49 protein-coding genes and 1 pseudogene (2 of these 50 running past the window's edge) are annotated in these 57,671 nt (G+C 40.3%); 43 read left to right on the plus strand and 7 right to left on the minus strand.

Annotated features, from left to right (window positions below):
* From SP4011_RS03815 to SP4011_RS03875, 13 genes are all read left to right on the plus strand, one after another.
* Window positions 1-6,157, plus strand: partial view of a Rib/alpha-like domain-containing protein gene (locus SP4011_RS03815; RefSeq protein ID WP_173249887.1) — the 3' portion only. It extends 1,559 nt beyond the left edge of the window; only the last 6,157 of its 7,716 coding nucleotides appear in the window; its start codon lies beyond the left edge, outside the window; it ends in the stop codon at window positions 6,155-6,157.
* Window positions 6,158-6,320: 163 nt separating this feature from the next.
* On the plus strand, window positions 6,321-6,611 hold the full coding sequence (rpsF, locus tag SP4011_RS03820) for a 30S ribosomal protein S6 (RefSeq protein ID WP_001151778.1): 291 nt from the start codon (window positions 6,321-6,323) through the stop codon (window positions 6,609-6,611).
* Between the two features lie 11 nt (window positions 6,612-6,622).
* Window positions 6,623-7,093, plus strand: a complete 471-nt coding sequence (ssbA, locus tag SP4011_RS03825; RefSeq protein ID WP_050253293.1) for a single-stranded DNA-binding protein SsbA — start codon at window positions 6,623-6,625, stop codon at window positions 7,091-7,093.
* A 31-nt stretch (window positions 7,094-7,124) separates the two neighbouring features.
* The gene (gene rpsR / locus SP4011_RS03830; protein ID WP_000068664.1) at window positions 7,125-7,364 is read left to right on the plus strand and encodes a 30S ribosomal protein S18; all 240 of its coding nucleotides are present in this window, start codon (window positions 7,125-7,127) and stop codon (window positions 7,362-7,364) included.
* A 223-nt stretch (window positions 7,365-7,587) separates the two neighbouring features.
* Window positions 7,588-8,091: a GNAT family N-acetyltransferase gene (locus SP4011_RS03835; RefSeq protein ID WP_338619953.1), complete on the plus strand. Its 504-nt coding sequence runs from the start codon at window positions 7,588-7,590 to the stop codon at window positions 8,089-8,091.
* Window positions 8,092-8,172: 81 nt separating this feature from the next.
* A complete protein-coding gene (locus tag SP4011_RS03840; RefSeq protein WP_338619955.1) occupies window positions 8,173-9,573 on the plus strand; it encodes a bifunctional Cof-type HAD-IIB family hydrolase/peptidylprolyl isomerase in 1,401 nt (466 codons plus the stop codon).
* 1 nt (window position 9,574) lies between these two features.
* The gene (locus SP4011_RS03845; RefSeq protein ID WP_338619956.1) at window positions 9,575-9,934 is read left to right on the plus strand and encodes a S1 RNA-binding domain-containing protein; all 360 of its coding nucleotides are present in this window, start codon (window positions 9,575-9,577) and stop codon (window positions 9,932-9,934) included.
* 53 nt (window positions 9,935-9,987) lie between these two features.
* Window positions 9,988-10,737 carry a tRNA1(Val) (adenine(37)-N6)-methyltransferase gene (locus SP4011_RS03850; RefSeq protein WP_023933164.1) on the plus strand — a complete coding sequence of 250 codons (750 nt, stop codon included), beginning with the start codon at window positions 9,988-9,990 and terminating at the stop codon, window positions 10,735-10,737.
* Entirely contained in the window at window positions 10,727-11,011 is a 285-nt protein-coding gene (locus tag SP4011_RS03855; protein ID WP_338619957.1) for a GIY-YIG nuclease family protein, read from the plus strand. Before SP4011_RS03850 ends, SP4011_RS03855 begins: the two co-directional genes overlap by 11 nt.
* An 85-nt stretch (window positions 11,012-11,096) precedes the next feature.
* The gene (locus SP4011_RS03860) at window positions 11,097-12,032 is read left to right on the plus strand and encodes a manganese-dependent inorganic pyrophosphatase (RefSeq protein WP_338619959.1); all 936 of its coding nucleotides are present in this window, start codon (window positions 11,097-11,099) and stop codon (window positions 12,030-12,032) included.
* A gap of 86 nt (window positions 12,033-12,118) precedes the next feature.
* Window positions 12,119-12,631 carry a YiiX/YebB-like N1pC/P60 family cysteine hydrolase gene (locus SP4011_RS03865; protein WP_338619961.1) on the plus strand — a complete coding sequence of 171 codons (513 nt, stop codon included), beginning with the start codon at window positions 12,119-12,121 and terminating at the stop codon, window positions 12,629-12,631.
* Window positions 12,615-13,265, plus strand: a complete 651-nt coding sequence (locus SP4011_RS03870) for a DUF1803 domain-containing protein (protein ID WP_338619963.1) — start codon at window positions 12,615-12,617, stop codon at window positions 13,263-13,265. The genes SP4011_RS03865 and SP4011_RS03870 overlap by 17 nt, the downstream gene beginning before the upstream one ends.
* A gap of 100 nt (window positions 13,266-13,365) precedes the next feature.
* Window positions 13,366-13,557 carry a CsbD family protein gene (locus SP4011_RS03875; protein WP_049521477.1) on the plus strand — a complete coding sequence of 64 codons (192 nt, stop codon included), beginning with the start codon at window positions 13,366-13,368 and terminating at the stop codon, window positions 13,555-13,557.
* Window positions 13,558-13,605: 48 nt separating this feature from the next.
* Here the strand turns inward: SP4011_RS03875 and SP4011_RS03880 are convergent, their stop codons facing one another.
* Window positions 13,606-15,051 (minus strand): UDP-N-acetylmuramoyl-L-alanyl-D-glutamate--L-lysine ligase, encoded by a 1,446-nt coding sequence (locus SP4011_RS03880; protein ID WP_338619964.1) that lies wholly within the window; start codon window positions 15,049-15,051, stop codon window positions 13,606-13,608.
* Between the two features lie 105 nt (window positions 15,052-15,156).
* Here SP4011_RS03880 and SP4011_RS03885 point away from each other — a divergent pair, with 105 nt between their 5' ends.
* From SP4011_RS03885 to SP4011_RS03995, 23 genes are all read left to right on the plus strand, one after another.
* Window positions 15,157-16,779: a polysaccharide biosynthesis protein gene (locus SP4011_RS03885; protein WP_338619965.1), complete on the plus strand. Its 1,623-nt coding sequence runs from the start codon at window positions 15,157-15,159 to the stop codon at window positions 16,777-16,779.
* A gap of 204 nt (window positions 16,780-16,983) precedes the next feature.
* Window positions 16,984-18,942 (plus strand): peptide ABC transporter substrate-binding protein, encoded by a 1,959-nt coding sequence (locus SP4011_RS03890; protein ID WP_338619967.1) that lies wholly within the window; start codon window positions 16,984-16,986, stop codon window positions 18,940-18,942.
* 315 nt (window positions 18,943-19,257) lie between these two features.
* Window positions 19,258-19,713 carry a hypothetical protein gene (locus SP4011_RS03895; RefSeq protein WP_338619969.1) on the plus strand — a complete coding sequence of 152 codons (456 nt, stop codon included), beginning with the start codon at window positions 19,258-19,260 and terminating at the stop codon, window positions 19,711-19,713.
* A gap of 362 nt (window positions 19,714-20,075) precedes the next feature.
* On the plus strand, window positions 20,076-21,170 hold the full coding sequence (locus SP4011_RS03900) for a cystathionine gamma-synthase (RefSeq protein WP_153224094.1): 1,095 nt from the start codon (window positions 20,076-20,078) through the stop codon (window positions 21,168-21,170).
* Window positions 21,171-21,177: 7 nt separating this feature from the next.
* Entirely contained in the window at window positions 21,178-22,344 is a 1,167-nt protein-coding gene (locus SP4011_RS03905) for a MalY/PatB family protein (protein WP_338619972.1), read from the plus strand.
* Between the two features lie 92 nt (window positions 22,345-22,436).
* Entirely contained in the window at window positions 22,437-25,535 is a 3,099-nt protein-coding gene (locus SP4011_RS03910) for a DEAD/DEAH box helicase (protein WP_338619973.1), read from the plus strand.
* 47 nt (window positions 25,536-25,582) lie between these two features.
* Window positions 25,583-26,200: a cystathionine gamma-synthase gene (locus tag SP4011_RS03915; RefSeq protein WP_338619975.1), complete on the plus strand. Its 618-nt coding sequence runs from the start codon at window positions 25,583-25,585 to the stop codon at window positions 26,198-26,200.
* A 10-nt stretch (window positions 26,201-26,210) separates the two neighbouring features.
* Window positions 26,211-27,545 carry a UDP-N-acetylmuramate--L-alanine ligase gene (murC, locus tag SP4011_RS03920; RefSeq protein ID WP_001127122.1) on the plus strand — a complete coding sequence of 445 codons (1,335 nt, stop codon included), beginning with the start codon at window positions 26,211-26,213 and terminating at the stop codon, window positions 27,543-27,545.
* A gap of 9 nt (window positions 27,546-27,554) precedes the next feature.
* On the plus strand, window positions 27,555-28,016 hold the full coding sequence (locus tag SP4011_RS03925; protein ID WP_338619976.1) for a GNAT family N-acetyltransferase: 462 nt from the start codon (window positions 27,555-27,557) through the stop codon (window positions 28,014-28,016).
* A complete protein-coding gene (locus tag SP4011_RS03930) occupies window positions 28,013-28,549 on the plus strand; it encodes a GNAT family N-acetyltransferase (protein ID WP_338619977.1) in 537 nt (178 codons plus the stop codon). The genes SP4011_RS03925 and SP4011_RS03930 overlap by 4 nt, the downstream gene beginning before the upstream one ends.
* A 192-nt stretch (window positions 28,550-28,741) precedes the next feature.
* Window positions 28,742-30,406: an endolytic transglycosylase MltG gene (gene mltG / locus SP4011_RS03935; protein WP_173282868.1), complete on the plus strand. Its 1,665-nt coding sequence runs from the start codon at window positions 28,742-28,744 to the stop codon at window positions 30,404-30,406.
* Window positions 30,407-30,467: 61 nt separating this feature from the next.
* The gene (greA, locus tag SP4011_RS03940) at window positions 30,468-30,950 is read left to right on the plus strand and encodes a transcription elongation factor GreA (protein ID WP_000818760.1); all 483 of its coding nucleotides are present in this window, start codon (window positions 30,468-30,470) and stop codon (window positions 30,948-30,950) included.
* Between the two features lie 75 nt (window positions 30,951-31,025).
* Window positions 31,026-32,390, plus strand: a complete 1,365-nt coding sequence (locus SP4011_RS03945; RefSeq protein ID WP_173282867.1) for an amino acid permease — start codon at window positions 31,026-31,028, stop codon at window positions 32,388-32,390.
* A 100-nt stretch (window positions 32,391-32,490) separates the two neighbouring features.
* Entirely contained in the window at window positions 32,491-32,901 is a 411-nt protein-coding gene (locus SP4011_RS03950) for a GNAT family N-acetyltransferase (RefSeq protein WP_173274610.1), read from the plus strand.
* Between the two features lie 44 nt (window positions 32,902-32,945).
* Window positions 32,946-33,104: a hypothetical protein gene (locus SP4011_RS03955; RefSeq protein WP_173274609.1), complete on the plus strand. Its 159-nt coding sequence runs from the start codon at window positions 32,946-32,948 to the stop codon at window positions 33,102-33,104.
* A gap of 255 nt (window positions 33,105-33,359) precedes the next feature.
* A complete protein-coding gene (locus SP4011_RS03960) occupies window positions 33,360-33,560 on the plus strand; it encodes a F0F1 ATP synthase subunit C (RefSeq protein ID WP_001054562.1) in 201 nt (66 codons plus the stop codon).
* A gap of 34 nt (window positions 33,561-33,594) precedes the next feature.
* Window positions 33,595-34,311 (plus strand): F0F1 ATP synthase subunit A, encoded by a 717-nt coding sequence (atpB, locus tag SP4011_RS03965; RefSeq protein WP_000392851.1) that lies wholly within the window; start codon window positions 33,595-33,597, stop codon window positions 34,309-34,311.
* Window positions 34,312-34,324: 13 nt separating this feature from the next.
* Entirely contained in the window at window positions 34,325-34,819 is a 495-nt protein-coding gene (atpF, locus tag SP4011_RS03970; RefSeq protein ID WP_338619991.1) for a F0F1 ATP synthase subunit B, read from the plus strand.
* Window positions 34,819-35,355 carry a F0F1 ATP synthase subunit delta gene (locus SP4011_RS03975; protein ID WP_173274608.1) on the plus strand — a complete coding sequence of 179 codons (537 nt, stop codon included), beginning with the start codon at window positions 34,819-34,821 and terminating at the stop codon, window positions 35,353-35,355. The genes atpF and SP4011_RS03975 overlap by 1 nt, the downstream gene beginning before the upstream one ends.
* A gap of 14 nt (window positions 35,356-35,369) precedes the next feature.
* Window positions 35,370-36,875, plus strand: coding sequence for a F0F1 ATP synthase subunit alpha (gene atpA / locus SP4011_RS03980; RefSeq protein ID WP_023942963.1), 1,506 nt, complete (start codon window positions 35,370-35,372; stop codon window positions 36,873-36,875).
* Between the two features lie 15 nt (window positions 36,876-36,890).
* Entirely contained in the window at window positions 36,891-37,769 is an 879-nt protein-coding gene (locus SP4011_RS03985; RefSeq protein WP_338619992.1) for a F0F1 ATP synthase subunit gamma, read from the plus strand.
* An 85-nt stretch (window positions 37,770-37,854) separates the two neighbouring features.
* A complete protein-coding gene (atpD, locus tag SP4011_RS03990) occupies window positions 37,855-39,261 on the plus strand; it encodes a F0F1 ATP synthase subunit beta (RefSeq protein WP_000094360.1) in 1,407 nt (468 codons plus the stop codon).
* 10 nt (window positions 39,262-39,271) lie between these two features.
* On the plus strand, window positions 39,272-39,691 hold the full coding sequence (locus tag SP4011_RS03995; RefSeq protein WP_119947746.1) for a F0F1 ATP synthase subunit epsilon: 420 nt from the start codon (window positions 39,272-39,274) through the stop codon (window positions 39,689-39,691).
* 47 nt (window positions 39,692-39,738) lie between these two features.
* Here SP4011_RS03995 and SP4011_RS04000 read toward each other — a convergent pair whose 3' ends face one another.
* Window positions 39,739-40,752: a lactonase family protein gene (locus tag SP4011_RS04000; RefSeq protein ID WP_338619996.1), complete on the minus strand. Its 1,014-nt coding sequence runs from the start codon at window positions 40,750-40,752 to the stop codon at window positions 39,739-39,741.
* 143 nt (window positions 40,753-40,895) lie between these two features.
* Between SP4011_RS04000 and SP4011_RS04005 the strand changes: the two genes are divergently transcribed.
* The 5 genes from SP4011_RS04005 (at window position 40,896) to SP4011_RS04025 (ending at window position 45,556) form a co-directional block, all read left to right on the plus strand.
* A complete protein-coding gene (locus tag SP4011_RS04005) occupies window positions 40,896-42,062 on the plus strand; it encodes an AI-2E family transporter (RefSeq protein WP_338619997.1) in 1,167 nt (388 codons plus the stop codon).
* Window positions 42,052-43,281 (plus strand): tetratricopeptide repeat protein, encoded by a 1,230-nt coding sequence (locus tag SP4011_RS04010; RefSeq protein WP_338619998.1) that lies wholly within the window; start codon window positions 42,052-42,054, stop codon window positions 43,279-43,281. Before SP4011_RS04005 ends, SP4011_RS04010 begins: the two co-directional genes overlap by 11 nt.
* A gap of 145 nt (window positions 43,282-43,426) precedes the next feature.
* Window positions 43,427-44,068, plus strand: a complete 642-nt coding sequence (locus tag SP4011_RS04015) for an amino acid ABC transporter permease (RefSeq protein WP_338619999.1) — start codon at window positions 43,427-43,429, stop codon at window positions 44,066-44,068.
* A 9-nt stretch (window positions 44,069-44,077) separates the two neighbouring features.
* Window positions 44,078-44,707, plus strand: coding sequence for an amino acid ABC transporter ATP-binding protein (locus tag SP4011_RS04020; RefSeq protein ID WP_061423887.1), 630 nt, complete (start codon window positions 44,078-44,080; stop codon window positions 44,705-44,707).
* A gap of 12 nt (window positions 44,708-44,719) precedes the next feature.
* A complete protein-coding gene (locus SP4011_RS04025) occupies window positions 44,720-45,556 on the plus strand; it encodes an amino acid ABC transporter substrate-binding protein (RefSeq protein ID WP_061438856.1) in 837 nt (278 codons plus the stop codon).
* A 267-nt stretch (window positions 45,557-45,823) separates the two neighbouring features.
* Here the strand turns inward: SP4011_RS04025 and SP4011_RS04030 are convergent, their stop codons facing one another.
* The 5 genes and pseudogenes from SP4011_RS04030 to SP4011_RS04050 form a co-directional block, all read right to left on the minus strand.
* Entirely contained in the window at window positions 45,824-46,171 is a 348-nt protein-coding gene (locus tag SP4011_RS04030) for a thioredoxin (protein ID WP_138702464.1), read from the minus strand.
* Window positions 46,172-46,282: 111 nt separating this feature from the next.
* Entirely contained in the window at window positions 46,283-48,001 is a 1,719-nt protein-coding gene (locus SP4011_RS04035) for a phospho-sugar mutase (RefSeq protein WP_338620001.1), read from the minus strand.
* A 266-nt stretch (window positions 48,002-48,267) separates the two neighbouring features.
* The gene (locus tag SP4011_RS04040) at window positions 48,268-49,206 is read right to left on the minus strand and encodes an Rpn family recombination-promoting nuclease/putative transposase (protein ID WP_338620002.1); all 939 of its coding nucleotides are present in this window, start codon (window positions 49,204-49,206) and stop codon (window positions 48,268-48,270) included.
* Window positions 49,207-49,416: 210 nt separating this feature from the next.
* A pseudogene (locus SP4011_RS04045) lies at window positions 49,417-49,836 on the minus strand (hypothetical protein); the annotation flags it as partial.
* Between the two features lie 5 nt (window positions 49,837-49,841).
* The gene (locus SP4011_RS04050; RefSeq protein WP_338620004.1) at window positions 49,842-50,804 is read right to left on the minus strand and encodes an Rpn family recombination-promoting nuclease/putative transposase; all 963 of its coding nucleotides are present in this window, start codon (window positions 50,802-50,804) and stop codon (window positions 49,842-49,844) included.
* A 443-nt stretch (window positions 50,805-51,247) separates the two neighbouring features.
* Here SP4011_RS04050 and SP4011_RS04055 point away from each other — a divergent pair, with 443 nt between their 5' ends.
* Together SP4011_RS04055 and SP4011_RS04060 are read left to right on the plus strand one after the other, a co-directional pair.
* Window positions 51,248-53,842, plus strand: coding sequence for a YSIRK-type signal peptide-containing protein (locus tag SP4011_RS04055; RefSeq protein ID WP_338620006.1), 2,595 nt, complete (start codon window positions 51,248-51,250; stop codon window positions 53,840-53,842).
* Window positions 53,843-54,058: 216 nt separating this feature from the next.
* Window positions 54,059-57,671: the 5' portion of a mucin-binding protein gene (locus SP4011_RS04060; protein WP_338620007.1), read on the plus strand. 92 nt of this gene lie beyond the right edge of the window; the window shows 3,613 of its 3,705 coding nt (coding positions 1-3,613); its start codon is at window positions 54,059-54,061; its stop codon lies off the right edge, out of view.

The raw sequence follows: 57,671 nt of genomic DNA on the forward strand, positions 1-57,671 counted from the left end.
ACCACTTGCTCTACCATCAGAAGGAGAAAATGTTAAATTAACAATAGTAGATGCTTATACTGGTCAAAAACTAACGGAATTGAAGCGTAAAAGTGGAAATTCACAAACGGAGTTTGAGCAAAATCCTGGCAGTGTCGGAAATGGTTGGCGAAATTTACTTCGTGCTGTCCATATCCCAGAGGGAACCACAAAAGTTCGTGTGATTGTTGAAGCAGGAAGTCCAGGACAAACCAACAAAACACTTGGCAATAACCCTATCGAAGATGGTTATATCATTGGAGGTATCGGGATTGCTACAGGTCCAGCCGTTAATATTTCAACTAATATCACTAGTGAAAAGAAATCTGGGAAATATGGGTTTACCGATGATGCTATATATGGTAAAAAACAAACAGGAACAATTGATTTAAACATACGAAACTTAGGTGGAGCATCTATCACTGAATTCCAAAGCACCTATCAAGTAACGATTAAAGTTCCAAAAGGTGTAGTATTGGGAACTTTAAATGCCAATGGGAAAACGTTAGATTTAAACCAAGCTAATGGACAGGCTGCTTATGAATTAAACAATACTTGGACAACTAATTTTAGATTTGATAAAAACAAGTCAGAACTAAGTTTTGGGATAAACTCTAAAAGAAGAGACATTTTAGCTGGAGATAGACGTTCAAAAGACTTTATTGTTAAAATTCCATTTGAAACAACAGCAGATTATGTGGGTAGTTCTACCTTTGAAGTTTCAGGTCAAAATGGATTTCCAGGAGATGATACTTTGGGAAATGTTCTCCATAAATACGGAAATAATGATTCCAATTTTTATGATGTTCCAGAAAATGTCAATGCTCCAAGTCTTAAATATTCAAATGAACCGAACTACAAATATAAAAAGACCTTGTATATCGATTCATTTACTGATGTTGATAAAATCACTGTTCCAGTCGGAACTAGTTTAGATAAGATCAAGGAGCTATCTAAATTAAAAGCGAAAGAAAAGATTGAATCAGAAGAATACAAGAGAAAACTGGATGAAACTAATGCTACGGCTACTCTAGATGATCAAGGAATGTCTACGGGAGTTGTTGCTACTGACGTAGCGAAAGAGAATGCCGGTGTTATAAAAGTGCCAGTAGTTCATAGTCGAGATGGAAAAAATTATAAAAATACTGTAGATATAGAAGTAAATGTAGTGAAATCAACTACCAATAAGTTAGTAGTATTCGAAGGAGACAAGATTACTGATGACCAAGTGAAATCTTCTGTTACATCAGCAACAATTAATACTAAAACTGGAGTGGTGAATAATCCTAATGAAGCAGATGTGATTAATACAACAGGAAAAGCTGGGGAAGCAGGACTTAAGATTCCTACAACTATCACACATGAAATAAATGGAACAAACATTAATGAAACTGTTGAAGTCCCAGTAACTGTCTTACCAAAAGCAACTGGTGAAGTAGAAGTACACAAAGGAGCCTCAGTAGATAAAGTAAAAGAAGTTGCTAAAACAAAAGCGACAGAAGTAGCAACATCAGCTGATTTCAAAGCTAAATTACCAGAAGGTTTTAAAGATGTAGTGGTTGGTGAGATTACAGAAAAAGTTTTAGCAACAATGACTGCAGAAAAAGGAACAAAAAGAGGGACAGTAAAAGTTCCAGTAACTTACACAGTAGATGGCGTTGAATATACAAAAGATGCTGAAATTACTGTAAACGTTAAAGGTTCTGAAACTAAATCTGTCTACGTTGTAGAAGGTCAAAAACTAGATCCAGCTAAAGTAAAAGAAGCAGTTACACCAGGTAAAGGTGGAACAGTACAAGATCCAACGGATGCGAATTTACCAGATACAACAGGAAAAGTTGGAGCAACAGACGTAGTAGTACCAACTACAGTTAAATATTCAACTGGAGATGAAACTGTAAATGTCCCTGTAACAGTATTACCAAAACCAGAACCAAAAGGCATTACAGTCTTAAATGGTACACCTAACGAGAAATTAATCGATGCTATTCGAGCAAACGTTAATAAAGCAATTACTGGATTAACAAATGTTCCTGATGGTGTAACTCCATTTGTAACAGATGACGCTATTGTAACTCCAAAAACTGATCAAAATGGGCAACAAACTCCAGTGTCAGTAACTGTTAAATATAGAGATAAGGCTACTGGAAAAGTTATTGATGACATTTCAGTTGACGTCGACGTTCCTGTAAATGTAGTTGGTTCAACTCCGACATCTAAAGTTGTATTTGAAGGAGATGAAATTACAACTAAGGATATTACAGATGCTGTTACTCCTGGTGAAAATGGAACGAAGGGTGAGCCTACAGATTTAGCAAAAGATATTACTGCAAACCCAGGTGTGAAAGAAGTAACTGTACCAGTAACTTATACGGATCAAAATGGAGCAACTTTAACAGAACCAGTAATAGTTAAAGTAATAGTTCTTCCAAAACCAACACCGAAAGGTCTAATTGTTGCTAAAGATAGCGACAAGGAAAAAGCAAAAGAAAAAGTTCTTGCTAAGGCGAAAGAAGCTATTGCAGATGGTACATTTAAAGGAAAACTTCCAGCAAATGTTACAAATGTAAGTATTGATGAAAATGTAGAAAATCCAGATTTGTCAGATGATATTGATGTAAATGTTACTGTGAAGTACACTGTTGATGGGGAAGAAAAAACAACCGTTGTTAAAGTTCCAGTAACTGTTGTAGAGGGAGTTCCTCAAATCGTTCCAGTGGATGAAAACAATAAACAACCAAATCCAGAAAACAGTATTGATAAAACGGAATACCCAGAGGGTTCAACATTTGAATATGATCCAAAAACTCCAGTGAATACCACAATGCCTGGTGATTATACAGTCAATGTCATTGTAAAAGATAAAGAGGGTAATCCTATTGCAGAAGTCCCAGCAACTGTACGTGTTGTAGAAAGCTATCCACAATTTGTGCCAGTAGACAAGGATAAAAAACAACCAGCTGTTGAAGGAAGTATTGATCCTAAAGCCTTCCCTAAAGATACAGAGTTTACTTATGAAACTCCTGTAGATACAACAAGGCCAGGCGAAAAAGATGTGGTAGTTGTAGCGAAGATTGGCGATGAAGTTATTGCAAAAGTCCCAGCAAAAGTGATGGTCGTTGAACCTAAGACACAATACGTAGTAGCAGATCCAAGTAAACCGCAACCAGATGCTTCTAAGAGTATTGATCCAGAACAATACCCAGATGGAATAACATTTGAGTACAAGACACCTGTAGACACAACAACGCCGGGCGAAAAAGATGTGGTTGTCGTTGCGAAAGATGGAGATGATACACTTGTTGAAGTTCCAACAAAAGTGAAAGTTGTACAAGGTTACCCACAAATCGTTCCAGTTGATGAAGGTAAAAAACAACCATCACCTGAAGATAGTATTGATACGGATGATTATCCAAAAGATGCAACATTTGAGTACAAAGAAGAAGTAGATACAACTACACCAGGTGATAAGAAAGTTACTGTTGTTGTGAAACAAGGGGATAAGGTATTAGTTGAAGTACCATCTACAGTACGAGTAGTAGAAAGTTATCCTAAATATGTACCAGTAGATCCAGCTAAGAAACAGCCAGATCCAAAAGAAAACATTAATCCAAATGATTTCCCAACTGGAACAACATTTGAATATAAAGATAACACTCCGGTAGATACAACAACACCAGGTGAGAAACCTGTAACAGTAGTAGCTAAGTTGAATGGACAACCAATTACAGAAATTCCAGCGACAATTGTAGTAGTAGAACCGAAGATACAATATGTGCCAGTTGATAAATCAAACAAACAACCAGATGCATCTAAGAGTATTGATCCTGAACAATATCCAGATGAAATTACATTTGGATATAAGACTCCAGTGGACACAACAACGCCAGGCGAAAAAGATGTAGTCGTTGTTGCCAAAGATGGAGATGACACACTTGTTGAAGTACCAGCTAAGGTTAAAGTAGTAGAAGGAAAAGAACAATTAATTCCTATTAATGCTACAGGTGAAAATCAACCAAAACCGAAAGATAGTATCACACCAAGTGACTATCCAGAAGGGTCAACGTTTGAATACAAAGTTCCAGAAGGACAAACAACTCCATATGATGGAACAACTCCAGGGGATAAACCAGTTACAGTTGTAGTAAAAGATAAAAATGGTAATGTATTAGTAGAAGTTCCAGCAACCATTAAAGTAGTGGAAGCTAAACCAAAACCAATCGAAACCCCAGTGACGAATACACCTTTAACAAAAGAGGATATTTCTAAATATGTTAAAGTTCCTGCAGAAGGCAGGGTAACGAATGTTGAGAACATTCCAGACTTAACAACACCAGGTAAGAAAGATCCAGTTAAAGTAACGGTAGAATTACCAAATAGGAAAGTAATTACAGTGGAAGTCCCAGTGAACGTAACACCAGTGAAGGAAATTGAAACTCCGGTTACGAAGACTCCATTAACATCAGAGGATTACACTAAAGGCATCAAGATTCCTGCAGAAGGCAAGGTAACGAAGGTAGAAAACATTCCAGACTTAACAACACCAGGTAAGAAAGATCCAGTTAAAGTCACTGTGGAATTACCAAATGGCAAAGTAGTTACGGTAGAAGTACCGGTTAATGTAACACCAATCACTCCAATTGAAACACCAGTTACAAAAGATAAATTGACTCCAGAGGATGTATTAAAACAAATTAAAGTACCAGACGGAGCAACAGTTAAGGTAGGAGATCTTCCAGACTTAACAACACCAGGTAAGAAAGATCCAGTAAAAGTAACGATTACATTACCAAATGACAAAGTAGTTACGGTAGAAGTACCAGTGAATGTAACACCTATTGAAGATATTGTTAAAAAACAAGGTGATCCAATTACTGCTGAGGATGTTGAAAAACACATTCCAAAAGGAGTAAAAGTTATCTCAATTGGAGATAAACCTACAACAGATGTTCCAGGTGAAAGACCAAGTATTCCAGTTGTAGTTGAATTGCCAAATGGAATTCGAGTAACGATGAATATCCCAGTAATCGTAACGCCGAAAGTAACACCTGTAGTAGTTTCAGTAGGAACGCCTGTAACGTCAGAAGATGTTAAGAAACATATCGAATTGCCAAAAGGATGGACTGTAACAAAAGTGGGCGAAATTCCAACGACTACAACACCAGGAACAAAACCAGTTGTTTCAGTGGAAATTGAATTACCAGATGGACGTAAGATTACAGTCGACGTACCGGTAATCGTAACACCAACTGTAAGACAAATTGTTGTACCACAAGGAACTCCAATCACACCAGATGATGTAAAAGGTCATATTGATTTACCAAAAGAGCCAGGATGGGAAATTGTAGAAGTAGGAGAAATCCCAACAACAATTCCAGCTGGAGTAAAACCAAGCGTTAAAGTGAAAATTAAAGTTCCAACTGGTGAGATAATTGAAGTAGATGTACCAGTAATAGTAACACCAAAAGTAACGCCTATTGTAGTAGGAGTGGGAACACCAATTACTGAAGAAGATGTTAAGAAGAAAGTAGATCTACCAGAAGGTTGGGAAATTGTAGAAGTAGGAGAAATTCCAACAACTGAAACACCTGTAGTAAAACCAGTGGTTAAAGTGAAAGTAAAATTACCGGATGGTCGTATTATTACAGTCGACGTACCAGTAACAGTAACACCTAAATCACAAAATGGTGGAGGAGTCATTGCTCAAAATGGTGATTCAACAGTTCAAATTGTAACGGAATACCTAGATGAAAATGGTAACCGAATTACTTCAGATAAAGAAGGAAAACACAATCCGATAGAGTTGGAAGGATATGAATATAGTCATTCGACAACGGATGCTAAAGGAAATACCTTACATCACTATAAGAAAGTGACAAATCCAATCGATCAAGAACAACCAGTAGCTCCAGTGCAACCGGAACAACCAACAACTCCAAGCCAACCTGCTGTTCCAACACCAGCTGAACCATCAGTAGCAACTGATTCAGCTACCCAACCAGCAACACCTAAATATGTTGAAGGTCAAAAAGAGTTACCTAACACAGGTACAGAAGCTAATGCTAGTCTAGCTGCACTTGGACTCCTTGGAGCTTTGAGTGGATTTGGATTTCTTGCTCGCAAGAAAAAAGAGGACTAAAAACTCATAGTTTTTGAGAAGATGATTCGTCATCTTCTTTTTTTATTTCGGTGTTTTTACTTGCGTAAAAAATTTTTTTCTAGTATAATAGTTTATTGTGAGCGAACCTCACTTACCCCTTGCAAAGTCTTGGGGTCATTAGACCAAAAGGAGGAACATATCAATGGCTAAATACGAAATTCTTTATATCATTCGTCCAAACATTGAAGAAGAAGCTAAAAACGCTTTGGTAGCACGTTTTGACTCTATTTTGACTGACAACGGTGCAACTGTTGTTGAATCAAAATCTTGGGAAAAACGTCGTCTTGCATACGAAATCAAAGATTTCCGTGAAGGACTTTACCACATCGTTAACGTTGAAGCAAACGACGATGCAGCTCTTAAAGAGTTTGACCGTCTTTCAAAAATCAACGCTGACATTCTTCGTCACATGATCGTCAAAACTGACGCGTAAGAAGGTAAACTATGATTAACAATGTTGTACTTGTAGGGCGTATGACACGTGACGCTGAGTTGCGTTATACCCCATCAAATGTAGCAGTTGCGACTTTTACTCTTGCAGTAAACCGTACATTTAAGAGTCAAAATGGCGAACGTGAGGCTGATTTTATCAATGTCGTTATGTGGCGTCAACAGGCTGAAAACCTAGCTAATTGGGCTAAAAAAGGCTCACTTATCGGGGTGACAGGTCGTATCCAGACTCGTAGTTACGATAACCAGCAAGGACAACGTGTCTACGTGACAGAGGTCGTGGCTGAGAATTTCCAAATGTTGGAAAGCCGTAGTGTGCGTGAAGGTCATACAGGTGGAGGTTACTCTGCCCCAACTGCAAACTATTCAGCACCTACAAATTCAGTACCAGACTTTTCACGTGATGAAAATCCATTTGGAGCAACAAATCCATTGGATATTTCAGATGATGATTTACCATTCTAATGGACAAGTAAAATTATAAAGGAGAAAAAACATGGCTCAACAACGTCGTGGCGGATTCAAACGCCGTAAAAAAGTTGATTACATCGCAGCAAACAAAATTGAATATGTTGATTACAAGGATACTGAGCTTCTTAGCCGTTTCGTTTCAGAACGTGGGAAAATCCTTCCACGTCGTGTAACAGGAACTTCAGCTAAAAACCAACGTAAAGTAACAACAGCTATCAAACGCGCTCGCGTAATGGCTTTGATGCCTTTCGTAAACGAAGATTAAAAAAAGGGGTCCAGTGGACCTCTTTTTCATGAGCTTGAAAACAAGAAAGCGAATTAAGACCCGGTTGGGTCTTTTTTTCACGAGCTTTGAAATGAGAGAGTGAGTTGGAGTTAGGGTGGACCTCTTTTTCAGACCCCGACGGGTCTTTTTTCACGAGATAGTTTTTTTCTGACCTTGGCGTGCTATAATGGTAATAGAAAGAGTAAAGGTGGGTAAGTCAAAGATGAATTGTACGATTAGAAATATGATTAAGTCTGATATTGAATCCTTATCTCATGGATTTATGAATCAAGGTTGGCCTGGTAGAGAGGAAATTTTGGCTAGATATTTTCTGGAACAGGAAAGTGGGGAGAGAGGAGTCTTAGTTGCAGAGATTGATGGTGCTGTAGCGGGCTACGTTACCATTTTACCTTTGGCTAAACATGGTCCTTTTGCAGAAGTCTATCCAGAATTATCAGATTTTAATGTGTTTGAGCCTTTTCGAAATCAAGGGATTGGGAATCAATTGCTAGAAGAAGCAGAAAAACGAGTCAAGTTTGTTTCGAGTAAGGTCACTCTTGGTGTAGGTTTGCACTTAGGCTATGGCCCTGCCCAGAGATTGTATATCAGACGGGGCTACATTCCAGATGGGACAGGTGTCTGGTATCGAAATCAACCCTTGGAAATGAATGCAACTAGCCAAAATAATGATGATTTGGTTTTGTATCTAGTAAAGGAATTCGGATAAGAGACAAGGACTTTATTGGGGATGTGGGATTTCTCTACTTTATGGTATAATGGAAAGAGTTAGATTGAAAGAGGTAGTGAGATGGATGCCAAATTAAGATACAAGGCAAAGAAGATTAAAATCGTCTTTTTTGATATTGATGATACATTGCGGAATTCAAAGACAGGTTTTATTCCGGCTTCAATCCCAACGGTTTTTAAGCAATTACGTGAGAAAGGAATTTTGACAGGTATTGCTTCTGGACGGGGGATTTTTGGTGTCGTTCCAGAGATTCGTGAGCTCAAGCCTGACTTTTTTGTAACCTTAAATGGGGCCTACATTGAAGATAAAAAAGGTCAGGTCATTTATCAACATCAGATTGAGAAGTCAGATGTTGAGGAGTACATTTCTTGGACGAAGGAAGAGGGAATTGAGTATGGTTTAGTTGGAAGTCATGATGCCAAGTTGTCGACTCGCACCGATATGATTAGTGAAGCTATCAATCCAATTTATCCCGATTTAGATGTAGATCCTGATTTCCATGAAAAAGAAAATATCTATCAGATGTGGACTTTTGAAGATAAAGGAGATGACTTGCGTTTGCCTGATAGTCTCTCAGACAAACTTCGCATGGTTCGTTGGCATGAGCATTCGTCTGATATTGTGCCGATTTCAGGCTCCAAAGCGACGGGTGTGGAAAAGGTTGTGGAACACCTTGGCTTGAAACCAGAGAATGTCATGGTTTTTGGAGATGGGCTGAATGACTTGGAACTCTTTGATTATGCTGGAATCAGCGTTGCCATGGGAATTTCTCATGAAAATATCAAAGAAAAAGCAGATTATATTACAAAAACACTAGAAGAAGATGGCATTTTTGATGCCTTAGAAGGATTTGGTATGGTAGAAAAAGAATTGCATTTCCCACAAGTAGACATTGAAACAGTAGAAGGTCCTCTTGCGACCATTAAGACCAATCACGGAGACTTGCGTATTAAGCTCTTCCCTGAACATGCTCCTAAAACAGTGGCTAACTTTGTTGCGCTTTCAAAAGATGGCTACTATGATGGTGTCATTTTCCACCGTATTATCAAGGACTTTATGATCCAAGGTGGAGATCCAACTGGAACTGGTATGGGTGGCGAGTCAATCTACGGCGAATCATTTGAGGATGAATTCTCAGAAGAACTTTACAATATCCGTGGTGCTCTTTCCATGGCCAATGCTGGTCCAAATACCAACGGCAGCCAGTTCTTTATCGTGCAAAATCAGCATTTGCCTTATTCTAAGAAAGAAATTGCTCGTGGTGGTTGGCCAGAACCGATTGCGGAAATCTATGCCAACCAAGGAGGAACTCCTCACCTAGACCGCCGTCACACGGTTTTTGGTCAGTTAGCTGATGAAGCATCTTACGCTGTTTTGGATGCAATCGCTGCTGTTGAAACAGGGGCTATGGACAAGCCAGTTGAAGATGTTGTGATTGAAACAATTGAAATCGAGGACTAAGATGAAAATCGGTGATAAGCTAAAGGGCCGTATTACAGGGATTCAGCCCTACGGTGCCTTTGTTGAGCTAGAGACAGGTGATACGGGGCTGATTCACATTTCAGAGATTCGGACAGGCTTTATTGAAAATATTCATGAAGCCTTGAAAGTCGATGAAGAGGTTCAAGTTCAGGTAGTGGATTTAGATGAATTTACAGGGAAAGCCAGTCTTTCTATCCGCACTTTGGAGGAAGAAAAGCACCAGTTTCCGAGACGGAGACGCTTTTCAAGCGACCGCTTTAACTACGGCTTTGCGCCCTTTCGACGAATGCTACCAATCTGGACTAGAGAAGCCCTGCACTATTTAAAAAAGAAGAAGTAGTTTAGAATTTTATATTTTTTGTAATGTTAATATAAATCTGCTATAATAGAACCATGGAAGAAGAACAATTATTAAAATCAGGGGAGCGAATTAACCAGCTCTTCTCAACAGATATCAAAATTATTCAAAATAGAGAGGTTTTTAGCTATTCGGTGGATAGTGTTCTCTTGTCACGTTTTCCACGTTTTCCTAAAAAGGGCTTGATTGTGGATTTCTGCGCTGGGAATGGAGCAGTGGGGCTATTTGCTAGCACTCGTACTCAGGCACAGATTTTGGCTGTTGAGATTCAGGAGCGTTTGGCGGATATGGCTGAGCGCTCTGTCCGTTTGAATGGTTTGGAAGAGCAGATGGAGGTCATCTGTGATGATTTGAAAAATATGCCTGCATACATCCAGGGAAGTAAAGTGGATATGATTTTGTGTAATCCACCCTATTTCAAGGTGGATCCTCATTCCAATCTGAACGAGAGCGAGCATTATCTCTTGGCTCGACATGAAATCACGACCAATTTGCAGGAAATCTGTCGTAGTGCCCAGAGTATTCTCAAGTCTAATGGGCGTTTGGCCATGGTTCATCGTCCTGATCGACTTCTGGATATTTTGGATACGTTACAACGGCATAATCTAGCCCCTAAGCGCCTGCAGTTTGTTTATCCAAAAAGAGAAAAGGAAGCCAATATGCTTTTGATTGAGGCTATCAAGGATGGCTCGACAAGTGGCTTTAAGGTATTGCCACCTCTCATTGTCCACAATGATGATGGCTCTTATACGCCGGAACTCGAAGAGATTTATTATGGATTATAAGGCTTATATGTATGTGCTGGAGTGCCGTGACGGATCCTACTATACAGGCTATACGACTGATGTGAAGAGACGCCTCGCTGTCCACAATAGTGGTAAGGGAGCCAAGTATACTAGGGCTCGCTTACCAGTCAAACTTATCTATGCTCAAGGATTTGCCAGTAAGGAAGAAGCCATGTCGGCAGAAGCCCTTCTCAAGCGTAAGAAGAGGCCACAGAAGGAAATATTTTTATCTGAAAATCAAGATAGAAATTTACTCAGTTATTTTGAAGAGTAGCGGGGAGTCCTTTGACTCCTCTTACTTTTGTCAAAAAGCGAAAAAAATGCTACAATAAAGAGAATAAACAAAATGAGGTATTATCATGTCTAAGATTCTAGTATTTGGTCACCAAAATCCAGACTCAGATGCCATCGGGTCATCTGTAGCCTTTGCCTACCTTGCAAAAGAAGCTTACGGTTTGGATACGGAAGCTGTCGCCCTTGGAACTCCAAATGAAGAAACAGCCTTTGTCTTGAACTATTTTGGTGTAGAAGCACCGCGTGTCATTACTTCTGCCAAAGCAGAAGGAGCAGAGCAAGTTATCCTGACTGACCACAATGAATTCCAACAATCTGTATCAGATATCGCTGAAGTAGAAGTTTATGGTGTTGTAGACCACCACCGTGTGGCTAACTTTGAAACTGCAAGCCCACTCTACATGCGTTTGGAGCCAGTTGGTTCAGCTTCTTCAATCGTTTATCGTATGTTCAAAGAACATGGTGTAGCTGTGCCCAAAGAGATTGCAGGTTTGATGCTTTCAGGTTTGATTTCAGATACCCTTCTTTTGAAATCACCAACAACACACCCAACAGATAAAGTTATTGCTCCTGAATTGGCTGAATTAGCTGGTGTCAACTTGGAAGAATATGGTTTGGCTATGTTGAAAGCTGGTACAAACTTGGCTAGCAAATCTGCTGACGAATTGATTGACATCGATGCTAAGACTTTTGAATTGAACGGAAATAATGTCCGTGTTGCTCAAGTAAACACAGTTGACATCGCTGAAGTTTTGGAACGTCAAGCAGAAATTGAAGCTGCAATGCAAGCTGCGAACACAGCAAATGGCTACTCTGACTTTGTCTTGATGATTACAGATATCGTCAACTCAAACTCAGAAATCCTAGCACTTGGTGCTAATATGGGCAAGGTTGAAGCAGCTTTCAACTTTAAACTTGCAGACAACCACGCCTTCCTTGCTGGTGCCGTTTCACGTAAGAAACAAGTGGTACCTCAATTGACTGAAAGCTTCAATGCTTAAGATTTTGAGTGTCAGTTCAAAATCGGAAAGGATAGTTTGTCTTATATCGAAAGGAGTTTCGGCTCCTTTTTTTCTAGGAGTGAAGCATGTTAGAAAATGGTGATTTGATTTTTGTGAGAGATGAGTCAGATATGGGACAGGCCATCCAGACTTCCACAGGCAACTATAACCATGTTGCCATTTGTTTGGATGGGATGATTTACCACGCTAGTGGACAGGCTGGTGTGGTTTGTCAAGAACCAGCAGACTTCTTTGAGTCCAATCACTTGTACGACCTCTATGTTTACCCAGAAATTGATATCCAGTCTGTGAAGGAAAAAGCTTGCAAACATCTAGGAGCATCCTACAATGCTTCTTTCTATCCAGATGGAGCTGGTTTTTACTGTTCCCAGTACATGGCAGAAATCCTACCGATTTTTGAGACCATACCTATGAAATTTGGAGATGGGGAGCAGGAGATTAGTGATTTTTGGAGAGAGTATTACAGAGAATTAGGTCTGCCTGTTCCTTTGAACCAAGCTGGGACCAATCCCAGTCAGCTGGCGGCATCGTCTCTGTTAGAATGTAAAGAAAGGAATCTTCATGATTCAGATTTTTAATCCATCTCGTTTGACGAGACAGCCATTTTTTGGAGAACTGATCCGCTATCTGGATCAGCATGAGGATGTGATTTTACGGGAAATCAAGGCTCAATTTCCAGAAGTGACAGTTGATAAACTCATGGAAGAGTATATAAAGGCAGGCTGGATTCTACGGGAAAATAAGCGTTATTACCTTAGTCTTCCTATGCTTGAATCACTCGATAGTCTTGAACTGGATCAAGAGATTTTTGTCAGCGAAGCTAGTCCGATCTATCAAGCCTTGTTACAGAAGAGTTTTGAGACGGAATTGCGCAATCAAACCAATGCAGCTATTTTAGTTGAAAAGACAGATTTTGCGAGAACAAAAATGACATTGTCTAATTATTTTTACAAGGTCAAACAGCAGTATCCTTTGACAGAAAAACAGCAGGAGCTCTATGACATTTTGGGAGATGTCAATCCTGAGTATGCTCTCAAATATATGACGACTTTTTTGTTGAAATTTCTCAAAAAAGATCAGCTTATGCAGAAACGTCGTGACATCTTTGTGGACAGTTTAGTTGTACTAGGTTATATTATTCAAAATGAAGATGGAAAGTATGAGTTGGCTATCGATTTTGATAAGGAAAGATTAACTTTCTACTTGGCGTGATTTCTTGTTTCTGAGCACATTGTTTGACTTTCCTTAGTATTCGGTATAAACTATATGTAACCGGTAACACATATCGGAATAAACTAAAGGAGACAATCATATGTCACTTGAAAACAAATTGGAACAAGCAACAGGCGCTATCAAAGAAGGATTTGGTAAAGTTACTGGGGATAGCAAGACAGAACTTGAAGGAGCTGTTGAAAAAACAGTTGCTAAGGCAAAAGACGTTGTAGAAGACGCTAAAGGTGCTGTAGAAGGTGCCGTTGAAGGTTTGAAAAACGCTTTTAAATAAAGATAGAAAAAATCAAGGGTTTCGTTTCCCTTGATTTTTTTACGATCCTTATAAATAATTTTCTGCGACAGCTGCATCTCCTGGATAGGCTTCTTTTTTGCCTTGAACGATTTGGTAGCAATCGGCTCCCTTACCAGCAATAATAACTGCATCTAATTCGTGATTTGTGATAGCCATAGCTGCCTTGATGGCTTCTTGGCGATCCGCAATTTTTTCAACAGGATGATTGATGTAGCTACTAATTTCATCCGCAATGGTCATTGGGTCTTCATAGTTAGGGTCATCAGCAGTCAGAAAGACTTGAATCTCAGGATGTTGATTGAGGAGAAGTCCAAAGTCCTTGCGACGACTTTCTCCCTTATTTCCTGTCGAACCGAGAACCAGAGCAATCTTTCCAGTTTGATGAGTTTCAACCACATTGATGAGTTTTGTCAGACTATCCCCATTGTGGGCGTAGTCGATGAAGACCTTGGCTCCATTTTTCTGAGTGAGGACTTCCATACGACCAGGAACGCGGGTTGCAGCGATTCCTTTTTTGATGTCCTCAAGACTAGCTCCGAGACGGAGGCAAGCAAGTCCAGCAGCAACGGCATTTTCTTGGTTGAAGTGACCAATCAGTTGGATATCATAGTCTCCAGCCAGTTTACCCGTAGCTGAAAAGCTAAAGGCTTTGGAATTCTCGATTTGGTTATCAGATTGGCTACCATAGAAATCATGGTCTTGATCTGCCACTTGTTCTTTCAAGACAGAAAAGTGATCCATGTCACTGTTAATGATGACTGCTCGGCTATTTTCCATCAAGAGACGCTTGTGGTAGAAATAGTCTTCAAAGCTAGGGTGTTCAATCGGGCCGATATGGTCTGGGCTGATATTGAGGAAAACTCCCACATCAAAGGTTAGACCATAGACTCGATGGACTAGATAGGCTTGGCTAGAGACTTCCATGATGAGGTGGGTACGGTCATTTTGCACAGCTTGATGCATCATATCAAAGAGGTCAATGCTCTCAGGGGTTGTCAATGCAGACTTAAAGAAAGTCTTGCCATCTAAAGTTGTATTCATAGTCGAGAGCATAGCAGGTCGATGTCCTTGAGATAAAATGTTATAGGCGAAATAGGCTGCTGTTGTCTTACCCTTAGTTCCAGTAAAGGCAAGGAGTTTAAGTTTTTTCTGTGGATTGCCATAAAACTCCATGGCAATCAAACTCATGGCTTTCTTAATGTCGCTGACGATAATGGCAGGAATACCAACTTCATAGTCTTTTTCAGCCACATACCAACCGAGGCCTTGAGAGATGGCAGAGATCAGAAATTCCTTCTTAAAGGCAACACCCTTGACGAAAAAGAGGCTCTTTTCTTTGGCCTTGCGGCTGTCATAGCAGATGGTGTCAAATACGACGTGGCTGTAGTTGTAGTGGTAATGACCTTGGTCAATAATTTCGCGAAAAAGGCCATCTTTCTTTAAAATATCTAATACGGTTTCAATCTTTATCATACTTTCTATTGTAAACCGAAAGTCGCAAATTTACAAGTAACAAGGAAAAGTTTATAATGGAAGACAAGGAGTTTTTCCTAGTTATCAAAATTGAATGAGGAATCTATGTCGCACGAAAACAATCACCAGCAGGCCCAGATGTTACGGGGGACTGCTTGGTTAACGGCTAGTAACTTTATCAGTCGCCTACTTGGGGCTATTTACATTATTCCTTGGTATATCTGGATGGGGTCTTATGCAGCTACGGCCAATGGTCTTTTTACCATGGGTTACAATATCTATGCTTGGTTCTTGCTGGTTTCAACAGCAGGGATTCCAGTTGCGGTGGCCAAGCAAGTTGCCAAGTATAATACCATGCGAGAAGAGGAGCATAGCTTTGCCCTGATTCGGAGCTTTTTAGGATTTATGACAGGACTTGGCCTGGTTTTTGCTTTAGTTTTGTATGTCTTTGCTCCTTGGCTAGCAGACTTGTCTGGCGTGGGCAAAGACTTGATCCCAATCATGCAAAGCTTGGCTTGGGGAGTCTTGATTTTCCCGTCTATGAGTGTTATCCGAGGATTTTTCCAAGGGATGAATAACCTCAAACCCTATGCCATGAGTCAAATCGCTGAGCAGGTCATTCGTGTTATCTGGATGCTCTTAGCAACCTTTATCATTATGAAGCTCGGCTCAGGAGATTATCTAGTAGCGGTTACCCAATCCACCTTTGCTGCCTTTGTCGGCATGGTAGCTAGTTTTGCAGTTTTGATCTATTTCCTTGCCAAAGAAGGATTACTTAAAAGAGTCCTTGAAACAGGAGATAAGATAAACAGCAAGCGTCTTTTGGTCGATACCATTAAGGAAGCCATTCCTTTTATCCTGACAGGGTCTGCTATCCAGCTTTTCCAGATTTTGGATCAGATGACCTTCATCAATAGTATGAGCTGGTTTACCAACTATAGTAATGAAGACTTGGTTGTCATGTTTTCTTATTTCTCAGCCAATCCTAATAAAATCACGATGATTTTGATTTCTGTTGGGGTTTCGATTGGGAGTGTAGGCTTGCCATTGTTGACGGAAAACTATGTCAAGGGGGACTTGAAGGCAGCTTCTCGTCTCGTTCAGGACAGTCTCACCCTACTCTTTATGTTCCTGCTACCAGCAACTGTTGGAGTGGTCATGGTAGGGGAACCTCTTTATACGGTTTTCTATGGTAAGCCAGATAGTTTGGCTCTGGGCTTATTTGTCTTTGCAGTTTTGCAGTCTATTATTTTAGGCTTGTACATGGTCTTGTCTCCAATGCTTCAGGCCATGTTCCGCAACCGCAAGGCAGTTCTCTATTTTATCTATGGTTCCATTGCCAAGCTAGTCTTGCAACTGCCTACAATCGCCCTCTTCCACAGTTACGGACCTTTGATTTCAACAACATTCGCTCTCATTATTCCTAATGTCTTGATGTATCGGGACATTTGTAAGGTAACGGGTGTCAAGCGCAAGGTGATTTTGAAGCGAACCATTTTAATCAGTTTGTTGACCCTTGTTATGTTCATCGGTGTAGGTGCCATCCAGTGGATTTTAGGATTTGTCTTCCAACCAAGTGGGCGTTTGTGGAGTTTCCTTTATGTAGCCCTTGTCGGTGCCATGGGTGGAGGAGTTTACGGAGTCATGAGTCTTCGAACCCGTTTATTGGATAAGGTGATTGGAAAAGCCCAAGCAGACCGCCTGCGAGCAAAATTTAAGCTTTCGTAAGATAGCATTTATAAATAAAAGGAATAAGTTGAACAATCTTTTAGGAGAACTTGAAACTTATTCCTTTTTTAGCGTCAAAATAGCTAAAATTATCTTTTAAAAGTAGAAGATGAGGTCTTTTTCGATTTTTTTGGAAAAAATCATTGACTAAACAAACTAAACGTTGTATAATAAAACAAATATTTAAATCAGGGGGTTCTGGAAATGAAAAAGTCTAAAGCCAAGTATGCAATACTTGCAGGTGTCATGTTAAGTGCAGGTATTTTGTTAAGCGCCTGTGGAAATTCTAGCACTGCATCAAAAACCTATAATTATGTTTATTCAAGTGATCCATCTAGTTTGAACTATCTAGCAGAAAACCGTGCAACGACAAATGATATTGTGACCAATCTGGTAGATGGGCTCATGGAAAATGACCAATATGGAAATTATGTCCCATCCTTGGCAGAGGATTGGAGTGTTTCTAAGGACGGTTTGACCTATACCTACAAACTTCGTAAGGATGCTAAATGGTATACTGCAGATGGAGAGGAATATGCTCCTGTAACTGCCCAAGATTTTGTAACTGGTTTGAAATATGCGACTGATAAAAAATCAGAAGCCTTGTATCTAGTGCAGGACTCTGTTGCAGGTTTAGATGACTATATCACTGGGAAAACAAGCGACTTTTCAACTGTCGGAGTCAAGGCTCTTGATGACCAAACTGTTCAATATACCTTGACACGACCAGAATCTTATTGGAACTCAAAAACAACTTCAACCATTCTCTTCCCAGTCAATGCAGATTTCTTGAAATCAAAAGGGGATGATTTTGGGAAGGTAGACCCATCTAGTATTTTGTACAATGGACCTTTCTTGATGAAATCCTTTGTTTCAAAATCAGTTATCGAATTCAAGAAAAATCCTAACTACTGGGATGCTAAAAATGTCTTTGTAGATGATGTCAAATTGGCCTATTATGATGGTAGTGACCAAGATGCACTAGCTCGTAACTTTGTCGAGGGAGCCTATAGCTATGCCCGTCTCTATCCAAATAGTTCAAGTTTTGAAGGGATTAAAGAAAAATACAAAGATGATATCATCTACAGTATGCAAGATACCACTTCTTATTTCTTAAACTTTAACCTGGATAGAAAATCTTATAAATTCACTTCAAAAACAAGTGATGCTGAAAAGAAATCGACTCAGGAAGCAGTTCTAAATAAAAACTTCCGTCAAGCCATTAACTTTGCCTATGACCGTACGGCCTATGGAGCCCAATCTCAAGGAGAAGATGGTGCAACTAAGATTTTGCGTAACTTGGTTGTTCCTCCAAACTTCGTAAGTATCAAGGGAAAAGACTTTGGTGAAGTAGTAGCCTCTAAGATGGTGAATTATGGCAAGGAATGGCAAGGAATCAACTTTGCGGATGCCCAAGATCCATATTACAATCCAGAAAAAGCTAAGGCTAAATTTGCGGAAGCAAAGCAAGAGCTAGAAGCCAAGGGAGTAACCTTCCCTATCCACTTGGACATGACAGTTGACCAAGCTGTTAAAAAGGGTGTTCAAGAGGCAAATTCTATGAAGCAATCTATTGAAGCAGCCTTAGGTGCAGAAAATGTTGTAATTGATATTCAACAACTTTCTACTGAAGACTTTGATAATACGAGCTATTTGGCTCAGACTGCAGCTCAGAAAGATTACGATCTATACAACGGTGGTTGGAGTCCAGACTATCAAGATCCTTCAACCTATCTTGATGTATTTAACGTTAATTCTGGTGGTTTGATGCAAAATCTAGGTTTAGAGCCAGGTGAAGCCAATGACAAGACTAAGGCTGTTGGGCTGGATGTCTATACCCAAATGTTGGAAGAAGCTAATAAGGAGCAAGATCTTGCAAAACGCTATGAAAAGTATGCTGATGCCCAAGCTTGGTTGGTAGATAGTTCTCTAGCAATTCCAAATGTTTCACGGGGTGGAACACCAACATTGAGAAAAACAGTTCCATTCTCAGCGCCATATTCATTAGCTGGTAATAAAGGTATCGAATCATATAAATACCTCAAAGTACAAGATAAGACAGTCACAAAAGACGAATATGAAAAAGCTAAAGAAAAATGGCTGAAAGAAAAAGAAGAATCCAATAAAAAAGCCCAAGAAGAATTGGCAAAACATGTCAAATAAGGATTTTTCAAGAAAAACGATGGTTTCGAAAGAAGCTGTCGTTTTTTAATAGAATAACGTTAAATTCAGATTAAAAACGCTTACATTTTTTTGGATTGTTTATTTGAATTATGATATAATAAATATGACAAAAATATAAAAAGTTACTTTCGAAAGTCTCTTCCAGTGTTAACTGAAGTATGCACATGCTAGGATGATTTTATAGGAGGGATGCCGTCTACTGTAAAAGTAAGATAAAACGCAATAATTGATAAGTTCTTCTTTAAGTGAAGAGTTCTTATCTGCCTATTTACTAATCGTTATGGAGGTATCATCATGGGCGCTATTTTGGAGTTTGCAACAGAAAAACAGATTGAATCATTTCTTTCAACTTACCACATTGAAGGGCAAAAGAATTTTCTGATGGCTTTCAAGAAAAAGACATGGTTGAAATCCTTTATTGATTTTTTCATTATAGGCGGTTCCTACTATGTTCAGTCGAGTGTGAAGCCTAAGCTTATAGCATTCACACCTAAGGGGATTTACTTGATGGACATCAGTGATGTAACAGAAAATCGTTCTAATCAAGTCGTAGAGATCCCATGGAATCAAGTCAAAGATTTTACTTATAAGACAGTCTTGAATACAGTTAGGCTGAACTGGAACTATCAAAATGAAGCCTATATTTTTTCCGTGGATGTCGGTCGGATTAGTCAGCATGTAGGTCAATATCAATTTAATAAAGAGCATTATGACTATTTAGCCCAACAGGATTTCTTTCGTTCACAGTAAACCCTAGCAATCATTTTCACAAAAGAATCTGGAAGCTTTTCTGGATTCTTTTTAGTTTTACTAGCTAGTACTCAATGAAAATCAAAGAGCAAACTAGGAAGCTAGCCGCAAGCTGCTCAAAACACTGTTTTGAGGTTGCAGATAGAACTGACGAAGTCAGCTCAAAACACTGTTTTGAGGTTGCAGATAGAACTGACGAAGTCAGTAACATATACCTACGGTAAGGCGACGCTGACGTGGTTTGAAGAGATTTTCGAAGAGTATAAGTCTATAGTTTGAAACTATAACTAGCTCTTGAAAAGAAGAAAATGAGTTGATGAAAATAAGTGGTACAATAGTTACTATAGATTTGGAGGAATTGTATGAGCAAGGAATTACACATTAACACAATTTTGGCCCAGGCGGGTATTAAGTCAGATGAAGCGACAGGGGCCTTGGTGACACCGCTTCATTTTTCAACGACCTATCAGCATCCAGAGTTTGGTCGATCTACTGGGTTTGACTATACACGCACTAAAAACCCAACTCGCAGTAAGGCGGAAGAAGTCTTGGCGGCTATTGAGTCAGCAGACTATGCCCTAGCTACTAGCTCAGGGATGTCAGCTATTGTACTGGCCTTTAGCGTCTTTCCAGTAGGAAGTAAGGTCTTGGCGGTGCGTGACCTTTATGGAGGTTCTTTCCGCTGGTTTAACCAAGTGGAGCAGGAAGGCCGTTTCCATTTTACCTATGCCAACACAGAAGAAGAGTTGATTGCCGAGTTAGAAAAGGATGTGGATGTTCTCTATATCGAAACTCCAACCAATCCCTTGATGTTGGAATTTGATATCGAAAAACTAGCAAAATTGGCTCATGCTAAGGGTGCTAAAGTGGTGGTGGACAATACCTTCTACAGCCCTATCTACCAACGTCCGATTGAAGATGGAGCAGATATCGTTCTCCACTCAGCAACCAAGTATCTAGCAGGCCACAATGATGTCTTGGCTGGAGTGGTTGTGACCAATAGTTTAGAACTATACGAGAAGCTCTTTTACAATCTCAATACGACAGGGGCAGTCTTGTCTCCATTTGACAGTTATCAATTGATTCGTGGTCTCAAGACCTTGTCTCTTCGTATGGAGCGCTCAACAGCTAACGCCCAAGAAGTGGTTGCCTTTTTGAAGGATTCTCCAGCAGTTAAGGAAGTTCTCTACACTGGTCGTGGGGGCATGATTTCCTTTAAAGTAGCAGATGAAACACGCATTCCTCATATTTTGAACAGTCTCAAGGTCTTCTCTTTTGCGGAAAGTTTGGGTGGAGTGGAAAGTCTTATTACTTATCCAACGACACAAACTCATGCTGATATTCCAGCAGAAGTGCGTCATTCTTATGGTTTGACAGATGACCTCTTGCGCTTGTCAATTGGGATTGAGGATGCTAGAGATTTGATTGCAGATTTGCGCCAAGCCTTGGAAGGATAAGACAAAGATGGGAAAATATGATTTTACAAGCCTGCCCAATCGTATAGGGCACCATACCTATAAATGGAAAGAGGCGGAAACGGATAGTGAAGTTCTACCAGCTTGGATAGCGGATATGGACTTTGTGGTCTTGCCTGAAATTCGCCAAGCCGTGCAAACTTACGCTGATCAACTGGTTTATGGCTATACCTATGCCAGTGATGATTTAATTAAGGAAGTTCAAAAGTGGGAAGCCACACAACACGGTTACCACTTTGACAAAGAGGATCTTGTCTTTATCGAGGGTGTGGTACCAGCCATCTCAACAGCTATTCAAGCTTTTACAAAAGAAGGCGAAGCGGTTCTGATTAACACACCTGTCTATCCCCCTTTTGCACGCAGTGTCAAATTGAACAATCGCAGATTGATTACCAATTCTTTGGTGGAAAAGGATGGTCTGTTTGAGATTGACTTTGACCGACTTGAAAAGGATTTGGTGGAAGAAGAAGTCAAACTCTATATTCTTTGCAACCCTCACAATCCTGGTGGACGTGTTTGGGAAAAAGAAGTGTTGGAGAAGATTGGCCAACTCTGCCAAAAACACGGTGTTTTCTTGGTTTCAGATGAGATTCACCAAGATTTGGCCCTCTTTGGTCACAAGCATCATTCCTTCAATACCATCAACCCTGACTTTAAAGAATTTGCGATCGTCTTGAGCAGTGCTACTAAAACCTTTAATATTGCTGGGACAAAAAATTCCTATGCAGTTATTGAAAATCCTAAGTTGAGACTGGCTTACCAGAAACGCCAATTGGCCAATAATCAGCATGAAATTTCAGGCTTGGGCTATTTGGCGACAGAAGCTGCTTATCGCTATGGGAAGGGTTGGCTAGAGGAACTCAAGCAAGTCTTTGAAGACCACATCAATTACGTGGTGGATTTATTTGGAAAAGAGACTAAAATCAAGGTTATGAAACCGCAAGGAACCTACTTGATTTGGCTTGATTTTTCAGCCTATGACCTGACTGATGAAACATTGCAAGAGCTGTTGAGAAATGAAGCCAAGGTCATCCTCAACCGTGGTTTGGATTTTGGAGAGGAAGGAAGTCTCCATGCCCGCCTCAATGTAGCCATGCCTAAGTCTCTGCTGCAAGAAGTTTGTCAGCGGATTGTGACGACTTTTGCCAAACGTTAAAAATCCAGCCTTCTAGGAGAAAAGTCTTCCTAGAAGGCTATTTTCATAGGGGAAAATATGGTATAATAAAAAGATAAGGTAAAGGTAAAAATATGGCTAAATTGATTCCGGGGAAAGTCCGTATCGAAGGCGTTGCCCTTTATGAAACTGGTAAGGTTGACATCATCAAGGAAAAGAACAATCGGCTCTATGCTCGCGTTGCAGAAGAAGAACTGCGCTATAGTTTAGAGGATGGTTTGGTTTTTTGTGCCTGCGATTTTTTCCAAAAGAGGGGCTACTGTGTCCACTTGGCAGCGCTGGAGCATTTTCTGAAAAATGATGATTGTGGTCAGGAAATCTTGCAGAGTCTGGAAGAAGGTCATGAAGAAAAAGAGGCCGTTGAAACCAAGGTGACCTTGGGTGGCAAATTTTTGGATCGAATCTTGTCTCCAAAATCAGACCGAGCCTATGAATTATCGGCTGTGGGGCAGGTGGAAGCAGGAACCAATCATATCTTGTGGACTCTGAGAATCGGCCAAATCAATAGCCAAAAATACTATGTCATTCGAGATATTCCACTCTTTTTAAGGATTGTCGAGCAGAGAAAGTCTTATATGATTGGCAAAACTTATGAGGAATCCTTGTCTTGGGAAGCCTTTGATGAGGCTAGTCAAGAACTTCTGACTTTCTTGCGCGGACTAATGGAGGAAGGACAGGCTCCAGACCTCTTTTTCCAAAACCAAGGTCGGCACCTCTTTTTCCCCCTGACCTTTTTTGAGCAGGGTGTGAATTTACTGATGACCTTGCCGCATTTTCAATTTGACCATCAAGTGGATAGCTATCAGACTCTGCTTTTTCAGGATATGCATGCTGATGCCAATCTATTTGCCTTTACAGTAACAGAATACTCGGATTATTTTGAAATGGAAATCAGTGAGAGTCCAAGGGTCAATGTCTTTTATCAGGGAGCTGTGCTGTTCCATAAAGGACAGGTTTATTTTCTAACAGACCAGCAGATGCGTCTTCTCAAGGAAATTAAAGCGCTACCTGTGGATCAATATGGGAAAAAACACCTGCAATTTGATAGCAGTGACCGCGATAAGTTGGCCTCCTGTCTGACTCTTTTTAGCCAGATGGGGACCGTTTCAGCTCCAGAACGGTTACAAATCAAAACGTTTGCGCCATCGTTTTACTTTGACAGGGAAGAAGATAATCGGATTCGTTTAGAAATTCAGTTTGATTATGGAGACAGACAGGTATCTAGCCGACAAGAGCTAGAAGAATTACCATTTTCGAGTGATGCTGACTTAGAAAAAAGAATTTTCCAAGTCTGTTTGGTTACAGGTTTTGAAGCCGATTTTCAATCTTGGCGTCAGACCTTAAAAGCAGAGTCTGTCTATCATTTTTTCCATGATATCATTCCAGTCTTTGAAAAACTTGGTAATGTTGACCTATCAGATAAGCTAGCAGAGCTTTATAGCTTAGCGAGTCCTCAAGTGCAGATTGCCTCCAAGGGAGGTCTCTTGGAAATCCAGTTTGATTTTCAAGATATTGCCCAAGAGGAAATTGACCAAGCCATGCAGGCCTTGGTTGCCAATCAGGATTTTTACATTGATTCGTCTAACCAAGTCTACTTTTTTGATGAAGAAACCAAGAAAATTCGTCAAAATCTACAGGAGCTGGGGCAGTTTGAACTAAAAGATGGCTCCTTACAGGCTCGGAAATCCTTGGCCTACAGTTTAGCCCATCTCTTTGAAGGGCGAGATCGTGTTTCTTTTTCACAAGAATTCCAGAATCTGGCTCATGATTTGACGCATCCAGAGAACTTCCCTCGACAAGCAACTCAGGTTCAGGCTGATTTGCGAGATTATCAGGAAAAGGGAATCGGCTGGTTGCAGATGCTCCATCATTATGGTTTTGGTGGGATTTTGGCTGATGATATGGGCTTGGGGAAAACCCTTCAGACCATTGCTTTTTTGACCAGTCAAGTGACAAAAGAAAGTCGGGTTTTGATTCTCGCTCCATCTGGTTTGATTTACAACTGGGCAGATGAATTTCAGAAATTTGCCCCACAGTTGGATGTGGCTGTTGTTCATGGTTTGAAAACTAGTCGTGAAGAGATTCTTGCTGAGAGCCATCAAATCTATGTGACGAGCTATGCTACCTTCCGTCAGGACAGTGAGCTTTATCAGGGGATGGCCTTTGACTTCCTTTTCTTAGATGAGGCTCAGGTCATGAAAAATGCCCAGACTAAGATTGCCCAGACCTTGAGACAATTTGTGGTGCCGTCAGTCTTTGCCTTGTCAGGAACTCCGATTGAAAACCATCTGGGTGAGTTGTGGTCTATTTTCCAAATCGTCATGCCAGGACTTTTGCCAAGCAAGAAAGAATTTATGAAATTGTCAGCTGAACGCGTAGCTCAGTTTATCAAGCCTTTCGTGATGAGGCGCAAGAAAGAAGAAGTTCTGACTGAATTGCCAGACTTGATTGAAGTAGTTTATAAGAATGAACTGGAAGACCAGCAAAAGGCTATCTACCTAGCCCAGTTGCAACAGATGCGAGACCGTTTAGCTCAGGTGTCAGATCAGGAATTTCAGCGTAGTCGAGTGGAAATCTTGTCAGGTCTGATGCGCTTGCGCCAAATCTGTGATACCCCTGCACTCTTTATGGAGGATTATCAGGGCGCCAGTGGTAAACTGGATAGTCTCCGAGACCTGCTGCTACAGGTGGCAGACGGTGGACACCGTGTCTTGATTTTCTCGCAGTTCAAGGGAATGTTGGAGAAAATTGAACAAGAACTGCCAGACTTGGGCATGACATCCTTTAAAATTACGGGTTCAACCCCAGCCAAGGAAAGACAAGACATGACCAAGGCCTTTAACCAAGGGGAAAGAGATGCCTTTCTGATTTCCCTTAAGGCTGGTGGTGTCGGTCTCAACCTGACAGGTGCTGATACAGTGATCTTGGTTGACCTTTGGTGGAATCCTGCGGTGGAAGCGCAAGCTATTGGCCGTGCCCATCGGATGGGTCAGGAAGAAACGGTTGAGGTTTATCGCTTAGTGACCAAGGGAACTATTGAAGAAAAAATTCAGGAACTCCAAGAACAAAAGAAACATCTGGTGTCACAAGTATTGGATGGCACAGAGTCACGTGGCAGTCTGACCCTAGCAGAAATTAGAGAAATTTTGGGAATTTCTGAAGCCAGCACTTGAAAAATCAAGACAATACGCTATAATGAAGTGTTGAAAGGAAATAGAAAATGAAACAAGAACGATTTCCATTGGTGTCAGATGACGAGGTCATGCTGACTGAAATGCCAGTCATGAACTTGTACGATGAGTCTGATCTGATCAGTAATATCAAGGGTGAGTATCGAGATAAAAATTATTTAGGATGGGCTCCTATTACTGAAGAGGCGCCAGTAAAACCGATTGAAAAGCAAGTCGAGAAACCTAAAAAAGCTCCTTTAGGGGTAAAAAAAGAAGGAAAGAGCTATGCGGAGGTGGCGCGTGAAGAAGCGCGTGCAGACTTGAAAAAGAAACGCTCTGCTAACTATCTAACTCAGGATTTCAGCCGTGCGAGACGTCATTCTAAATCAGGCCTTCTTAGACAGGGCAATCAACCGACAGCGCCTTTCCAAAAGGAAAATCCTGGTGAATTGGTGAAATATAGCCAAAAATTGACCCAGTCTCATTATATCTTGGCGAAAGAAGTTCATTCTATCCCTACCAAGAATGAAGAAGTGTCAGCACCTGCTCCAAAGAAAAACAACTATGATTTTCTAAAGAAAAGCCAAATCTACAATAAAAAAAGTAAACAAACAGAACAAGAACGTCGGGTTGCCCAAGAGTTGAATCTGACAAGAATTACAGAATAGGGGAGAAAACATGCCAAAGACATATCATTTTATCGGAATTAAGGGATCAGGGATGAGTGCCTTGGCCTTGATGTTGCACCAAATGGGGCATAAGGTACAGGGATCAGATGTTGAAAAATACTACTTTACTCAACGTGGTCTTGAGCAGGCAGGGATTACTATTCTTCCTTTTGATGAAAAGAACCTAGACGGTGATATGGAAATTATTGCTGGAAATGCCTTTCGTCCAGATAACAACGTCGAAATTGCCTATGCAGACCAAAATGGTATCAGCTACAAACGTTACCATGAATTTCTAGGTAGCTTTATGCGTGACTTTGTTAGCATGGGAGTAGCTGGAGCGCATGGAAAAACTTCAACGACAGGTATGTTGTCTCATGTCTTGTCTCACATCACAGACACTAGCTTCTTGATTGGGGATGGGACAGGTCGTGGTTCGGCCAATGCCAAATATTTTGTCTTTGAATCTGACGAATATGAGCGCCACTTTATGCCTTACCACCCAGAATACTCTATTATAACCAACATTGACTTTGACCATCCAGACTATTTCACAAGTCTCGAGGATGTTTTCAATGCCTTTAATGACTATGCCAAACAAATTACCAAGGGTCTTTTTGTCTATGGTGAAGATGCAGAATTGCGTAAAATTACGTCTGATGCACCAATTTATTATTATGGTTTTGAAGCAGAAGGTAATGACTTTGTAGCTAGTGAACTTCTTCGTTCAACAACTGGTTCAACCTTCACAGTTCATTTCCGTGGACAAGACTTGGGGCAATTCCACATTCCAACCTTTGGTCGTCACAATATCATGAATGCGACAGCCGTTATTGGTCTTCTTTACACAGCAGGATTTGATTTGAACTTGGTGCGTGAGCACTTGAAAACATTTGCCGGTGTTAAGCGTCGTTTCACTGAGAAAATTGTCAATGATACAGTTATTATCGATGACTTTGCCCACCATCCAACAGAAATTATTGCGACCTTGGATGCGGCTCGTCAGAAATACCCAAGCAAGGAAATTGTAGCAGTCTTCCAACCGCATACCTTTACAAGAACCATTGCCTTGTTGGACGAATTTGCTCACGCTTTGAACCAAGCAGATGCTGTTTACCTAGCGCAGATTTATGGATCAGCTCGTGAAGTAGATCATGGTGATGTTAAGGTGGAAGACCTAGCCAAAAAAATCAACAAGAAACACCAAGTGATCACTGTTGAAAATGTTTCTCCACTCCTAGACCATGACAATGCTGTTTATGTCTTTATGGGAGCAGGAGACATCCAAACCTATGAGTATTCATTCGAGCGTCTCTTGTCTAATTTGACAAGCAATGTTCAATAGGTTATTCTCATGGAGATTCCAATTAAGATCATTCAGGCAAGTAAGTCTGATTTGGCTGAGATAGAGGCGATTCAAACTTCGTCTTTTCCAGCTGAAAAGCAGCAACCTTCCCATATCTTAGAAGAAAGTATCCGTAAGTGTGCGGATACCTTTCTTCTAGCTAGGGATGAAAATCAACTTTTAGGCTATATTCTATCAAGTCCCCAGTCAGACAATCCGCAATGTCTAGAAATACATTCTTTAGTCATTGATACTGACCATCAGAGACAGGGCTTGGGAACACTTCTTCTTGCAGCCTTGAAAGAGGTGGCAGTTGAGCTGGATTACAAAGGGATTCGTTTGAAGAGTCCTGATGAGCTGCTTTCCTATTTTGAAATGAATGGTTTTATTGATGAAGAAACTTCTCTTTATGAAACTAGCCAGGGTTATAGTATGATTTGGTTTAATCCCTTTTATCTGGAGGCAAAATGAAAATCAGACAAGCAAAATTAGAAGATTTGGATCGTATCGTCGAGATTGAACTAGAGAATTTCTCGGTTGAAGAAGCCATTCCTCGATCTGTCTTTGAGGCACATTTGCGAGAAATTCAGACCTCTTTTCTGGTTGCGGAAAAAGAAGGAAGAATCATGGGTTATATTGAAGGGCCAGTTGGACCACACCGCCATCTGCAAGACCAGTCCTTTACAGAAGAAATAAAAGACTATAGTCATGAGCCTGGTGGTTATATCTCTGTGACCTGTCTTTCTATTGCCAAGGAGGCCCAGGGGATAGGACTGGGTCAGCAATTGCTGACAGCCTTGAAAGAAGTTGCTCTTGAAGATGAGAGGGATGGCATTAACCTAACCTGTCATGACTATCTCATCGCCTACTATGAAAAGCATGGATTTGTCAATGAAGGCTTGTCTCAGTCAACCTTTGCAGGGGAAACATGGTATGATATGGTCTGGGAAGCTAATACTCTTCGAAAATCAAATTCAAACCACGTCAGCGTCGCCTTACCGTAGGTATATGTTACTGACTTCGTCAGTTCTATCTGCAACCTCAAAACAGTGTTTTGAGCAACCTGCGGCTAGCTTCCTAGTTTGCTCTTTGATTTTCATTGAGTATAAAAAATAAGCTAGGAAAAGTATCATAGGTTGCTTTTCTTGGACTTTTAAGATATAATATTATGGATTGTCAACAAGGAGGAAAAACTTTTGAGTGAAAAGTCAAGAGAAGAAGAGAAATTAAGCTTTAAAGAGCAGATTCTGAGAGATTTAGAAAAAGTAAAAGGCTATGATGAAGTTCTGAAAGAAGATGAGGCAGTAGTTCGCACTCCTGCAAATGAACCTTCAGCTGAAGAACTCATGGCTGATTCCTTGTCAACGGTAGAGGAGATTATGAGAAAAGCTCCTGCTGCGCCTACTCACCCAAGTCAAGATGTACCAGCTTCTCCAGCAGATGAGATTCAAAGAGAAACTCCTGGTGTTCCAAGTCATCCAAGTCAAGATGTACCTTCTTCTCCAGCGGAAGAAAGTGGATCAAGACCAGGTTCAGGTCCTGTTAGACCTAAGAAACTTGAAAGAGAATACAATGAAACCCCAACAAGGGTAGCTGTTTCCTATAAGACGGCAGAGAAAAAAGCAGAACAAGCAGGTCCAGAAACACCTATGCCTGCTACAGAAACAGTGGATATCATCAGCGATACACCACGTCGTAGCCGTAGAGAAGGAGCAAAACCCGTTAAGCCTAAGAAAGAGAAGAAGTCACATGTGAAAGCCTTTGTGATTTCATTCCTTGTATTCCTTGCCTTGCTCTCAGCAGGTGGTTACTTTGGTTACCAGTACGTGCTAGATTCTTTGTTACCTATTGATGCTAATTCTAAGAAATATGTGACGGTTGGAATTCCAGAAGGTTCAAACGTTCAAGAAATCGGTACGACGCTTGAAAAAGCTGGTTTGGTAAAGCATGGTCTGATTTTTAGCTTTTATGCCAAGTATAAAAATTATACCGATTTGAAAGCAGGTTACTACAATTTGCAAAAGAGTATGAGTACAGAAGACTTACTCAAAGAGTTGCAAAAAGGTGGAACAGATGAACCACAAGAACCTGTCCTTGCGACTTTGACAATTCCAGAAGGTTATACTTTGGATCAGATTGCTCAAGCTGTGGGTCAATTGCAAGGTGACTTCAAAGAGCCTTTGACAGCGGATGCTTTCCTAGCAAAAGTTCAAGATGAGACGTTTATCAGTCAAGAAGTTGCCAAATATCCGAGTATACTTGAAAGCTTGCCTACAAAGGAAAGTGGCGTTCGTTATCGTTTGGAAGGATATCTTTTCCCAGCTACTTACTCTATCAAGGAAAGCACAACTGTTGAGAGCTTGATTGATGAGATGTTAGCTGCTATGGATAAGAACCTATCTCCTTACTATAGTACTATCAAATCTAAAAACTTGACTGTCAATGAGTTGTTGACCATTGCTTCCTTGGTCGAAAAAGAAGGTGCCAAGACAGAAGATCGTAAGCTCATTGCCGGTGTATTCTACAATCGTTTGAATCGTGATATGCCACTTCAAAGTAACATTGCAATTTTGTATGCCCAAGGAAAACTGGGGCAAAATATCAGCCTAGCTGAGGATGTTGCGATTGATACCAACATTGATTCACCTTATAATGTTTATAAAAATGTAGGTCTCATGCCTGGTCCAGTCGATAGTCCAAGTCTGGATGCGATTGAGTCAAGCATCAATCAAACTAAGAGCGATAACCTCTACTTTGTAGCAGATGTCACAGATGGCAAGGTCTACTATGCTAACAATCAAGAAGACCACGACCGCAATGTCGCTGAACATGTCAACAGCAAATTAAACCAAACAAACTAAAATTATGTGATACTTCACATAATTTTCTTTCGAAAATATCATCAGAAGAAAGTTGAGAAAAATGGCAGAAAAAACATATCCTATGACCCTTGAGGAAAAGGAAAAACTTGAAAAAGAATTAGAAGAATTGAAATTAGTTCGTCGACCAGAAGTGGTAGAACGCATTAAGATTGCCCGTTCATACGGTGACCTTTCAGAAAACAGTGAGTACGAAGCAGCGAAGGATGAACAAGCCTTTGTTGAAGGACAAATCTCTAGCTTGGAAACAAAAATCCGCTATGCTGAAATCGTCAATAGCGACGCAGTTGCCCAGGACGAAGTAGCGATTGGTAAAACAGTCACCATCCAAGAAATTGGTGAGGACGAAGAAGAAGTTTATATTATCGTAGGTTCAGCTGGTGCGGATGCCTTTGCAGGTAAAGTTTCAAATGAAAGCCCAATTGGACAAGCCTTGATTGGCAAGAAAACAGGTGACACAGCAACGATTGAAACACCTGTTGGTAGCTATGATGTAAAAATCTTGAAGGTTGAAAAAACAGCCTAAAAACAGAAAAAAGGAGTGGGGAGGCTATGCGCTTCACTCACTCCTTTTTCCATTTTAAATTGAATTGGAGACGATATGAGTTCAAAGAAGAAAAAAAATAAGATGGAGCGTGGTCTAACCAATCGTCACGTGCAGGTTATGGCCATTGCGGGAACAATCGGAACAGGACTCTTTCTGGGAGCAGGTCGCTCTATCAGCCTAACAGGTCCTTCCATTGTACTGATTTATATGATTACTGGGGCCTTCATGTTCCTCATGATGCGTGCGGTTGGGGAAATGCTCTACCAAGATCCTGAGCAACATACCTTTATCAACTTTATCACGCGTCATTTGGGTAAGGGCTGGGGCTATTTCTCGGTTTGGTCTTATTGGCTATCTGTTGTCTTTATCGGTATGGCGGAAATCACTGCTATCGCACATTATGTGCAATTTTGGTTTCCAACTTGGCCGAGTTGGATGATTGAGATTGGATTTTTGACTATTCTAGCCTTGGTCAATCTGATTGCGGTGAAGCTCTTTGGAGAAGTTGAGTTTTGGTTTGCGATGGTCAAGATTGTGGCTATTTTAGCCATGATTGCAACAGGGGTCTTTATGGTCTTGACAGGCTTTAAGACACCTCATGGAGTAGCAAGTTTGGCTAATATTGCCGACAATTTCTCCCTCTTCCCAAATGGTGGAGTGAACTTTGTCATGGCCTTCCAGATGGTTTTCTTTGCCTACCTCATGATTGAGTTTATTGGGGTAACGACTTCAGAAACAAAAAATCCACGCCAGGTCTTGCCAAAAGCCGTTAAGGAAATTCCTTTGCGTATCGCCTTTTTCTACGGTGGTGCCCTCTTAGCCATCATGGCTATCATTCCGTGGCGTGAACTTGCATCGGCTGATTCTCCCTTTGTTACAGTATTTGAGTTAGCAGGTATCAAGTGGGCGGCAGCCTTGATTAACTTCGTCGTTTTGACGTCAGCAGCATCTGCTCTTAACTCAACCCTTTATTCAACAGGACGTCATTTGTATCAGATTGCCCATGATTCACCAAATCCATTCTTAAAGGCTATTAAGGCAGATACTCTTTCCCGTCACAACGTACCACAAAATGCCATCATCGCCTCAGCAATTTTGATTGCCCTAGCAGCCTTTATCAACGTATTGCCAGGTGTTTCTGATGCCTTTGCCTTGATTACGGCATCGTCGTCTGGTGTCTATATTGCCATTTATATCTTAATCATGGTGGCTCACCTTAAATACCGCAAGTCACCAGACTTTATGGCGGATGGCTATCTCATGCCCCATTATCGTTTCCTAAATCCTTTAACCATGCTCTTCTTTGCCTTTGTCTTTGTAACCCTCTTTTTACAAGAGTCTACATTTGTAGGAGCAATCGGCTCAGCTATCTGGATTATCGGTTTCGGTATTTATAGCCAGTGGAAATTTAGAAAATAGATTAAAGACTCACCAACTCAGGTTGGTGGGTTTTTGCTAGTTTGACAGTCTATTGAAATAAGACTATAATCAAGTTGTAATAGTGTTTGAGGAGGTTTAGATGTACTTTAGATTGGAAAACAAGGAGTCTCAGAAAGCACAAGAAATTGGGAATTTGATTCGTGTTTATAACCGTTCAAAACGAGAAGATGCCGAAAGTGAGCCACTTAATCTTTATGTCGAAGATGAAAAGGGCAATCTCCTGGCAGGTTTGATAGCAGAGACTTTTGGAAATTGGCTAGAAATCGAGTATTTATTTGTAAAAGAGGAATTGAGAGGACAAGGAATCGGTTCAAAACTATTGCAGCAAGCAGAAACTGAAGCTAAGAATCGAGACTGTCGTTTTGCTTTTGTCAATACTTACCAGTTTCAAGCTCCAGATTTTTATAAAAGGCATGGCTACAAGGAAGTCTTTACCTTACAAGACTATCCCTACATTGGGCAAAGATATTATTACCAAAAGGATTTGTAAGGAGAATATGAAATCATAAAGTAAAGAGGGGGCTTGACATAAGTATGAAGGAGATTCTTGATAAATACCAGTTAAATCCTACAAATTGTGTCTTTCTGGGCAATATTGGGTACAATGCAATGACAGCTGAGAAATTGGTAATCAAGTCCTATCAGGTTAAGAAAAGAAGCGATGCCGTCGATATTTTGAAATCCTATATTTAAACTTAACACTCTCTATTTTTTTAAATTGACCTTAATCCGAGATTCCCCTCTCGGATTTTGTGTTGCTTTCATTAAATTTACAGGTAAGACTTGCTAGCTTCAGTAAATATACACAAGCTTTTCAGAATAGAGTGAAATACGAAAGAAAATGGAAGTAATTTTCATTAAACGCTTCCAATGTGCAAAAAAAGTTGACAAATTTAAATTTTAGGACTACACTAAGTAAGTAAATTTTATTTTAAAGGAGAATTCGTTATGAATTTAACATTTTTAGGCTTATGTATTGCCTGTATGGGCGTATCTGTCGGTGAAGGTTTATTGATGAATGGACTGTTTAAATCAGTAGCACGCCAACCAGATATGCTTTCTGAGTTTCGTAGTTTGATGTTTTTAGGTGTTGCCTTTATTGAAGGAACTTTCTTTGTAACTCTTGTCTTCTCATTTATTATCAAATAAATACATGGAACGAGAAGAAAAGGGAGGATTTTAGATGGAAGAAAGTATTAATCCAATCATCTCTATTGGTCCTGTTATCTTCAATCTGACTATGTTAGCCATGACCTTGTTGATTGTGGGAGTTATTTTTGTCTTTATTTATTGGGCAAGCCGCAATATGACCTTGAAACCCAAAGGAAAGCAAAATGTACTTGAGTATGTCTATGACTTTGTTATTGGATTTACAGAACCTAACATTGGTTCGCGCTACATGAAAGATTACTCACTCTTTTTCCTTTGTTTATTTCTTTTCATGGTGATTGCCAATAACCTTGGCTTAATGACAAAGCTTCAAACGATCGATGGGACTAACTGGTGGAGTTCGCCAACCGCTAATTTACAGTATGACTTAACCTTATCTTTTCTTGTCATTTTGTTGACACATATAGAAAGCGTTCGTCGTCGTGGATTTAAAAAAAGTATAAAATCTTTTATGAGTCCTGTTTTTGTCATACCGATGAATATCTTGGAAGAATTTACAAACTTCTTATCTTTGGCTTTGCGGATTTTTGGGAATATCTTTGCAGGAGAGGTCATGACGAGTTTGTTACTTCTTCTTTCCCACCAAGCTATTTATTGGTATCCAGTAGCCTTTGGAGCTAATTTGGCTTGGACTGCATTTTCTGTCTTTATTTCCTGCATCCAAGCTTATGTCTTTACTCTTTTGACATCTGTGTATTTAGGGAATAAGATTAATATTGAAGAGGAATAGAAAGGAGTAACTGATGCACGTAACAGTAGGTGAATTGATTGGTAATTTTATTTTAATCACTGGCTCTTTTATTCTTTTGCTAGTCTTGATTAAAAAATTTGCATGGTCTAATATTACAGGCATTTTCGAAGAAAGAGCTGAAAAAATTGCTACTGATATTGACAGTGCTGAAGAAGCCCGTCAAAAAGCAGAAGTATTGGCTCAAAAACGCGAAGATGAATTGGCTGGTAGCCGTAAAGAAGCCAAGGCAATCATTGAGAATGCGAAAGCAACAGCTGAGAAAAGTAAGGCTAGTATTTTAGTAGATGCTAAACTAGAAGCAGGACGCTTAAAAGAAAAAGCAAACCAAGAAATTGCTCAAAACAAAGCTGAAGCTTTACAAAACGTTAAGGGTGAGGTAGCAGATTTGACCATCAGCCTAGCTGGTAAAATCATCTCACAAAACCTTGACGGTTATGCCCATAAAGAACTCATTGATCAGTATATCGATCAGCTAGGAGAAGCTTAATGGACAAGAAAACAGTAAAGGTAATTGAAAAATACAGCATGCCTTTTGTCCAATTGGTACTTGAAAAAGGAGAAGAAGCCCGTATCTTTTCAGACTTGACTCAAATCAAGCAAGTTGCTGAAGAAACAGGTTTACCTTCTTTTTTAAAAAAAGTGACAGTAGATGAGTCTGACAAGAAAAAAACGATTGCTTTTTTCCAAGACTCTGTGTCACCTTTATTACAAAACTTTATCCAGGTTCTGGCCTACAATCACAGAGTAAATCTTTTTTATGATGTGCTTGTAGATTGCTTGAACCGACTTGAAAAAGAAACAAATCGATTTGAAGTGACGATTACTTCAGCTCATCCTTTAACAGATGAACAAAAGAGTCGCTTGCTCCCTTTGATTGAGAAAAAAATGTCTCTGAAAGTAAGGAGTGTAAAAGAAGAAATCGATGAAAGTCTCATTGGTGGTTTTGTCATTTTTGCCAATCACAAGACAATTGATGTGAGTATTAAACAACAACTTAAAGTTGTTAAAGAAAATTTGAAATAGAAAGTGGTGTTCTTTTGGCAATTAACGCACAAGAAATCAGCGCTTTAATTAAGCAACAAATTGAAAATTTCAAACCCAATTTTGATGTGACTGAAACAGGTGTTGTAACCTATATCGGGGATGGTATCGCGCGTGCTCATGGCCTTGAAAATGCCATGAGTGGAGAGTTGTTGATTTTTGAAAACGGCTCTTATGGTATGGCTCAAAACTTGGAGTCAACAGACGTTGGTATTATCATCCTAGGTGACTTTACAGATATCCGTGAAGGCGATACAATCCGCCGTACAGGTAAAATCATGGAAGTCCCAGTAGGTGAAAGTCTGATTGGTCGTGTTGTGGATCCGCTTGGTCGTCCGGTTGACGGTCTTGGAGAAATCCACACTGATAAAACTCGTCCAGTAGAAGCGCCAGCTCCTGGTGTTATGCAACGTAAGTCTGTATCAGAACCATTGCAAACTGGTTTGAAAGCTATTGACGCCCTTGTACCGATTGGTCGTGGTCAACGTGAGTTGATTATCGGTGACCGTCAGACAGGGAAAACAACCATTGCGATTGATACAATCTTGAACCAAAAAGGTCAAGATATGATCTGTATCTACGTAGCGATTGGACAAAAAGAATCAACAGTTCGTACGCAAGTAGAAACACTACGTCAGTACGGTGCCTTGGATTACACAATCGTTGTGACAGCCTCTGCTTCACAACCATCTCCATTGCTTTTCCTAGCTCCTTATGCTGGGGTTGCCATGGCGGAAGAATTTATGTATCAAGGTAAGCATGTTTTGATCGTTTATGATGATCTTTCAAAACAAGCGGTAGCTTATCGTGAACTGTCACTCTTGCTTCGTCGTCCTCCAGGTCGTGAAGCCTTCCCAGGGGATGTTTTCTACCTTCACAGCCGTTTGCTTGAGCGCTCAGCTAAAGTTTCTGATGAACTTGGTGGTGGATCAATTACAGCCCTACCGTTTATCGAGACACAAGCAGGAGATATCTCTGCCTATATCGCAACCAACGTGATTTCTATCACTGACGGACAAATCTTCCTTGGTGATGGTCTCTTCAATGCAGGTATTCGTCCAGCCATCGATGCGGGTTCATCTGTATCACGTGTAGGTGGTTCTGCACAAATCAAAGCTATGAAGAAGGTTGCTGGTACACTTCGTATCGACCTTGCTTCATACCGTGAGTTGGAAGCCTTCACTAAGTTTGGTTCTGACTTGGATGCGGCAACACAGGCTAAGTTGAACCGTGGACGTCGCACAGTTGAGGTCTTGAAACAACCTGTTCACAAACCATTGCCTGTTGAGAAACAAGTAACCATTCTCTATGCTTTGACACATGGTTTCTTGGACACTGTTCCAGTAGATGATATTGTTCGTTTCGAGGAAGAGTTCCATGCCTTCTTTGATGCTCAACATCCAGAGATTTTGGAAACCATTCGTGATACAAAAGACTTGCCAGAAGAAGCAGTCTTGGATGCTGCGATTACAGAGTTTCTCAATCAATCTAGCTTCCAATAAGAATAGAGGTGTCAGATGGCAGTATCTCTAAATGATATTAAAACAAAAATCGCCTCAACAAAAAATACGAGTCAAATCACTAATGCCATGCAAATGGTTTCGGCTGCTAAGCTAGGTCGCTCTGAAGAAGCTGCTCGTAACTTCCAAGTTTACGCTCAGAAAGTTCGCAAGCTCTTGACAGATATCCTTCATGGTAATGGAGCTGGTGCTTCAACCAATCCCATGTTGATTAGCCGTCCTGTGAAGAAGACAGGCTATATCGTTATTACTTCAGACCGCGGTTTGGTTGGAGGTTATAATTCTTCTATTCTGAAAGCCGTTATGGAGTTGAAAGAAGAATACCATCCAGATGGTACAGGTTTTGAAATGATCTGTATTGGTGGAATGGGAGCAGATTTCTTTAAGGCTCGTGGTATTCAACCACTTTATGAATTACGTGGCTTGGCGGATCAGCCTAGCTTTGATCAAGTTCGTAAGATTATTTCAAAAACTGTTGAAATGTACCAAAATGAACTTTTTGATGAACTCTATGTCTGCTACAACCACCATGTCAATACGCTAACTAGTCAAATGCGTGTGGAACAAATGCTTCCGATTGTTGACTTGGATCCAAATGAAGCGGATGAAGAGTATAGCTTGACTTTTGAATTGGAAACCAGCCGAGAAGAAATTCTGGAGCAGTTGTTGCCTCAGTTTGCAGAAAGTATGATTTACGGTGCTATTATCGATGCTAAGACAGCTGAAAATGCTGCAGGTATGACCGCCATGCAAACAGCGACAGATAATGCTAAGAAAGTCATCAATGATTTGACAATTCAGTATAACCGTGCCAGACAGGCGGCGATTACACAAGAAATTACAGAAATTGTAGCAGGAGCTAGTGCCTTAGAATAGGCTCTAGTCCAGCTCGTATGAAAATGAACTTAGGACCTAGTTGAACTAGGAACCGACAGTATCTTATATAGAATAGGAGAAGGAGATGAGTTCAGGTAAAATTGCTCAGGTTATCGGTCCCGTTGTAGACGTCTTGTTTGCAGCAGGGGAAAAACTTCCTGAGATTAACAATGCACTTGTCGTCTACAAAAATGACGAAAGAAAAACAAAAATCGTCCTTGAAGTAGCCTTAGAGTTGGGAGATGGTATGGTCCGTACTATCGCCATGGAATCAACAGATGGGTTGACTCGTGGAATGGAAGTATTGGACACAGGTCGTCCAATCTCTGTACCAGTAGGTAAAGAAACTTTGGGACGTGTCTTCAATGTTTTGGGAGATACCATTGACTTGGAAGCTCCTTTTACAGAAGACGCAGAGCGTCAGCCAATTCATAAAAAAGCTCCAACTTTTGATGAGTTGTCTACCTCTTCTGAAATCCTTGAAACAGGGATCAAGGTTATCGACCTTCTTGCCCCTTACCTTAAAGGTGGTAAAGTTGGACTCTTCGGTGGTGCCGGAGTTGGTAAAACCGTCTTAATCCAAGAATTGATTCACAATATCGCCCAAGAACATGGTGGTATTTCAGTATTTACCGGTGTTGGGGAACGTACTCGTGAGGGGAATGACCTTTACTGGGAGATGAAAGAATCAGGCGTTATCGAGAAAACAGCCATGGTATTTGGTCAGATGAATGAGCCACCAGGAGCACGTATGCGTGTTGCCCTTACTGGTTTGACAATCGCTGAATACTTCCGTGATGTGGAAGGCCAAGATGTACTTCTCTTTATCGATAATATCTTCCGTTTCACTCAGGCTGGTTCAGAAGTATCTGCCCTTTTGGGTCGTATGCCATCAGCCGTTGGTTACCAACCAACCCTTGCTACGGAAATGGGTCAATTGCAAGAGCGTATTACATCAACTAAGAAGGGATCTGTAACTTCTATCCAAGCTATCTATGTGCCAGCGGATGACTATACTGACCCTGCGCCAGCAACAGCCTTTGCTCACTTAGATTCAACAACCAACTTGGAACGTAAGTTGGTACAATTGGGTATCTACCCAGCTGTTGACCCACTTGCTTCAAGCTCACGTGCCTTGGCACCTGAAATTGTTGGAGAAGAGCACTATGCAGTTGCTGCTGAAGTAAAACGCGTTCTTCAACGTTACCATGAATTGCAAGATATCATTGCTATCCTTGGTATGGATGAGCTTTCTGATGAAGAAAAGACCTTGGTTGCTCGCGCCCGTCGTATCCAGTTCTTCTTGTCACAAAACTTCAACGTTGCGGAACAATTTACTGGTCAGCCAGGTTCTTATGTTCCAGTTGCTGAAACTGTACGTGGCTTTAAGGAAATCCTTGATGGTAAATACGATCACTTGCCAGAAGATGCCTTCCGTGGTGTAGGTTCTATCGAAGATGTGATTGCAAAAGCTGAAAAAATGGGATTTTAAGAGGTGATCTATGGCTCAGTTAACTGTCCAGATCGTGACACCAGATGGCCTCGTCTATGATCACCATGCCAGCTATGTATCGGTTCGAACTCTGGATGGTGAGATGGGGATCTTGCCACGACATGAAAATATGATTGCGGTTTTAGCAGTTGATGAAGTAAAGGTAAAACGTATTGATGACGAAGATCACGTGAACTGGATTGCAGTAAACGGCGGTGTTATTGAAATTGCCAATGATATGATCACAATCGTCGCTGACTCTGCAGAACGTGCTCGTGATATCGATGTCAGTCGTGCAGAACGTGCCAAGCTTCGTGCAGAACGTGCAATTGAAGAAGCACAAGACAAACACTTGATTGACCAAGAACGTCGTGCGAAGATTGCACTGCAACGTGCCATTAACCGTATTAATGTCGGAAATAGACTATAAGAAAAAAATGAACTTGAAAATACCAAGTTCATTTTTTATATGTTTTATTAAGGAGCAAAACGGATGCAGACTGCTTCGGGAATATGGAAGTCATTGGAGAGTTCTGCTAGACGACCATTGTCACAATTACGTTTAAAGACAGTTGCATTGTCAGAGTCTTGGTGGACAGCAATGAGAAATTTTTGGTCAGGTGTCAAATCAAAATCACGTGGGGTTTTACCATGTGTTGGAACGATTTCTAGCAATTCTAAGCTACCATCCGCAAGGATGGTATATACTGCGATAGAATCATGGCCACGGTTAGAAGCGTAGAGGTATTTACCGTCTTTAGAGAGACGAATAGCAGCGGTTCCATTAAAGCCTTCGTAAGCTTCTGGTAAAGTTGAAATCACTTGCATACGTTCAAATTCGCCAACGCCATCGTAGATTAAAACCTCGATAGTACTATTGAGTTCACAAATGAGATAAGCGATTTTATAGTGGTTATGGAAAACGATATGGCGTGAGCCTGCTCCTGGCCGGCTGTGATAGGTATAGAGTTTAGATAATTTCCCTTCTTGATCAAGGTCATAAGTGATGACTTGGTCAGTACCCAAATCACAGGTCACTAGATAGTGGTCAGGTGTTAAATCTGTATAGTGAACATGAGGAGATGCTTGATTCTCATGTGGACCTTGGCCACTGTGTTGATCTACATCACTAAATAAAAGACTACCATCTTCCTGACGTTTATAAACAAGCACCTGTCCTTTGTGGTAGTTGGCTGCATAGACCAAATTACGCTTTTCATCGACAGCAACATAACAGTGGGGGGCTCCTTCCTCAACGACATGATTTAATAAAGTCCCGTCAGTTTGATAGGCTGCAATTCCCCCCTTATCGTCTTGGCTACCAACAGTGTATAGGTGTTGGTGCTGGTCAAAAGCAAGGTAGGTTGGACTTGGCTCAGCTGCAAAAAGTTCTAGATTTGAAAGCTGACCAGTTTCTGTATCAAAGTCAGCCTTGTAAATCCCTTGGGAAGTCCGACGTGTATAAGTTCCAAAATAAACAGTTTCTTTCATAACGTTACCTCTACATAAAGATAAGACTATTATATCACAAAAACAAGCCAATTAAAGACATCCAATTAGATGTAAGCACTTTAAAAAAGAGTTATTTTGATTTAAAAATGGTATAATGAGAGAACGACAGAAAGGAATTATATATGGAACAAAAAGAGAAACATTTTAGCCTATCTTGGTTTTTTAAGTGGTTTTTAGATAACAAGGCCATTACGGTATTTTTAGTAACCTTATTATTGGGACTGAATCTTTTTATTTTAAGTAATATTAGTTTTCTATTTTCACCTGTTTTAGACTTTTTAGCAGTTGTGATGTTGCCAGTCATTCTGTCTGGTTTGTTATATTATTTGTTGAATCCTATTGTTGATTGGATGGAGAAGCATAAGGTTAATCGTGTTATAGCTATCACTATTGTCTTTGTTATCATCGCTCTCTTTATCATTTGGGGCTTGGCAGTAGCTATTCCAAATCTGCAACGTCAGGTCTTAACATTTGCAAGAAATGTCCCAATCTACCTAGAAGATGCTGACAGAGTTATTAATGATTTGGTAACCAAGCATTTACCAGATGATTTCAGGCCTCAGTTAGAACAAGTTTTGACAAACTTCTCTAGCCAGGCTACAGTTTGGGCAAGTAAGGTTTCATCTCGAGCAGTCAACTGGGTGAGTGCCTTTATTAGTGGGGCTTCTCAAGTGATTGTTGCCTTGATTATCGTTCCGTTCATGCTCTTTTATCTCTTGCGTGATGGGAAAGGCTTGCGTAACTATTTGACCCAATTCATGCCAAGAAAATTGAAAGAACCTGTTGGACAAGTTTTGTCAGACGTGAATCAGCAGTTGTCCAACTATGTTAGAGGGCAAGTAACAGTGGCTATTATTGTAGCAGTAATGTTTATTATCTTCTTTAAGATTATCGGTCTACGTTATGCGGTTACGCTTGGTGTTACTGCTGGTATTTTAAATCTGGTTCCTTATCTTGGTAGTTTCCTAGCCATGCTTCCTGCCCTAGTCTTGGGCTTGATTGCTGGGCCAGTCATGCTTTTGAAAGTAGTGATTGTCTTTATCGTAGAACAAACTATTGAAGGCCGTTTTGTCTCTCCATTGATTTTGGGAAGTCAATTAAACATCCATCCTATTAATGTTCTCTTTGTCTTGTTAACTTCGGGCTCTATGTTTGGTATTTGGGGAGTCTTGCTTGGTATTCCAGTTTATGCCTCTGCTAAAGTTGTCATTTCAGCCATTTTTGAATGGTATAAGGTAGTCAGTGGTCTATATGAATTAGAGGGCGAGGAAGTCAAGAGTGAACAATAGTCAACAGATGTTACAGGCTTTGGAAGAGCAAGATTTAGCCAAGGCTGAGCATTATTTCGCTAAAGCTTTAGAAAATGATTCAAGTGACCTTCTGTATGAGTTGGCAACTTATCTTGAAGGAATTGGTTTCTATCCTCAGGCCAAGGAAATTTACCTGAAAATCGTAGAGGATTTTCCAGAGGTTCATCTTAATCTAGCGGCTATTGCTAGCGAAGATGGTCAAATCGAAGAAGCCTTCGCTTATCTTGAGGAAATCAAAGCTGACAGTGACTGGTATGTTTCGGCTTTGCTTCTTAAGGCAGACCTCTACCAGCTGGAGGGTTTGACAGATGTAGCGCGTGAGAAATTGCTGGAGGCTTTGACCTACTCAGAGGATCCTCTCTTGATATTGGGCTTGGCAGAATTGGATAGTGAGTTGGAAAATTACCAAGAGGCCATTCAAGGCTATGCCCAGTTAGATAATCGTACTATTTATGAGCAAACAGGCATTTCGACCTATCAACGAATTGGCTTTGCCTATGCCCAGTTAGGGAAATTTGAAACGGCCACAGAGTTTTTAGAAAAAGCCCTGGAGTTAGAATACGATGACCTAACAGCTTTTGAGTTGGCCAGTCTTTACTTTGATCAAGAAGAATACCAAAAGGCCGTCCTCTACTTTAAGCAGATCGATACCATTTCTCCTGACTTTGAAGGTTATGAGTATGGATATAGCCAGGCCTTACATAAGGAACATCAAGTTCAAGAAGCACTACGTATCGCTAAGCAAGGCTTAGAGAAAAATCCCTTTGAAACTCGCCTCTTGCTAGCTGCTTCGCAATTCTCTTATGAATTGCATGATGCTAGTGGTGCAGAAAATTACCTCCTTACTGCTAAAGCAGATGCTGAGGATACGGAAGAAATCTTACTCCGTTTAGCCACTATTTATCTGGAGCAGGAGCGTTATGAGGATATTATAGACTTGCAGAGCGATGAGCCAGAAAATCTCTTGACCAAATGGATGATTGCTCGTTCCTATCAAGAAATGGAAGATTTAGATACCGCCTACGAGCATTACCAAGGGTTGGCAGGAGATTTGAAGGACAATCCAGAATTTCTGGAACACTATATCTATCTCTTGCGTGAATTGGGACATTTTGAAGAAGCAAAAGTCCATGCTCACGCTTACTTAAAACTGATTCCAGATGATGTGCAAATGCAAGAACTGTTTGAGAGATTGTAAGAATATTTAAACATATAGAACTGTAGTTTATCTCTTTTGATAGCTACGGTTTTTATTTGTATATGATAGAATTTTTTTGCAAAAATGGTTGGTTATTTTGTTTATTCATGCTATAATAGGAACAATTACTTTTAGGAGGTGCAGTATGTCTTATTTATTTGAGATATTACCGAGTTTACTGAATGGTGCGAGCACGACTGTACAGGTCTTTGCACTGGTCTTGATTTTTTCTATTCCCTTGGGCGTTTTGATTGCCTTTGCCTTGCAAGTCCATTGGAAGCCCCTCCATTATCTGATTAACATTTACATCTGGGTTATGCGAGGAACCCCCTTACTCTTGCAACTGATTTTTATTTATTATGTGCTCCCAAGTATTGGGATTCGTTTAGACCGCCTTCCTGCAGCTATTATTGCCTTTGTTCTCAACTATGCAGCTTACTTTGCAGAAATTTTCCGTGGGGGAATTGACACTATTCCAAGAGGACAGTATGAGGCTGCCAAGGTCTTGAAGTTTAGCCCTTTTGACACAGTGCGCTATATTATCTTGCCCCAAGTGACCAAGATCGTGCTTCCTAGTGTCTTTAATGAAGTTATGAGTTTGGTCAAGGATACTTCTTTGGTCTATGCTCTCGGAATTTCAGACCTTATCTTGGCTAGTCGAACAGCTGCCAACCGTGATGCTAGTCTAGTTCCTATGTTCTTGGCAGGAGCCATTTACTTGATTTTGATTGGGATTGTGACAATTATTTCCAAAAAAGTTGAGAAGAAGTATAGTTATTATAGATAGGAGGCTGCCATGTTAGAATTACGAAATATCAATAAGAAATTTGGAGACAAACAAATCCTGTCTAATTTCAGTCTAAGTATTCCTGAAAAGCAAATCCTGGCTATCGTTGGACCTTCTGGTGGAGGTAAGACAACTCTTTTACGTATGCTTGCAGGTCTTGAAACTATTGATTCAGGGCAAATCTTTTATAATGGACAACCTTTAGAGCTGGATGAATTACAGAAGCGCAATCTACTGGGATTTGTATTCCAAGATTTTCAACTGTTCCCTCATTTATCAGTTCTGGACAATTTGACTTTATCGCCTGTGAAGACCATGGGGATGAAGCAGGAGGAGGCTGAGAAGAAGGCGCGTGGTCTCTTGGAACAATTAGGACTAGCAGGGCATGCAGATGCCTATCCATTTTCATTATCTGGTGGGCAAAAGCAGCGGGTGGCCTTGGCGCGTGCTATGATGATCGACCCAGAAATCATTGGCTACGATGAACCAACTTCTGCCCTAGATCCAGAATTGCGCTTGGAAGTGGAGAAGCTAATCTTGCAAAATAGGGAACTTGGGATGACACAGATTGTGGTAACCCACGATTTGCAGTTCGCGGAAAATATTGCAGATGTATTATTGAAAGTAGAACCTAAATAGGAGGAAAAATTGATGAAAAAATGGATGCTTGTATTAGTCAGTCTGATGACTGCTTTGTTCTTGGTAGCTTGTGGGAAAAATGCTAGCGAAACTAGTGGAGATAATTGGTCTAAGTACGAGTCTAACAAGTCTATTACTATTGGATTTGATAGTACTTTTGTTCCAATGGGATTTGCTCAGAAAGATGGTTCTTATGCAGGATTTGATATTGATTTAGCTACAGCTGTTTTTGAAAAATACGGAATTACGGTAAATTGGCAACCGATTGATTGGGATTTGAAAGAAGCTGAATTGACAAAAGGAACGATTGATCTGATTTGGAATGGTTATTCCGCTACAGATGAACGCCGTGAAAAGGTGGCATTCAGTAACTCATATATGAAGAATGAGCAGGTATTGGTGACCAAGAAATCATCTGGTATCACGACTGCAAAGGATATGGCTGGAAAGACATTAGGAGCTCAAGCTGGCTCATCTGGTTATGCGGACTTTGAAGCAAACCCAGCGATTTTGAAGGATATTGTCGCTAATAAGGAAGCGAATCAATACCAAACCTTTAATGAAGCCTTGATTGATTTGAAAAATGATCGAATTGATGGTCTATTGATTGATCGTGTCTATGCAAACTATTATTTAGAAGCAGAAGGCGTTTTAAACGATTATAATGTCTTTACAGTTGGACTAGAAACAGAAGCTTTTGCGGTTGGAGCCCGTAAGGAAGATACAACCTTGGTTAAGAAGATAAATGAAGCTTTTTCTAGTCTTTACAAGGACGGTAAATTCCAAGAAATCAGCCAAAAATGGTTTGGAGAAGATGTAGCAACCAAAGAAGTAAAAGAAGGACAGTAAGATAAAATAGTGGCTGAGACTGCGTTTTGATTAGCAAAACGTAGTTTTTTTATAATCTAGGAAAACGATAATAGCGATTGAATCTGCATAATTGAATATGGAATAGCCCACTGTGATTTCTAAACCATTGTTAAAAATTGATTTGACTTCCAAAATTAAAATGTTCTGTAATGAAATGCTGATGTAACTGTTTTAGGAACAATAAAACGCATAATATCAAGGTTTTTGAACCTTATATTATGCGTTTTGTGATTGTTAGCTGATTTTTTACAATCCTGCGAAATCTTTGATTTCTTGTGCTGACATTGAAGAGTCGCAACGGACGTTGATTTGTCCATCTGCAACGTGAACAAAGCCTGGTACAGTTGGGATTCCATAGCGTGAGCGGAATGCTTGTAACTCATTGAGTTGGCTTGGTTCTTCACTGTTGATGAAGTAGATGTGAGCTTTGGTTTCAGCTACGACACCTGCCAAAGTACCTGCAAATTTACGGCAGTAAGGGCAAGTTTTACGACCGATAAAGAAGGTTGCAGTTTCTTTTTTATCAAGAGCTTCTTGCGCACGCGCAACTGTAGTGACTTCAAGGTCTTTGATGTTATCTAAAAATTGTTCCATGAGATTACCTCGCTTTCATTGATATGTCTAGTATGCCATAAAGTTTCTAAAATTGCTTAGATTTGATACGAAAAAAAGATGAGATTGGTTAGTCTCATCTTTTATAGGTCTTTATTTTACAAAAGCATTGATTTCTGCTTCGATGTTAGCGATTTTAGCTTGTGATTCTTCGTTTGTTTCTCCTACAACTGCAATGTAGAACTTGATTTTTGGTTCTGTACCTGAAGGACGAACGGCAATCCATGAACCGTCAGCAAGTGTGTATTTCAACACATCACTTGGAGGAGTTGTCAAGTTTGTAACAGTTCCGTCTGCAGCAGTAGCTGTTTGAGCTTTGAAGTCTTCTACGACAGTGATAGCTGTTGCATTCCATTCTTTTGGAGCATTGTTGCGGAATTTAGCCATAATCGCTTTGATTTGTTCTGCACCATCGACACCTGAAAGGGTAACAGAGATAGTCTTTTCTGCGTAGTAGCCGTACTCTTTGTAGATTTCTTCGATACCGTCAGCAAGGGTCAAACCACGTGAACGGTAGTAGGCAGCAAGTTCAGCAACGACTAGAACGGCTTGGATAGCATCTTTATCACGTACGAATGGTTTAATCAAGTAACCGAAGCTTTCTTCAAATCCCATCATGTATGTGTGATTGTGTTGTTCTTCGAATTCTTGGATTTTTTCAGCGATAAATTTGAAACCTGTCAAAACGTTGAACATAGTTGCGCCGTAGCTTTCAGCAATCTTTGTTACCAAGTCAGTTGATACGATAGATTTACATAGGGCTGCATTTTCAGGAAGAGTTCCAGCGTTTTTGTGGGCTTCCAAGATGTATTTTGCCATGATAGCACCGATTTGGTTACCTGAAAGGTTGAGGTAGCTACCATCTTTTTGAAGAACTTCAACACCAACACGGTCAGCATCAGGGTCAGTTGCCACAAGAACATCTGCACCAACTTGACGACCAAGTTCTTCAGCAAGGGCAAAGGCTGCTTGGCTTTCTGGGTTTGGAGATTTTACAGTTGAGAAGTCTGGATCAGCAGTTGCTTGCGCTTCAACTACTTGAACAGAGTCAAATCCTGCTTGGGCAAGAGCGCGACGAGCCAACATTTCACCAGTACCATGAAGTGGTGTGTAGACAATCTTCATGTCTTTACCGAATTCTTCAATCAAGGCTGGGTTGATGTTTACGTCCTTAACTTCTTTAAGGTATTCTACGTCAACAGCTTCGCCGATAACTTCAATCAAGCCAGAAGCTTTTTCAGTTTCCACATCAGCAACTTCAACTGCAAATGGGTTTTCGATTGCACGGATATAAGTAGTCAAAGCGTCCGCATCGTGTGGAGGCATTTGTCCACCGTCTTCACCGTAAACCTTGTAACCGTTAAATGGAGCAGGGTTGTGGCTGGCTGTGACCATGATACCTGCGAAACAGTTGAGGTGACGAACTGCAAATGATAGTTCTGGAGTTGGACGAAGGCTTTCAAATACGTAAGATTTGATACCGTGTTTAGCAAGAACTGCCGCAGATTCAAAGGCAAACTCAGGTGAGAAGTGACGGCTATCGTAGGCGATTGCTACACCGCGTTCTTTTTCGTTTCCACCTTTTGACTCAATCAAACGAGCCAATCCCTCAGTAGCTTGACGAACAACATAGATGTTGATGCGGTTTGTACCAGCGCCAATCAAGCCACGCATCCCTGCAGTACCAAATTCAAGATTTGTATAGAAGGCATCCTCCTTTGTTTTTTCGTCCATATTTTCCAAATCTTGGCGAAGGTAGTCAGGAAGCTCCGCAAAATCAACCCATTTCTGGTAATTTTCTTGGTAAGACATTAACATTCTCCTTTATTTTTAAAACATTTAATCAGTTTGATTATATCATTTTTTTTAGTTTTAGTAAAACCTTATCTGCTTCGAAAATCTCTTCAAACCAGGTCAGATTGAATTTGGGGTTTATACGATGTTGAGGCTAGGAAAAATTCAATCTCAGTAAAAAAGTAAGTCTTTTTATACCCAACCTCAAAACAGTGTTTGGAGTAATCTGTGACTCGACATTTAGTTCTAAGAATGCCATCTTGACCAGATGGTTTTCTTGACCGTTATTGGTGATAATCTTCTAGCAAGGCTTCAAACTCAGACACGGTCATGCCTAATTGCTCACTCGCAACCTCAGGTGTTAGAAGACCTTGACGTACTAGATTTACTAAACCTACTTTTAATCCTTCTTCTCGTCCTTGTTCACGACCCTCTGCACGACCACGTTCAAGACCTCTCTCTAACCCTTTCTCCTCCGCTTGTTCCAAGGCATAGTCCTGTGCTAACAAGGCTTGTTCTTCACGCATACGTAGTTGACTAAACATTTTCCTGTCCTCCTCGGACCAGCTCTTGTAGTCCAGCAGTTGGTCTGCTTGGCTGATGGCTCGCTCAGGTTGCTGGGTAAAGGGTTTATTCCCGAAAAACTCCAACCACGGCTTGCGAACCTCGTCTTTGCTGGTTTCTCTGTATTTTTTAAGTTCTAAGAACGCCATCTTAACAAGATGGTTTTCTTGACCGTTACTTGTGATGGTTAAGACTTCACCTGTCGTGTCCTCTCGCATACTAAAACTGTGGAAAGCTAGATCATCTTGGAAATAATTACTATCCACAATAGCTATTGCGTAAACAGGTGCGATATGCTTGTAGCTCTGGTGAGTATCACCTTCACGCTGGCGAATTTTTTCAAGGTTTTGATTGACCTGACTGCATAGGTAAGCCCACAGGCGATTGATAAAAAAATTCTGATGATGTACCTGAATCTCAATGATAACTTGGGTTCCATTATCCAACTCCGCCAAAACATCTATACTGGTATAGAAATCCTGCGCTGAGTAGGGCAGGGAAGGCAAGACATGAATGTTACTTCCCTCCAAAATGGTCACATTTTTGGCTGGTAAATCCAGCATATCGCGAATAAATTGACAAGTGATTTCTGGATTACTAAAAATCTTTTTAGCAACCAAGTCATTAGTTGGGCTAATGCCCGGATGACGTAAGGTCATATTCTTTCTCCTTTCATTATAGCACATTTTTTAATCTAATTTGCTAGATTCTATGCTTCTATCTATTTATTCGGAAAAGAAAGGGAAAAGTTCAAACTTTCCTGAAAATAGCAATACATTAAGTAAAAAAAGATAGCCAAACTCTTTCCATCAAGAAATTTAGCTATCTTTTTTAGGTTGTTTTAAGATTGCATAACGCTTACAGATTTCTCACTTATGTTCTTCCAGCAGTGCCTCAAACTCAGCCACAGTCATGCCTAATTGCTGGCTGGCTACCTCAGAAGTCAGAAGACCTTGGCGGACCATATCTAGGAAGGCAAAAAGTTTTCCACGTTCAAGTCCTTGTTCTAAACCTTTTTCGATGCCTTGTTCAATCCCCTCTGCACGACCACGTTCCAACCCTTTTTCCTCAGCTTGTTCCAAAGCATAGTCCTGTGCTAACAAGGCTTGTTCTTCTCGCATACGTAGTTGGCTAAACATTTTCCTGTCCTCCTCGGACCAGCTCTTGTAGTCCAGCAGTTGGTCTGCTTGGCTGATGGCTCGCTCGGGTTGTTGAGTAAAGGGTTTGTTCCCAAAAAACTCCAACCACGGTTTGCGAACCTTGTCTTTGCTGGTTTCTCTGTATTTTTTAGGTCTTATTTATGATGGTCTTTCAATAATTCTTCAAACTCAGCCACAGTCATTCCTAACTGCTGACTTGCAACCTCAGCGGTTAAAAGATGCTGGCGAACCATGTCTAAGAAGGCAAAGAGTTTTCCGCGTTCAAGTCCTTGTTCTAAACCTTTTTCGATGCCTTGTTCAATACCTTCAGCTCGCCCACGCTCTAGTCCCCGCTCCAAACCCTTTTCTTCAGCTTGTTCCAAGGCATAGTCCTGCGCTAACAAGGCTTGTTCTTCGCGCATACGTAGTTGACTAAACATTTTCCTGTCCTCCTCGGACCAGCTTTTATAGTCCAGCAGTTGGTCTGCTTGGCTGATGGCTCGCTCGGGTTCTTGGGTAAAGGGTTTGTTCCCGAAAAACTCCAACCACGGCTTGCGAACCTCGTCTTTGCTGGTTTCTCTGTATTTTTTTAATTCCAAGAATGCCATCTTGACCAGATGGTTTTCTTGTCCATTGTTTGTGATGGTTAATACCTCACCTGTCGTGTCCTCGCGCATGCTGAAACTGTGGAAAGCTAGATCATCTTGGAAATAATTACTATCCACAATTGCAATAGCGTAAACAGGTGCTATGTGTTTGTAGCTTTGGTGGGTATCACCTTCACGCTGGCGAATTTTTTCAAGATTTTGATTGACCTGACTGCACAGGTAAGCCCACAGGCGATTGATGAAAAAATTCTGATGATGTACCTGAATCTCAATGATAACTTGGGTTCCATTGTCCAACTCCGCCAAGACGTCTATACTGGTATAGAAATCCTGCGCCGAGTAGGGCAGGGAAGGCAAGACGTGAATATTACTTCCCTCCAAAATGGTCACATTTTTTGCTGGCAAGTCCAGCATATCGCGGATAAATTGACAAGTGATTTCTGGATTGCTAAAGATTTTCTTAGCAACCAAATCGTTAGTTGGGCTGATGCCCGGATGACGTACAGTCATATTTCTTCTCCTTTCATTATAGCACATTTTTTAATCTAGGCTCACTAGATTCACTGCTTCTATCTATTTATTCGGAAAAAGTAGAAAAAGAGTAGAAAAAATGTCAAATTGTCTCATTTTTTAAAGAAATAAGTGTAAAAGTTAATGGAAATCTAAAAGCAAGCTGGAAAGGTCTCAAAGCACGGCGCTGAGCTTGCTGATAGGAGGAAGTAAGTCCATAAGATGCACACGACAAGGCAAGGATGATGAGGCTTCATCTTTGGTGTTGGCTTACTGATGATGGACTTCTAACCTAGCTTTGGTCTTAGTAAAAAGAGTCGTCTTTCCATTCAAAAAATTTGAAGTTTCAAGCCGACTGGTGTATAATATATTCATGAATTGTATTCTATTATATAGGAAGTAATAGGGCACAATATATATATATATATATATGGAGTGTAAGAATGAATCATCCAGAAAAACAATTAAAATACAGTATACGGAAAGTGAGTGTCGGTGCAGCTAGTGTTGTCATTGGGGCGCTCTATCTTTTGATGGGAGCTGGGATTGCTCATGCTGAGGGCGTGGAGTCAGCGAGGGAAACTGAGAGGGCAGCAAACCCGACAGATCCAGAACAGTCTGGAAATGGAAAGACAGGAAACAAGCCTGACCTCAGCAATACAGATGCAGCAGCAAATACCTATAATGCTCCCGTAGCTGCCAATCCGCTAGTAGCTCCAGAAAGTAGGAAACCTCGTACTCGTAGTAAAAGAGAATTACCTGATGGGGACGCAAGTAATCCATCGAATGGCGCTACAGGGACTGAATCAGGAGAGAACCAGCCAACAGGTGAAAATTCACCTGTACTGGATGCCAATCGTAAAGGTGAGACAGTAAAAACTGACCAACCTGGGGTACATGTACCTACAGATGGAGAAAAGGGGTCGGATGATAAGAATGCCAACTTAACATTTGATACTCCTAGTGAGAATGCTACAGTTGAGTACATGTACAAAATCATCCAAAATATGCCGGATGACTTCCAAAACAATGAGCGTTCATACTTGAGAAATATGAACACCCTTGGTGATGCACTTAGATTTGATGGAAATGGTAATGTTACTAAGGATGAAAGCGGCAAACAACTACAAGATGGTGAAATTCGTGAAATTAACGAATTCGGTGGTTGGAAAGCTATAAACGGTGGAACGTTCGCCATCGGTAAGAAAAATGCTCAAGGGTATTTCACTGGTTGGTACTATAAAAAGGGTTCAACCACAGAAAAAGAGCAAGGGGGGATGCTGGGTTCTGACGCCATGGACCGAGTCTACCTCCACGAGCAAGCCCTAGATCGTCGTTTTAATTACATGTTGATGCTTGCCAAAGGACGTACTATCGCCAATAGAACTGATACAGCACAAGATGGATCTACGTTTGAAATAAAGACAGAGAAAAGAACTGGGAATACTCTTGATAAATTACCTGTAAAAGAGAAGGAAGATATTCTCCAACATTCTCCAAATATTGAGGGATTCAATGGAATAGAAAAAACCTTCACTGCCTTTTCTACCAAATATGGAAGTCGCTTGAAAATCGACTTTGTAACAGGGTATATCTCAGACTATGAAGGGTCAAAAGGGACCTATCGTATTGTTGTTAAAGCTATTAAAAAGGATAAGAATGATACTTCAAAAGAAGTGGAAGAGACCATCTATGACCATACTATTAACAGAATTGACGGAGTAGTAGAGAATGAAGAACGCTATAGCCAGGGTGTGGATTTAAGTAGGTTTAACAAACTAATTAAAAAGTTATTGACAGATGAACACGAGAAAAAAGTTAAGCCTCTTGCAGAAGCAAGATATAAGGAGCAACATCCAGATGTAAACAAACCTAAATTTAGCGACTATAAATACCTGATGCCTATTATCACAAAAGAGCTCGCTGAAAAGGGAGATACTATAGTTGAGTTACCTATCGATAAGGACGAATTGCATGAAGTAGAAAAAAACGGAATACCATCTAATCATTTTAAAGAAGAACTTAATATCCAAACTAACTATGCAACTGTAGCCAATAAACTCCAAGGTGTATTAAAGCACATAACGGATAAAGAGGTGCAAGAAAACTCTGCAATATGGGTGGTTACTACTGAGAAAAATTCAGATGGAACAATAAAAAGTAAAGACCCAGATCGTGTCTATAAATTATTAGATTTTGTATTGCCAACTGCTAAAAAAATTATCTATCATGCAGATACTGACCAATTAGAACTCCAAACAGATCCAGATAAAGTGAAGAGTCATCGTGAAAAACTTAAGGCTGAGCTAGCAGAAAAAGAAGCTCTTTTAAAGACTACTACGACTAAGGATGAAACAGCTAAACTTAAAAAAGAAATCTCTGCCTTAAACTCAGCCCTTGGATCAACAAACGCCTACACTTACCTGGAAGCAACAAACGGTAGTAAAGAAGCAAAAATCCTTGGCTCACATATGGAAGCAACTGAACAACCTGATGAAAAGGATCTAACAGAAGCTGATTACAATAGAATAAGGACGAATGATCTTGCTGCGAAGGAAAAAGATGGTCTTCCAAAATTCACGCACTATTTTGTTGAAAAAGAAAAAGTTAGACGTTCAGATGTGCTAGCTGATGCTGAATTATCCAAAAAAATTACTGCGGAAATTGATGGTGATCAGGATAAACTAGGTAAAGGTGGATACTTCTCAACAGGGGATATTCCATTGGATAAAGATGTCGTAGCCTATAAAATACAAGTGTTTGCGGAAAATAAAAAGCGTGTCGGTGTTAATAAGCAAAGTCCAAGACTTCAATATAACTTACCTATCCTAGCCGATTTCTCAGTTATTCAAGATACCGTAGAACCGTCTAAAGAAGTAGCCAAACGAATCATTGATAAACAGGTGGAAGATAAAAAAATTCCACCAGAAGAAGGGAAAAAACTCAAAGGAAAAATCGATGAAAGTAAGAAAACATCGGAAGTTAGAAAAGCTATCTCTGGTAATGTAAAGGTCAAGTATGTCGATGAACAGGGATAAGATATACCACTATCTGAAGAAGACGCTAAAAAAGTCGGAGAAAAATCTGATAATGGTACCTACCTTGTAGAAAAAGAAGCCCTTATTGGCTCAAGCTACAATGTAACAAGTAAGAAATTACGAGGGATTAACGCAGGTGAGAAAAAATACCGCCTAAAACGCTCTCTTGATAATACTGATGGCTTATATACAAATTCAGCAGCTGTTACAGGCTCAGTGACTTCAACTGATAAGATTGTAACCTTTGTCTACGAAGAAGGGGAGCCAGCCAAGGCAAAAGCGGTTGTTCGTGTGATGAAACAACAAGATGGAGGAACAGCTGTTGAATTACCAGAACATAAGATCAACCTTGAAACAGAAGTAGGTGAAGACTTCCCATCAACAGATGTTGATGCCAAAGTTGCTGCCTTGAAAAAAGCAGGTTATGAGATTGTTAGCAATACTTTTACAGACGGAACACCTGAATCAAGAAAAGGTGATGATCAAGAAGACGTAGACGGACAAGAGCCAACGCAGTCTTATACGATTACTGTAAGAGAAAAAGTGGAAACAGTAACAGAGCCGAAAAATCCAAACGATCCAGTAGATCCAAATACAAACCCACTGAAACCGTTGGTACCAGTAGAACCAGAACATCCAGGAAAAGGATATAAAGTTCCAGATTTACCTAAAACACCAGAAACGAATACACCGATTACGTATGAAGCAGATCCGCAAAAAGCAGTAGTTAAAGTTTATAATGTCAAGGATAGTGTGGAAACTGAATTAACGAATGACAAGTTAACAATGAATGGTAAAACTGATGAAGTTATTCCTACTCAATCATTGAAAGATAAAATTGAAGAATTGAAAAAACGTGGATATATTATTGATGAAGAGCCACTAAAAAATGGAGAAAAATTTGATAGTGAAAAAGATTCAGATTCTCAAGATCCTACTCAAGTATTTAAGTTGAAAGTACATGAAAAACTTGTACCAGTAACACCGCCAACACCAGAAAAACCACTTGAACCTGGAAAACCAATTGATCCAGATGTGCCGGTAGATCCTAATACTCCTGTTGATCCAAACACACCAGTATGGACAGAGGATTTAATCAATAAAGTTAAGAACGCGGAAACTACAAAAGAAGTAACACGTACAATTAATTATGTTGACGAATCAGGAACTAAGCTAACATATACGGATAACGGTAAAGAAACAAAAGAGCCAAAAACAGATAAAGTAACCTTTACACGTGAAGCTAAGATTAACGTAGTAACAGGTGAGATTACTTATGGAGAATGGACAGCTAAAGATAATGACACAACATTCGATGAAGTAACATCACCAGTAGTAAAAGGATACATCTTAAAATCAAATCAAGACTCACAAGGTAATTTGGTATCAACAGATGGAACAAGTGTAGCAGCAAGTGAAAACTTAACAGAAGCTTCTAAAAATCAAAATGTAAATGTGGTGTACACTAAGTTAGGATCATGGGTATTAACACCGCCAACAGGTGTAACACCACCAGAAGGAACGAATTTCGATCCAAAACCATATCCAAACCATCCAGCAGATCCAACAAAACCTGGAACACCAGTATATCCTGAACCAGGACAACCAATCACACCTGGTACACCGGTAATTCCATATGTACCTGGATACACACCAAAAATTGGAGACAAACCGTTAGAACCAGTTGATCCAAACTATCCGGAAAAAGGATACAAAGTACCACCAGTACCAGAAACACCAGGTAAGGATACACCGATTACTTATGAAGGAAATCCACAAAAGATTTTAATTAAAGTAGTTAATGTAACTACAGGGGTAGAAGTGCCACTAGACAATGAAAAATTAGAATTTAACGGCAAATCAGGAGAAACGGTTAAAGAAACTGATAAAAATTCTGTTGATGCTAAGATAACTTCACTAAGAAATCGTGGATACATTGTAGATACAGTAAATCCACTAACTGCAACTACAAAATATGATACAGAGTCTGACGCTGGAAAACAAGAACCGACTCAGACATATAAATTAGTAGTAAGAGAAAAAATCTCAGCTGATAAAGAGTCTACAACTGTAACACGTACAATTAAATACGTTAAAGTTGATGTTCAAGATGGAAAAGAAGTCAGAACAGAACTTAACACGGAAAAAATCACGATGAAAGTAGATAAGGTTGAGTTTTCAAGAGATACAACAACTAATCTAACAACAGGTTTAACGGAAATTGGAACTTGGAATCATGAAAAACAAGAGTTCCCTAAAGTAGATACACCAGTTTTAGAAGGATATTTAGCAAATAAAGTGTCAGTACCTTCTAAAGAGGTAACGCCAGAATCTGATTCAATAGAAGAAGTAGTTGAATACAGAAAAATCGGTTCATGGGTGCCAAAAGTACCAGGAAAAGAAGAACCGACACCAATTCCGTATCCAAATGATCCAGATGATCCAACTAAGCCTAAAACTCCAGATTATCCAACCACTCCGCCACAACCAGGGCAACCAGTACCGAAAGTGCCAGTGATTCCATACGTTCCAGGCTATACACCTAAGACACCAAACGGAACTCCATTAGTACCTATAGATCCAGAACATCCAGAAAAAGGATATAAGGTGCCACCGGTTCCAGAAACGCCAAATGATCCTAAGATGGATACACCAATCAAGTATACACCAGATGGACAAAGAGCTATTGTCAAATTTGTTGTCATAGGCGAAGATGGAAAAGAAACGGAGCTTGTTGCTTCAAGGATGTCGCTGACAGGTAAAACTGGAGAGAAAATCCCAACAGAAAACTTTAATGATACATTGAAGAAACTAACAGGTGACCCAGTTAATAATGGTGACTACGAGTTAGTAGACAATCCTCTGAAAGATGGAGCGACATTTGACAACGTAAAAGATGAAGAAGGAAAAGATCCGTCTCAAGTCTTTGTCGTGAAGTTACGTCAAATCTATGTTATTCCACCGACACCGAGAATTGTCGAACGTCCAAGCGGTAATACTGTAGAAGTTGACGTGCCAAATAAAGATGCTGATACTTTATCTATTACATTTACAAAACGAAACAGTACTGAAAAAGAAACTATCGTTACGAAGAAAGATAAAGATGGTACGTGGAAAATTGAAAAATCTCCAGTTGGAGTGACTATCAATCCGACGAATGGTCGTGTTTACATTCCAAGTGAACAAGTTCAACCGAAGACATGGGTAGATACGCAAACAAAACATAAGTACAAACAAAGTAAGATTGTTAGTGTTATGCCGAATATTCTTGATGTACCTAAATTTGAAGGAACAACAGAATGGATTGACGTAAATGGAAATGTCTTAAGACCAACTGAAAATGGTTTACATGAAAAAGGTCGAATTGCAAATCATGTTTGGTTGGAAAGTCGTTTGGAAGGAAATAAAGTCACACATATTTTCTTTGCAGGTTCTCCATCTGTAGACAAGCCAGAATATAAAATTACAGTCTGGTTTGATAAAGATGGTAATCCACTTAAACCAGATCAACCAGGTACTCATGAAGCTGGAAATATTCCAGGATACAGATATATTACAACTGTAACGGAGGATGGTATTACGATTCATAGATTTGAAAAGATACCGCCAGTTCTTCCTAACGAACCAATTCCAGATAGACCTGAGGAGCCGAGACCACAACCAAATCCAGAGCATCCAAGTGCTCCTACTCCAAGCCCAGAACTACCAAATCAAGAGACTCCAATACCAGAGCCAACTCCTGAACCTGAAACTCCAGTGAGTCCAGACCCAGAAGTTCCGACTTATGAGACAGGTAAGAGAGAGGAGTTGCCAAACACAGGTACAGAAG

The organism is Streptococcus parapneumoniae, assembly GCF_037076355.1.
In the GTDB taxonomy this organism is placed as follows: Bacteria; Bacillota; Bacilli; order Lactobacillales; family Streptococcaceae; genus Streptococcus; species Streptococcus parapneumoniae.

What these genes read in the sequence shown, in the direction of transcription:
- rpsF (WP_001151778.1), top strand. Translation starts at nt 6,321, where the DNA reads ATGGCTAAATACGAAATTCTTTATATCATTCGTCCAAACATTGAAGAA.
- ssbA (WP_050253293.1), top strand. Translation starts at nt 6,623, where the DNA reads ATGATTAACAATGTTGTACTTGTAGGGCGTATGACACGTGACGCTGAG.
- rpsR (WP_000068664.1), top strand. Translation starts at nt 7,125, where the DNA reads ATGGCTCAACAACGTCGTGGCGGATTCAAACGCCGTAAAAAAGTTGAT.
- SP4011_RS03835 (WP_338619953.1), top strand. Translation starts at nt 7,588, where the DNA reads ATGAATTGTACGATTAGAAATATGATTAAGTCTGATATTGAATCCTTA.
- SP4011_RS03840 (WP_338619955.1), top strand. Translation starts at nt 8,173, where the DNA reads ATGGATGCCAAATTAAGATACAAGGCAAAGAAGATTAAAATCGTCTTT.
- SP4011_RS03845 (WP_338619956.1), top strand. Translation starts at nt 9,575, where the DNA reads ATGAAAATCGGTGATAAGCTAAAGGGCCGTATTACAGGGATTCAGCCC.
- SP4011_RS03850 (WP_023933164.1), top strand. Translation starts at nt 9,988, where the DNA reads ATGGAAGAAGAACAATTATTAAAATCAGGGGAGCGAATTAACCAGCTC.
- SP4011_RS03855 (WP_338619957.1), top strand. Translation starts at nt 10,727, where the DNA reads ATGGATTATAAGGCTTATATGTATGTGCTGGAGTGCCGTGACGGATCC.
- SP4011_RS03860 (WP_338619959.1), top strand. Translation starts at nt 11,097, where the DNA reads ATGTCTAAGATTCTAGTATTTGGTCACCAAAATCCAGACTCAGATGCC.
- SP4011_RS03865 (WP_338619961.1), top strand. Translation starts at nt 12,119, where the DNA reads ATGTTAGAAAATGGTGATTTGATTTTTGTGAGAGATGAGTCAGATATG.
- SP4011_RS03870 (WP_338619963.1), top strand. Translation starts at nt 12,615, where the DNA reads ATGATTCAGATTTTTAATCCATCTCGTTTGACGAGACAGCCATTTTTT.
- SP4011_RS03875 (WP_049521477.1), top strand. Translation starts at nt 13,366, where the DNA reads ATGTCACTTGAAAACAAATTGGAACAAGCAACAGGCGCTATCAAAGAA.
- SP4011_RS03880 (WP_338619964.1), bottom strand. Translation starts at nt 15,051, where the DNA reads ATGATAAAGATTGAAACCGTATTAGATATTTTAAAGAAAGATGGCCTT.
- SP4011_RS03885 (WP_338619965.1), top strand. Translation starts at nt 15,157, where the DNA reads ATGTCGCACGAAAACAATCACCAGCAGGCCCAGATGTTACGGGGGACT.
- SP4011_RS03890 (WP_338619967.1), top strand. Translation starts at nt 16,984, where the DNA reads ATGAAAAAGTCTAAAGCCAAGTATGCAATACTTGCAGGTGTCATGTTA.
- SP4011_RS03895 (WP_338619969.1), top strand. Translation starts at nt 19,258, where the DNA reads ATGGGCGCTATTTTGGAGTTTGCAACAGAAAAACAGATTGAATCATTT.
- SP4011_RS03900 (WP_153224094.1), top strand. Translation starts at nt 20,076, where the DNA reads ATGAGCAAGGAATTACACATTAACACAATTTTGGCCCAGGCGGGTATT.
- SP4011_RS03905 (WP_338619972.1), top strand. Translation starts at nt 21,178, where the DNA reads ATGGGAAAATATGATTTTACAAGCCTGCCCAATCGTATAGGGCACCAT.
- SP4011_RS03910 (WP_338619973.1), top strand. Translation starts at nt 22,437, where the DNA reads ATGGCTAAATTGATTCCGGGGAAAGTCCGTATCGAAGGCGTTGCCCTT.
- SP4011_RS03915 (WP_338619975.1), top strand. Translation starts at nt 25,583, where the DNA reads ATGAAACAAGAACGATTTCCATTGGTGTCAGATGACGAGGTCATGCTG.
- murC (WP_001127122.1), top strand. Translation starts at nt 26,211, where the DNA reads ATGCCAAAGACATATCATTTTATCGGAATTAAGGGATCAGGGATGAGT.
- SP4011_RS03925 (WP_338619976.1), top strand. Translation starts at nt 27,555, where the DNA reads ATGGAGATTCCAATTAAGATCATTCAGGCAAGTAAGTCTGATTTGGCT.
- SP4011_RS03930 (WP_338619977.1), top strand. Translation starts at nt 28,013, where the DNA reads ATGAAAATCAGACAAGCAAAATTAGAAGATTTGGATCGTATCGTCGAG.
- greA (WP_000818760.1), top strand. Translation starts at nt 30,468, where the DNA reads ATGGCAGAAAAAACATATCCTATGACCCTTGAGGAAAAGGAAAAACTT.
- SP4011_RS03945 (WP_173282867.1), top strand. Translation starts at nt 31,026, where the DNA reads ATGAGTTCAAAGAAGAAAAAAAATAAGATGGAGCGTGGTCTAACCAAT.
- SP4011_RS03950 (WP_173274610.1), top strand. Translation starts at nt 32,491, where the DNA reads ATGTACTTTAGATTGGAAAACAAGGAGTCTCAGAAAGCACAAGAAATT.
- SP4011_RS03955 (WP_173274609.1), top strand. Translation starts at nt 32,946, where the DNA reads ATGAAGGAGATTCTTGATAAATACCAGTTAAATCCTACAAATTGTGTC.
- SP4011_RS03960 (WP_001054562.1), top strand. Translation starts at nt 33,360, where the DNA reads ATGAATTTAACATTTTTAGGCTTATGTATTGCCTGTATGGGCGTATCT.
- atpB (WP_000392851.1), top strand. Translation starts at nt 33,595, where the DNA reads ATGGAAGAAAGTATTAATCCAATCATCTCTATTGGTCCTGTTATCTTC.
- atpF (WP_338619991.1), top strand. Translation starts at nt 34,325, where the DNA reads ATGCACGTAACAGTAGGTGAATTGATTGGTAATTTTATTTTAATCACT.
- SP4011_RS03975 (WP_173274608.1), top strand. Translation starts at nt 34,819, where the DNA reads ATGGACAAGAAAACAGTAAAGGTAATTGAAAAATACAGCATGCCTTTT.
- SP4011_RS03985 (WP_338619992.1), top strand. Translation starts at nt 36,891, where the DNA reads ATGGCAGTATCTCTAAATGATATTAAAACAAAAATCGCCTCAACAAAA.
- atpD (WP_000094360.1), top strand. Translation starts at nt 37,855, where the DNA reads ATGAGTTCAGGTAAAATTGCTCAGGTTATCGGTCCCGTTGTAGACGTC.
- SP4011_RS03995 (WP_119947746.1), top strand. Translation starts at nt 39,272, where the DNA reads ATGGCTCAGTTAACTGTCCAGATCGTGACACCAGATGGCCTCGTCTAT.
- SP4011_RS04000 (WP_338619996.1), bottom strand. Translation starts at nt 40,752, where the DNA reads ATGAAAGAAACTGTTTATTTTGGAACTTATACACGTCGGACTTCCCAA.
- SP4011_RS04005 (WP_338619997.1), top strand. Translation starts at nt 40,896, where the DNA reads ATGGAACAAAAAGAGAAACATTTTAGCCTATCTTGGTTTTTTAAGTGG.
- SP4011_RS04015 (WP_338619999.1), top strand. Translation starts at nt 43,427, where the DNA reads ATGTCTTATTTATTTGAGATATTACCGAGTTTACTGAATGGTGCGAGC.
- SP4011_RS04020 (WP_061423887.1), top strand. Translation starts at nt 44,078, where the DNA reads ATGTTAGAATTACGAAATATCAATAAGAAATTTGGAGACAAACAAATC.
- SP4011_RS04025 (WP_061438856.1), top strand. Translation starts at nt 44,720, where the DNA reads ATGAAAAAATGGATGCTTGTATTAGTCAGTCTGATGACTGCTTTGTTC.
- SP4011_RS04030 (WP_138702464.1), bottom strand. Translation starts at nt 46,171, where the DNA reads ATGGAACAATTTTTAGATAACATCAAAGACCTTGAAGTCACTACAGTT.
- SP4011_RS04035 (WP_338620001.1), bottom strand. Translation starts at nt 48,001, where the DNA reads ATGTCTTACCAAGAAAATTACCAGAAATGGGTTGATTTTGCGGAGCTT.
- SP4011_RS04040 (WP_338620002.1), bottom strand. Translation starts at nt 49,206, where the DNA reads ATGACCTTACGTCATCCGGGCATTAGCCCAACTAATGACTTGGTTGCT.
- SP4011_RS04050 (WP_338620004.1), bottom strand. Translation starts at nt 50,804, where the DNA reads ATGACTGTACGTCATCCGGGCATCAGCCCAACTAACGATTTGGTTGCT.
- SP4011_RS04055 (WP_338620006.1), top strand. Translation starts at nt 51,248, where the DNA reads ATGAATCATCCAGAAAAACAATTAAAATACAGTATACGGAAAGTGAGT.